The following is a 57,671-nucleotide window of genomic DNA, read 5'->3' on the forward strand; positions in this document are numbered from 1 at the left end:
CAGATAACAGCAACAGACTGATCAGCGTACCTTCCCTTACGAAAATTGGCAGATCATAGATCAGGGAGAGAAGTAAAGAAATAGTTACTGAAAACAGGTCAATGCCATATCGGAACTTCGCAAAGGTATAGCCTGTCAATTCTGATAAAGCAATACAGACACTTTCGATTGGAAAGGGCAACACGCCAAGGGAAATCACGATTCCTGTAGCAAAACCAGCTATACATGTGCCCAAAATAAAAACAATGAATCGCAGAAAGTAATTTTCCAAGTGTAACGGTGCTAAAATGGTGTATGAAAAAAAATTGATGATACTGCCTAGACAAGCGATCGAAAGAAACATCAGTAAATATTTAAAAAATTGCTTTTTCTTTGATAGCAAAATATAAAAAATCAAAAATAGGCAATTCAATAAGAAAGTAATTGTACCTACCTTAATATCACCGATCGAAGCGATCGCAACATTTAATGAATTGAAACTACTGACGCCAATGTCTGCTTTTAAGGTCAAACTGATTCCAATACCGCTGAGTGCATAAAAGAAAAGAGAAAATAAAATTCTAGCCATAGTAATCCTCCTAAAGTTGAAGCTTACTGAGTCTGTTAAGACAGAGTAAACTGGATAAAAACATTATTTCTTAGTAGTAATTTAACGGATAGTCAGTCATAATAATAGGAGATATCTCATATTTTAGGAGGAAAAATGAAAATATACCCTATCGATCAAATAGCAGCCGTCACTGATAAATCGCGTATCGACTTGTTCGATTACTTTCCGGAGGCCTTATTGAAAGAGGCGCAGATTTTTGTTTATGAAAAAAAAGAATACATCGTCCGCTTTGATAAACCAATAGAGCATCTTTTTCTTTTAATAGAAGGTAGAGCAAAAATTTATAAAATCCATGAAAATGGTGGACGCTCTTTGATTCAATTTATTAGCAGAGGAGATTTTATAGGAGAGCTGTCTTTATTAGAAGTTGAAGATCAGATCAAAGACGTACAAGCAATCGATCAGTGCGTGTGTGTCGCTTTACCTTACCATACAGTTAAAGAAGCCTTGTTAAATGATAATCAATTTTTGAGAATGATTGCCAAATATTTAGGAAAAAAAGTCTTATTAAGAGTCGAACATTTTTCGAATAATCAAAACTATGAACTAAAATATCGTTTAGCAACATATATGCTACAGACTGAAGTCAATAGTATCTATACGGAGAAACAAACAGAAACAGCTGAATTTTTAGGTGTTAGCTATCGTCATTTGATTCATACGCTTAATGAGTTCCAAAAAGCAGGATTAATCATAAAACATGGAAAAAGCTACCGAGTGAATCGAGAGAAACTAAGTGAGTTAGCAATAGGTTTGATTGAATATAAATAGTAAAAACTTGAATAATGACATTAAATGAAGCGCTCTTTACAAGGGAGATGACCACTTCGTTTAATTTCATTATTTTTTCTATGAATTTTCCTATCAAAAAAAATAAATTCTTCCCTCTTTTTTAATAATAAAAAAGAGTTTTTTTCTATAATATTAATGAAAGAAATCACAATGAAAAAATCCTGTTCTAAATAAGAACAGGAAAAAAAGTGGTAGAAATGGGGAAATATAAATCACTTTTAATTTTTATGTTTTTAAAAGTCGTATGATTTTTTAGGAATATTTTAAAAAAGATAGTTTAAAGATAGAAATAAGGCGAATAATATTTTTATCATCTCTTTTTTTTATCTTTTTACAGTATAACTTATTTTTCTATCAATAACATATCAAATTTTTCGTTAATTTCTGAATAATTTGAGAAAAACCGGTTTTTTATCGCCGTCATATTCGCCGTCAATTATTTTTATGAAAGGAAGATTACTTTGGCTAGAAAAGGTGAAAACATATATAAAAGAAAAGATGGACGTTGGGAGGGGCGATACGTCAAAGGGAGACAGCCCAATGGACGTATCCGCTATGGCTATGTTTACAGTCAATCTTATAGAGAGGCAAAAAGAAAACTGACGATCAAAAAAGCTACAATGTTTTCTGTAAAAGAGCAATCAGAACAGTTTTATGGAAGTCTAAATAACTGGTTGGATTACTGGTTAGAGACAGTTATCAGTAAAAAAGTAAAGCCTGGAACATATGATAGTTATAAAAGTAAGTTGGAGTGTCATGTTCGCCCTGTGATAGGTGATAAACATCTGAGTGATTTAACCGAGGGAGATATTTACACTTTTGTTGAAAATACGAAGAAAAAAATTTCAGCCAACTCTCTCCATTCGGTGTTTAGAGTCTTAAAAACATCTTTAAAATATGCAGAAAAGCTTCACTTTATTAGAGGTTCAGTATATGAGAACATTGAACTTCCAAAAATAAGAAAGCCTAAAATTGTCAATATTTCACAATTTGAACATAAACGTTTGAAAACTGTTGCAAAAGAATCATCTGATGGATTAGCCATATTGATGTCATTAGAGACTGGGATGAGAATTGGAGAAATTGCTGGTTTAAAATGGGAGGATATTGACTTTGAAAATAAGGTCATCTCAGTTAAACGTACACTTCAGAGAGTGAAAACATACGCAGAAAGCGGGTACAAGACACAAATCATTGAAGAAAAACCAAAATCAGAAAATTCAGAGCGAATAATTCCGCTATCATCTGATCTATTCACACAATTATTAAGGAGAAAAGAATTGAGTAATAGTCCATACGTTATTTCTAAAAATCAAAGCTTTACAGAACCTCGAACGATTCGTTACCAATTTAAGCGGTTATTACAAAAATTTAAACTAGTTGAGTGTTCTTTTCATGCGTTAAGGCATTCTTTTGCTACTCGCTGTTTGGAAAAAGGGATAAATATTGCTGTGATCAGTTCCTTGTTAGGACATGCTTCGACCAAAATGACGCTTGATATTTATACAAATTCTAATTTAACAGAAGAACGAATTGCAGTGGAAGCCATTGCGGCTATCTAGCGTAAAGTAATAAATTCGCCGTCACATTCGCCGTCAAAGGAAATCTAAAGCGTTGATAATAAACGTTTTTTTAGGAATTTCCTGTTCTTATTTAGAATGGGAGTCTCAGATAAGAAGTATAAAAAGTGGCAATCAAAACCTATTTTACTATAAAACAGAATAAAATAATAATTTTGAGGTGAAGAGATTGTTCGTTTTTATTTAAAAGTGAACACGCTACAAGCTTAAAGAGATTAGTAAAAAATATCTTCAAGAAGAAGGAGAGAACAAATGTTTAACATAGGGTTAGTCAATGCGCTTGAAAATTATCAGTCAGAGTACATAGTTGCGTTAAAAGAGAAAAAGTGTCTGATTCATCAAATTAATCTAAATGAGATGGCTGAACAAATTCCTAACATGGATGCTGTGATTATCGTCGAACATACGTTAGAAGATATTGGACTGACATGCGAATTAATTATTAAAGTAAGAAGCTTAACGAATCGTTTTATTTTGGTTTTATCTAATGAGCCAACAAAAGTAAATCGAATCGTTCATCTTCAACTTGGAGTAGACTGCACATTTGATCGTCGAACAGAACCAGATGAGTTTTGTTTATTTGTGATGAATACACTTGAAAGAAGATCAGATAATAAGAATCAGGAGGTTGCAATTCTTCAACCAACTAAGGAATCGCCACCTGCAATCCAATTAGTTCCCAATAATTTCTCTGTGAACATCGAAGGCAAAGGGGAAGTGGGATTGACTAAGTTGGAATTCAAAGCGCTGGAATCATTGATTCAGAGAAAAGGTGAAGCAATCACCTATGAAGAACTGTATAAAAAAGTTTGGGGAGAAGAAAAGGGCGACAAAAAATATCGCGTAGCCAATCTGGTTTTTCATTTGAGAAAAAAACTGGAAGACGATTCCTTTAAGCCAACATATATCCGAACTGTTCGCTCTAGGGGATATATGTTGTCTAGTTGATCGATGTTGCGGAAGTAATTATATGGTGCGAACTTAGTCTGGTTTCTATTTTTTTACTCAGGACTGAAAAATTCTGCTTGAGTTCAAAAATTGAAATAATATAGTGTGATCCGACACACAAAAAAATCATACAAATAGAGAGGAGTTGAGAAAGATAATGAAGATCGGAAAAAAATCGATAGTAGTTGTTTTGTTGGTTTCTTTGTTTAGTATTTTAGGATTTCTGGTATTTAGTAATCAAACCAAGATACAAGCTTCTGAGAACAATAAAGGCCAATATACTCTTGAGAAAATTTCTGAATCAACAGATCAAATAGAATTTCTTTTGAAAGTTAAAAATCCACAAAAAGAAGAAATTGTATTGTCTTTAGATGGAAATGAAACAGGTCTTTTATCTGAAGAGGCACTCATAGAAAATCTTCCTTCAAAGCAATTAAATGAGCTAGAAGTTAAAGAGCATGATCAGATGAATAAGGTAACTATTCAATTTAAAGAAGCCACAGGAGAATATGAATTTCCAATGATTTTTAATGCAAGAACAACTGGAAAAGACATCTCTGATACGCTTAAAGTAGTTCATAAAAATGCTGTAGTTGCAAAGGCTAGCTTTGACTTGAAGTATCCAGAAGAAGCAGTTGAGTCTAAAAAAAATAATACTGAAACTGCCTCCACAGTTGCTTATAGTGCAAGAAATTTAGTAACCGTTGAGGACTGGGATTCATTTGTTAGTGCTTTGCAAAATCCTACAGTAAGTTCGATTCAATTGACTAAAAATATCTCTCGCGGAAGCTCATCAGTTAATCCTGGTACAGTGAGTAGAAGTGTAACAATTGATGGGGCTAACGGAGTGGATAATTTCAGTTTAGATTTTGGTGCTAATTCGGCTGCTAATTTTAGAATCAATTTAGGAGCAGTTGGGATAGCTTCTGAAATCAGATTTAACAATGTGAATCTAAAAGGTTCTGGTACTGCCGTTTCTTCAAATGATGCGATAGTATATGCGTCAGCTGCTGATAGTGCAAATTGGACTGCGGCTTTTAACAATATTTCATTAAGTGAAGGTCATACCAAACGTATTGCCTATTTGCCAAACGGCGCTATTTTGATGGACGGAGGCAATATTCATCTGACTCATAATGGTATAGGTTCTGGTGGTGCTGGCGGAACAAGTATGAATAATAACTGGCATAAATTATTTGAAGCAAAAAATATCACCATTACCAATGGGACAAAAATTAGCGGGACCTTCTCAGATATGTTTATGGGCTCTCAAGTAAATGATGCAACGATTCTTGTTAATCAAGGTTCAACTTTAGACTTGAATAATAGCAGAACTACCATGATCGCTATCGATGGAGACCGTGCCACGATGAAATTTGACGGTGAAGGAACAAAAGCAACCCTTTATAGTTCGCAAACTGGGACAGATCGATTTGGAGGCATCCTTTGTATCCAAGGTGTGAATTCTTTAATAGAAGTAACGAATTCAGCCCACTTTTATCTAGATTCACAATCGCATCCAGCTACTATTCTACAAGGAAACGGCAGTATTTTTAATATCAAAAATAAAGCTGTACTGAATGCAAAAATAAGAAATGATGCAACAGGAAATGGTTTTGGTGCAGTTATGCGTTTTAGAACATCAAGTGATATGCAGTTTAATATTGAAAATAATTCAGAATTTTCAATTATTAAGGAAGCAAGTTCAAGTTCTGAAACATTACGATTGTCTGGCGGTAACAATGCTGTAAAGGTTACTGGCGGATCAAAGTTCAAAATAATTGGAAATGGTAACCAAGAAGCAATCAACTATACAGGTACTGGAAATTCATTTAAATTAGAGGATAAAAATTCTAAAGTAGAAATTATTTCTACTTTAGGTAGAGGATTCAGTTCGGGAAACCAGACAATTATTGCTGGTGATCCAGGAACAGAATTTACAATCGATGGCTATGGTACTGGTGGTACATTTAGTTTTGGAACAAATTCGATTTTGGAATTTCACAATATGTTGTACTACGACTTTAGAAATAATAGCGGTAGTGTAGTATTTAATGGCAGTGGCGATTTAAAAAATGTTTATTCTGATGTCAGTGTTTGGAAGCAAGGAAATGCTGCTCAACTAGAAGGGAATCCTTATAGTGCATGGACGCTTATTGATATGGGACTTTATGACACTGGTTTTAGATATGATTATCATAGTTCACGTGCTGCAAGATATCGAACGTTCCAAATGAGCCAAATAAATTTACCTGGTACTTTTACAACGGATGATTCAGTTCATGCCGTATTAGGAAGCACTGCAAATAATATGCGGACAATGGCACGTATTAGTGGAAATAACGCTAATCCAGTTGTTGATGAATTGCGAACGCCAACGAATGCTGATAAGTATGCATTTGGTCATGTGACTATTCCGGAAGGTGTTGAAGGCTCTCGCTCTGCATGGACAGATGAGGTGACTGTGGTTTTAAAAGTTACCAAAGCGAATACTGGTGAAACCTATGAAATAAATGGAAAAACAGTGGGTGCTGATGAGCAATCACAAGGGTTGAATGTTTATGGAGAAGGTGCTCGTCCAGGGTTATTCCAAGCAGAAAATAAGCGTACTGCAAATGGAGCGACTGAGTTTTTTGAAACAGGTGACAAAGTTGAAGTGCTCAGAGCTTGGCGTGGAGGCAAAGATGGAGACTTAAATCCAGATCCTAACACGGTCCATTTAGGGAAACCCGGTGACGAAGTTCCAGGTGATTTAAAAGGCTGGGCAGACTCGGTCGCTACAATTGATGTTACTCCACCCACTCAAGCAGTAGTGACAACAGACTTGAGTAATGCCACAAAACAATTATCAGGTACGAGTGATGAGAATGGCGCAAAAGTCTTCTTTAAAGTAAATGGTGCATGGTTAAAAGGAACAGATGGTCAAACGATATCTACGATTGTAAATGCTGGAAAATGGGAAATTGATTTGCCGGAATATTTAACAAAAACAGATAAAGTTGATGTCTATCTAAAAGATACGACGTTGATCAGTCCATTACCATCTTATACGTTACCTGATACGTATACCCAAGAACCAGATGGGGTATTCGGAAATATAAATACGGAAGTAGATAGTTACAGCACTTATGCAGGCTACCATGATGCAATAAAAGCTGGAACTAAAGATGATCGCTTTAATCAAGCCAAACGTTTAATCGTTAAAGATGTCATTCCAGACCAATCAACATTAGTCAAATCAGTCGAATCAAGTGGTGGTTCCGATAAAACGGCCATTGGCGACACATTGACCTATACCTTGAAAGCTGAGAATCCTAAAGCAGGATCTGAAGCTTGGAAAAATGTTGAATTGGTCGACGTTCTTGCAGAAGGACTTGATTTTGATCCAGCCGATCATGGGATCACAATCAATGGTAAGTCGATCGGTGAAGATCAAAGTAAGTTTAGCTATGTTGAAGCAACACGAACATTGAAAATTTATGTTGGTGATTTAGCGGCTAATACAAATGCAACAGCAACCTTCAAGGTGAAGCTTGGGCAAAGTGCTGTTGTCGGTAGCGACGTTAAAAATAGAGCGAAAGCTAACGGTGATTCACCGCAAGAAAAACCATTCGTTCAAGGGCCAATCAATCCAGACTCAGCTCATGCCATTCTGACCGTAAATTCTAATGAGGTCGGGTTACCAGGAGGAAAAGCCGAGGGTGTTCTTTCATTCATTTCTGCTCCCAAAATGATTGACTTTGGGCTAAAAGAATCAGGCAGTTATGGTAATTTTTCTGCAGATGATCCAGAGTACGATCAATCTCTTGTTGTTAGTGATAGCCGAGAAGTCTTAACTGATTGGAAGCTATCAGCCAAGGTAACGAAAGTTATGGAATCAACAGCCGACCATTCTTATAAATTACCAGAAGCGCTTGTCTATAAAGAGGGTTCCCGTGATAATGTGCTGAAGTTGGAAGAACCATACGACATTATCAAAAAGGCCAGAGGCAGCCAAAATGTTAGTGAAGAAGAATGGGTCAAAAAAGGAAATGGATTCAAAATGGTTCTAGAAGCAAACCAATACAGAAAACTTGGTGAATACACTGCAACTGTCAAATTTACCTTAAGTGAAACCCAATAATGGAGGGATAAAATGAGAACAAAAAAAGTAACATATCTGCTTATCTTCTTCATTGCTTGGTTTACGCTATTCATTTCGCCAGCTCAAATGGTCAATGCACAAGGGGATGAAAACGGCGGTGGTGCTGTTCAAACGAATGGAGAAATTGGTTTCTACGAAGAAGATGGTTCAACTGAACCACCGACATCAACTAGTTCAACACAACCAGTTGATAAGGAAATGCCGACTAAACCTAAAGGCAGATATCCTTCAACCGGTGAGCTAGTAAAAACAAGTTTATCCATTAGTGGCGCTGTTGTGGTTGTAATTGTTTTAGGCTATTTTCTTTTGAAACGGAAAAAGGAAAAGCAAGAAGGAAAGGGGCATTAAGCAATGAAAAGAACAATGACATTGTCTTTACTTGCCGTGATTCTTCTAGGAGTGGGACCTTTTATTACAGGGAATCAGACTGTATCCGCGCAAGAAAGTTTAGATGGCACAGGTTCGATCAAGTTTACTGGGGACTATGATAATGTTGGAATCAGAGATCCGGAAAACCCGGATAAAACTGTCGATGCAGGAGAAAGTCCAAGTTCATCAGGAAAGCTACGTATTGATTTTGTTCCACAATTCAATTTTACTGGACGGAATAAAATATCTGCTAAAGATATGAATTATTCAGTGAATGCTCAATTATTTCATGACGAAACTGAAGCTCGTGGAAACTTCATACAAGTTTCAGATTATCGTGGCGGAGCAATGGGGTGGACTCTTCGGTTAAAGCAAGAGACACAATTTCAAAATACTAAAACACCAAACAATCAGTTGAATGGTGCTGTGTTGTCTTTAGACAAATCATGGACGAATTCTACAGTAGATAAAGCATATGCCCCAGTTGTTTCAGGTGATATTATTCGCTTGGAAAATATTGGAGAAACATATAATTTAGCAGAAGCAAAACAAGGCACAGGAGCAGGCACGTGGTCTATTTCATTCGGAGCGTCATCTGATAATCCCCTTGGAAGAGAAAACAGCTTGAAACCCAAAGTCGATCCAGACGGAAAGCCGATGCTTGATGCAAGCTTTGAAAATAAGCAAATGCAAGAAAATAGTGCAATAACGTTGTCGATACCCGGAACAACGAAAAAAGATCCGGTACCTTACACTACGGTGCTAACTTGGACATTAGCCGAGTTACCATAAATAAAAACACACAATATTAGGAGGAAATACAAATGAAATTAACACACAAATTATGCGGAGCAGCTTTATTAGCAGCAACAGGAGTGGCTTTAGCATTGCCAAACACAACAAAAGCAAACGATCTTGAAGGATCTGGACACATTGAGTTCACATATAACTCAGATGAAAATCCAGTCATCACTGATCCAGGTAATTCAACTGGTACAACAATCACAACAGGTATTACTACAACAAACCCTGGACCTATGGGAATTATCGGTATCAGCCCATTAGAGTTTGAGTCACATGATATTTTAACAAGCCAAACACAACGTGACTACAATGCTTCACTTATTACTGCAAACCCAGATAGTACAGAAGCTGATAAAGCAACTAACACTGAGAAATTCGACATGCAAAATGCTGTATGGTTCCAAGATTTACGTGCGACTGAGAAACGTCCATACCAAGTAAGTGCTAAAATCACTGAAAACTTCAAAGAAAAAACAAGCGGTACTTATTTGAAAGGTGCTAACATTACGTACAAAAACATCAATGTAACATCAACTGCAGACCCAAGCTTAAAACCAGCTGAAAAAGCAGGAACATTGAAACTTACAGCAGGCGATGCTGCAACAGCAGGAGATTCAGTAATTTTTGTTGACAACAAAGACGCAGCAGAAGGCGTTGGTTACGGTAAATTCGAACTTAACTTTGGTTTACACTCTGATGACACTGCAAAAGATGCTGTTGTATTAAACATTCCAGCTACTACTGCAATCGGTGAAGGAGATTATTCTGCAAAAATCACTTGGACAATGGCTGACGTAATTTAAGTCGTACCCATTGATCCGTTTTAAAGAAAAAAATAAGTACTGAGTGAGGCTCGCCGGCTCAATGAGTCGGCGAATTTCATTTCATAGAAAGGTTAGAGAACTGTAATGAAAAAAAGAGCATTTATATTTTTACTCTCACTTATATACATAGCTAGTTTTGTTTTACCAACGCAACTGGCATACGCCGATGATTCTAAGAAAAAAGAGGAACAAAAAAATCCGCTAGGCTTTAGCTATAAAGTAATTAAACCAGACAATCAACAAAATCCACAAGTTGGTTATTATGATCTACGAATGACACCTGGGCAAAAACAAACGGTTCAAATTGATTTGACAAATGATGGAGATCAAGAAGTAGAGGTAGAGGTTTCAATTAATGGTGCTAAGACGAATGGAAATGGTGTTATTGAATATGGCCCAAGCTCGATCGATAATGATAAATCATTGAAATATGATTTTAAAGAGGTTGTTAAAGGAGAAGAATCTGTAAAAATCCCGCCTAAAACAACTGTTCCATTGAAATTAGCTATTACAATGCCTGAAAGTAGTTACGATGGTATGATTTCTGGTGGTATTGAAATGAAGCGTCATATCAGCAAAGAAGAGCAAGCAAAACAAAAAGGGGTCGTAAATGAGTATGCGTTTTTAGTGGGGATGGTACTGACAGAAACAGATACAACTGTACAACCTGAATTGGAATTGAACAAAGTATATGCTGGATTAAGTAATTATCGCAATAGTATTTTTGTCAATCTTTCAAATATAGAAGCAGCGATTTTAGATGATTTGACATTGGATGTTCAAATTATGTCAAAAGAATCTGATAGCGTTATTTATGACACTAAAAAAGCCGGTATGCGTTTTGCACCAAATAGCATGATGGACTTTCCAATTTCAATGAATGGGGAAAAAATGGTGCCAGGTAAGTATCGAGCACATGTTCTTGCAACATCCAAAGATAGAAAATGGGAATGGACCGAAGAATTCACAATTACGGATGAAGATGCAGATAAATACAACAAGCAAGATGTTAATTTGGTTCAAGAACAAGGAATTAACTGGAAGCTAATTGTACCAATTGTAGCAGGTGTCTTTATTTTAGGCTTGATCATATTCTTTGTAGTTAGAACCCTTAATAAAAAAAGAGCCACTAAGAAAAAGAAGGCTAAAAAAAGCAAACGTAGATAAAAAAACTTAAAAGGAGAGAGAGCCGAATATGAGTATGTTGGATTGGTCCTTTGTAACATTACTATCTAGTGCCCTACTCTTTTTCCTATTTGCACTATTCTCTGTTGTTCTCTCAATAATGACTAGACGAAAGTTACGTCCATTGAAAAGGAGACCACCTAAAAATAAGCGCAAACGGAAACAATTTATGATGAAACGTCGTAAATTTGAAAAACAAGTAAAACGACAGCAGAATACAGGGATTTTCCTTATTGTTTTAATGTTGCTGTCAACTGGCGGCGCCGTCTACACTCGAAACTATCAAATGAATAATCTAAATGCGAATGATTCAGAGTCTATCGTTCAAAGTTATTATTTATTAGATGAAGTTGAGCTTCAATTAAACAATATCAAAAACGATAAAAATCCACAAAAATCGATTAAAAATCTAAGGGAACTTTCGCTCTCTCTATCTAGTTATGGTGCAAGAAGAGCATACCAAGGCTTAACTGAGGAAGGGCAAATGTTGTTGAATCGGCATTTTGTTTTGTTGAAAGAACTTGGAACAAACTTGAGTAGTCAAACTGTAGACACATTAGGAAACAAAGACACGATGGCAGGCTATCAAAAGGATGTAAACAAAGTGAAGGATAGTCAAAAGAAAGTATTCAAACGATTTAAAGTCAATGAAGCTGCTTTGAAGACCAAAAAGTAGCAGCTAGGTTGAGGTGAATCAAATGGAACAAGACAACAAAAAGAAAAAACAACGCCCAGTAACTAAAACGACGAAATCAACGTCGAAAAAAAAGACGAATCAGCTCTCCAAAAAACAAAACAAGGATAGCTCACGAGAAAGAACGAAATCTTCAATAAAAGTAAAATCACAGAAAAAACGTAAGCTGCAGAAGGTCAAAAGAAAGAAATTAACAAAAAAGCAACGTATTGCTTTAAAGAAACAACAACATAAGAAGTTGATTTTGGAAGTGATCATTACAATTTTACTCACGTTGACCTTAACGTCAATAATTGCGTATTTTACGTTCTCTATTCCTAAAGTTGAAGGATATTCCATGACGCCGACAGTGAATGATAAGGACCGTTTGTTTGTGAATAAATGGGGACAAGTCAAGCGGTTCAATTTAATTTACTTCAAAGAGCCTAAACATCAGGAAGTAATGATTCGGCGTGTCATTGCTTTACCTGGTGAAGACTTTTTTTATAAAGAAGGTAAATTATATATAGATGGAGAAGAAATAGTAGAACGTTTTATGTCTCAAACAACAGAAGCTAACGGGGAAAAACAGACCAATCGTACACCTGATTTTTCGTTACGAGAGATAGTACAAGCAAAACGTGTACCCAAAGGTAAGTATGTTGTTTTGGGGGATAATCGAAGCTATTCAACGGACAGTCGCTATTTTGGTCTGGTCGATGAAAAAGATATTATCGGTGTGGTAACAATGAGAGTATTCCCAATTCATGAAATGACTCATTTTTAGTCTAGAAATAACGAGGTAAAAAGATGAAACCGTCAAACTCAGAGCAGATAGTACATAGAAAAAGTCCTACTGGTCATGCAAAGAAAAGACCTCCTCATAAAAAAAAGAAAACATTCAGCTACATAAAAAGACAACGGATACTTGAAAGAAAAAAAAGAAAAAAAGAAAGTTGGGCTGGGAAAGTACGTCGTTATTTTTCGAACTTGATTTTTCTTCTTTTTTTCATGGCTTGTTGTCTGTTTTTATTTCATATGGCCACACATCAAGTATCAGGTCATTCTATGGCGCCGACTTTTGCGAATAAGGACCGCGTTTTGGTCGCTAAAGGCGTGCACCCGTCTAGATATGAGATTATCACTTTTGAACCTAAAACGGCGAAAGGAGACTCTTATATCAAGCGGGTCATAGGCATGCCAGGAGATGTTATCTGGGTGGAAGAAAACACGTTATATATCAATCATCAAGCAGAAAACAATCCGAAGAATCTCTATGGACAAAACTTAGCGGCTAAAGAACTACCGGATGGAACGATTCGAGTGAATGTTACAACAAATGTTGCGAGGGCATTATCAGTCTATTATAAGATACCTGAAAATGCTTATTTTGTTTTAGGCGACAATCGAAATCATTCTGAAGATAGTCGGATTTTTGGTTTGGTTGATCAAGATCAGATCGAAGGTATCGTTGTTTATCGGTATTATCCATTCAATAAGATGGGCGTTGTTCGATAAAAGGTTGGGAACTGTAAAGAAAGTGAGAGCAAGAATGAGAAAACAGAGAATAAAAGAGTTTCTAAAACAAAATAGTTTGGCAATGTTGCTGAGCTTTAGTCTACCTGTTGTATTAATGGCATTGATCTATTATTTTAAAGATATTTATCCAGGCAGTAAATTGACAGTCTTAGCGAGTGATTCCTTTACACAGTATGCGAATTTTCATGCCAGTTTTAATAACGTTTTACATGGCAAACAAAATATTTTCTATACTTGGTCTGGCTCATTAGGATTAAATTACTGGGCGTTGATGGCATATTATTTAAATGGTTTATTTACACCCCTTGTGTTCTTTTTTGATAATGGAAATATGGCAGATGCCTTGTATTATTTAACGCTACTTAAGTTTGGCGCAAGTGGTTTGGCTTTTTGGGTATTTGCGCACAACACATTCAAAATCAATCGCTGGTTAGTTGTTGGTTTAAGTGTCTCTTATGCACTGATGTCTTATAGCGTAGGCTACTCAGAAGTTATTATGTGGTTGGATACATTTATGTATTTACCGTTGATTATTTTAGGAATCCATCGGTTGATGGATGATAAAAAGCCAGCACTGTTGTTTATCAGTTATCTATTGCTATTTTTATCTAATTTTTACATGGCTTTTATGGTAGGTGTTTTTTCTTTTCTCTACTTTTTTGCTAGAGCGATCAGTCAGTGGACTGTTTATAAAAAGAGCATCCTTCCTTATTTGATAACCTCACTACTTGCTGGTGGTGCATCAATGATCACCATCTTGCCGACTATTTTTGATCTAAGTAATAATGGAGAAAGTCTATCGGCAATAACCACATTTTTAACACCTGATACTGGCCCTTGGGATTTTGTGGCAAAAAGTTTAGTAGGTGTTTATGATACGTCAAAATTTGAAAGTATGCCGTTTATCTATATTGGCTTATTTGCGCTGATTTTCTGTATGTTTTATTTTATCAGCAACAAGATTGCACTTAAAAATAAGTTGCTTTTTGGAAGCTTATTTATCTTATTGATCGCCAGTGTCTATATTTTACCGCTTAATCTAGCGTGGCATGGTCTGCATTCACCAAATATGTTGCTTTTTAGGTTTAGCTTTTTATTTTCATTTTTAGTGATTTTATTAGCAGGTTATGGCTTAGAAGTATTTGAAAAGAGCGACTTCAATCGGCTGTTAAATGGTGTATTGGGGATCACAGGTCTGATCATTGTCTTTTTAATTGTATCGAATAAGAAAAGATATGGCGTGATCACGACAATGTCTTTAGTTGTAACGATCGGGTTACTGGCAGCATATGTTTTACTCTTATATTTTTATGTGTATCAGCCAAAATGGAAAAAGTGGCTTCCTGTGTTAATACTCTTGTTAATGAGTGGAGAGGCTTTTGTAAACGCACAAGCATTAGTCAAAGGAATTAAACAGGATTGGAACTACCCTTCGCGTGAATTGATCGCTAAACCCTATCCTCATATCAAAGCACTGTCAGATCAAGCCTTTGAAGAAAACGACACATTTTTTAGAATGGAAAATTTAAATCCGATTTCTTTAGATGATAGTTTTAATTTTGGGTACCATGGTATTGGGATGTTTTCATCTATTCGTAATAGACACTCTTCACAATACATGAATGCGTTAGGATTTCGTTCTCTAGGGAGTAACCTTCAAGTTCATTATGAAAATAACACGTTGTTGATGGATGCGTTGATTGGGATGAAATATATCATTGCTAAAGGAAACTTAAACAAGTTTGGCTATGAAAAAATGGCTCAATCGGGTGACTATAGCCTGTATAAAAACGCTTATGCGCTGCCTTTAGGAATTATGACCGACAAAGGCATTTATGAAAAAGAAGCGGTTCGAAATCAAACAGAGCTTTTCAATTATTTATCTGGATCAGAAGGTGAATTATTTAGTTTTGGGGAAGCTACCATGGTAGACTCAAAAAATGTCATTGTTACAGAAGAAGAAAATACAGTCAGCTTTGGTGAAGAAGAGCCAAATAAAATAAAATCCGTTACGTGGCTAATTACAGTTCCAGAGCACTCACAAGGCTATTTAAGTCTAGTGCCAACAGATTTAGGAGCAGCAATAGATACCAAGGTACATGTGACAGTGGATGGTGTAACACGTAGAACTGATTTACGCGATGATGGTCAATATCACTCCATCGGCTATTATGATAAAACCAAAACAATAAAAGTTACGACGAGTTTTACAGGTGGGAAGCAGAGAACTACATTATTCAAGCCAGATGTAGTCTTTTTAAACACACAGGAATTTGAAAAGTCAGTGAAAAAGATCCAAGAAAAAAGTGTAGACTTTAAAACGAATGGCCGTAAAGCACAAGCACGAACCTCTTTTGAGGAAGATCAGGTGTTATTAACAACAATTCCGTATGATAAAGGTTGGAAAGCTTATATCGATGGAAAACAGGTCAAGATTCCAACATTTAAAGATGCCTTTTTAGCAATTCCAGTACCTGCTGGGACACATGAAATTAAATTTGTTTTCTTACCACAAGGTTTTGTGATCGGAGCCATTTTATTCATTCTGTGTATATTACTATTTATTGGCTATAGCTACTGGTTAAAAAAACAATTAAAGGTAAAAAGCGAGACATAAAAATAACGCAAAGAAATAAAGGAGAATCAACATGAAGCAATTAAAAGGAATCATTTTCTGTACACTACTGTTTTTTTGACTGGTTGTGCTCAGCAAGCGTTGTCTGGAGAAGAAGCATATTTTTCAAAAGAAGGTGTAGAATATTCCTTTAATCTGCCGGATGGTTGGAAAGGGCAAGAGGATTATCAAGAAGAATATAATGAAGCAGCAGTTTTTGGTGCAGAAGATACAACCAGTAATTCTTATATGTTTATTCGGGTACGTGATAGAGCTGATTTAAAACAACAGGCATTAGAGCAAAGGGCAAAAAAATTAGTAAAAGAATCTTTTGGTGTTGACCATGTCACAGCAGAAAATGTCGGGGGAGATGACCCAGTAGCATTGCGTTTCTCTTTTAAATATGTATTTAAGCAAAAACCAGTCTGGGTCTCAGCTTATTATGTTCTTCAAAAACAGCATATAGTCGAGTATATTTTTTACACGCCGCAAGACAATCAAGAAAATAAAAGGACAAAAGTCTTTGATCAATCAGTAGCAACGTTAGCATTAGAAAGTGCTACAAAAAAATCAACGACGTCAGAACAAGCTTCAGAGAAAAAAAACAAAATTGAGAATGATTCGTATGTTTTTGATTTAACTAGCTACAAAGTCATTTCTGAAAATAATCAGCAAAATCTTTTGATTGTTCGTTATGTTTTTAAAAATAAAACGGACGTCAAGACAGCTGCAAATTTATGGGAGACCTTAGTAACCGCTGAACAGGATGGGAAAACATTAAATAGTAGCCCCATAACAGAACATACACAAGCGGCAGATTTGTCCTATTTATTAGAAAATGGCAGGCAGTTGATCGGCAAGAATGATTCGATAGAAAGTGCAGTAGTTTATCAGTTGGCGGGGCACTCATTGACAGATATTACTTTTTCATTTGATAAGGAACAATTTGAAGGGAATACCGAGATTATTATGCCCATAAAAAAATAAGTAGAAAGCAGGTTTATTATGAAACAAGCAAAGATTGTATTAATGTTGTTGCCATTATTGTTTTTAACAGCCTGTAATGGAACCTCAGAAAAACAGCCAGAGTCCACTGCCAATCATAAACTGGATAAAAGTGAGCAAAAATTTGCTTGGTGGGGAGACCGTAAGACACCTTTTGGCGATTTTGAATATGTGAACATTTCAGAAAAAGAAGCGCATGAACTTATGGAAAACAAATTTAAATTGACCATTCCTGAAACGGTCAATTCAGCTAAAAAATTAATTACAGAAGATTTGGTATTCGAAGAAAGCGAAAAAGAATCTGACTCCTATAGTTTGTTTACTTCTGAGAACATGTTGGAGTTTTCCTGCTTTGTAAAATATAAAAATAAAGCTGGAAAGTACTTGTCCTATGGAGAAATAAAATTGACGTATAACTATATTCCGATACAAAAAAAAGTCAAACTAGCTAGTGAGAAATTAGTCATTTACAACGCTCCAGATGATGGGATTTTCCATGGGCAAAATGTAATGAGCACCTTAAGAAATATGAGTAGCTGGTTAGATCTAACAGATCAAGACAAATTAGTGAAGAAGTTTGAGGAAGAAACAAAAGCAAAGGAATCGCTAGGAAATCAAGAAATAATCCTCTATCGAAATTTGGATGAAGCGAAGGAAAAGCGCCTCTTTGGAAAAAGTTTTGGTGTAAAGTATGGAGCAAATGGAACGATAGCGGAAATTTACGCTGTAGCTAGAGATTATCGTATTTAGAAATAGAGTAGATATATATGAAAGGATAGAAGTCTTGCTTTTTCAAGAAAGCCTCTTCCATCATTAGTCATTTCTATTCTAAAATATGGAGTAAACAGATTTTTTGTATTTTATGGTTATAAGAAGAGGCTGGGTCAGAAGTGTTTAACCTCGAGAAATAAGAAAGGATTTACGAAAGTTGTCAAGAATCACAGTGATTTTATGAACTGCTGCTGATTGGCACCTCCTTGGTGTTCTTCCAATTTTTGTGAATGTCAACTTATTTCCAAAGGGGTTGCTTCTGATCCTACCGTTTATTCGGGCTATTTTTTTTGCAGAAAATAAAATAAAATTAATCTGAAATGAAAGCGTATTAAACTAGAGTGAGATGCTTTTTTCTCAAAAAAACATTAAATTTACACTCGAATTTAATAATAAAAAAGTGATGTATTCCCTTATACTTGTTGTTAGAAAGGAAAAAAAATTAAATATTCTGAAAAATAGAGTGATAGATGAGGAATAATCAAAAAAATATAAATGAGGGAATGAAAATGTTTAACATAGCAATTGTAAACAATGATGGTAATAGTAATTCTGCATACATAAAAGCTTTAGAAGAAAAAAAGTGTGTGATACATCAGATGGATTTTGACGAGCTTGCGAAAGAACTCTCTGGAATCCATGCTGTACTTATCACTGAATCAGGAGTTGAAAACATCGGTCAAACATACGAATGGATCATTAAAACCAGAAGTTTATCCAATTGTTTCATTTGGGTTTTATCCAGAGAAGCAACAAAAATAAATCGGATCATTCATCTTCAACTTGGCGCAGATGGGACACTTGATAGTGAGATCGATCTAGAGGAATTTTCACTTTATATTATGAAGACTCTTGAAAGAAGAGCAGTTGGACAAAATCAACTAGAGAGCACTAGCTCTGCGAGACGATTGAACGAAGAGGATGGACCTTTTGACATTCGCTTGATTTCTGGTAATTCTTCCGTAAAAATTGATGGAAAAAATGAAATAGCTTTAACCGATCTAGAGTTTAGCACGTTAGAATTATTGATTGAGCGAAAAGGTCAGGCTGTTACGTATGAAGAATTGTATGAAAATATTTGGGGAGAAGAAGAGGGAGATAAAAAATATCGTGTTGCCAATTTAGTTTTTCATTTAAGAAAAAAACTAAATGATGATTCCTTCAAGTCAAAATATATTCGAACAGTACGTTCGAGGGGGTATATGTTACCTAGGTACTAATCTGATTGATGTTTGTTTATTAGCGTAGGGTGTGGAGTGAGGCTGAATACTTGCTTATCACACCCTTTTTTTGGTTTTTCGTTGAATATATTTCTATTAATAAAAATATATCATTTAAAAATGTATATCGTTAGCGCTTTCAAACTAAATGTTATATTCTTATGATGAGAATCAATCATACAGTAGGAGGGGATACTCAAAATCAAAAATTTAAGCATTATCGGTCATTACTGCACAACAAAAACTTAAACGAGGTGGAAAATTTGAAAAAAGTGTTTAGAAAAAATGTCAACGTTCTATCCGCACTAGTACTTATTGTTTCAAGTTTGGTTTTGTCTGTATCTGTGTTAGTACCGAATAAGACTGTAGACGCTGCAGAACCTACTCAGTATCGGAATGTTATGTACTACGGTGATTGGTCGATTTGGGGCGGGGAAGATAACTTTTATCCCAAAGATATTCCAGCCGATCAGCTGACTCATTTAAATTATGCTTTTTTAGATTTTGATAGTAGTGGTAACTTGAAATTTACAGACAAAGACGCAGCAGTTGGTGCACCAGTTGGACAAGAAGGCGTTCAATGGAATAGTGCCAGTGCAGGTGTTCTAAACGCAGTCCAAGATATTCGTGCTAAAAATCCTAACTTAAAAATCGGCATTTCTATCGGTGGCTGGTCTAAATCAGGCGACTTCTCTGATGTTGCAGCAGATCCAACCATTAGAGCTAATTTTGTTAGCAATATTGCCAAGTTCATTAAATATACCAACATGGATTTTGTCGATCTTGATTGGGAATATCCTGCATCTGTTCGTGAACCAGATAAAGTAGATAACACGAATGATGAAGGAACACCTCATGCAAAACCCGCCGATAAACAAAATTTCATTACATTATTACAAGATATTCGTACAGCTATTGATAAACAAGGCAAAGATTTAGGAAAAAGCTACGAATTGTCTGTCGCGTTACCTGCTTCGCAAAATACCTTGAAAAATGGTGTGGATGTTGCGCAATTATTTAAAGTGATCGATTTTGCAAATGTGATGACGTATGATATGAATGGTGCTTGGACTCCAAACAGCGCTCATCACAGTGCACTTTATGGCAATCCAGCTGATCCTAATTATGCGAGCGGCTTTTCTGTCGATCAAACAGTGAAGTATTTACAAACAAATGGGGCACCGTCCAATAAAATTGTGATTGGTGCCGCCTTCTATACACGTGGCTGGAATAAAGTAGCGGCGGGAACAGATGCAGCGCATCCTGGTTTATTCCAAGCGGCTGAAAAAAATAACAAAGATGCAGACTTATCACCAACATATGGTGCTAATAATAAAAATCCGTTGAAATCAGGTGATGGTGGCCGTGCAGGTGGTGTTTGGCCGTATCGTAATATTGCGGATTTGAAAGTGAAATCACCAGATTTAAATGAATATTGGGATGATGTAGCAAAAGCTCCTTACATGTATAATCAAAAAACAGGTGAGTTTTATACCTATGATAATCCGCGCTCGATCAGTTATAAAGCTGAGTATGTAAAAAATAATCAATTAGGCGGCGTGATTTCATGGATGCAATCACAAGACAAAGCAACAGATACAACGAAGCGTGACGAATTGACTAAAGCAATCAAAACAGGTTTATTCGGTTCAGCTAATTTACCAGCAAATAAAACAATTTATGCTGATTTAAATGTTAAAGCAACGATCACACCTTACAACGAGAATGGTACGGGCTATGAAATCACAGTTAAGAATAATGAAACGTCGGGAGAAACAGGTGATGTATTAAAAGCTGTGGAAGCAGCTTTTGAAACAGTCAAACTACCTAAGCTATATATCCCAGTCAATGCAGCGGAAACGTTAACGGCTGGTGATTATAAAGCAGGAACAGTTACGGTGGAAAATGGCAATGTTGTAGTCGACCTATCTTCTGTTTACGATGCCCAACAAATCCCACAAGGTTCAAGCTATACATTCAGACTAAAATCAAGTGCAACAACTGTTGATGTAAATCGTATCAGTACTATTTCATTAACACAGCGCATCGCTAAAAATGGTGCTGAACTTAGCAAACAAACGATTTATGGTGGAGGAGCAGTTAATCCAGACCCAACAGATACAACCCCTCCGACAACGCCAGAAAATCTAGTTGCTGGAACAATTACTGAAAATAGTGCGGCATTAAGTTGGTCGGCTTCTACAGATAATGTAAAACTCGCTGGTTATAAGATTTACCGTGAGGGTGTATTGGTTGGCACAGTTGCAGAAACAACCTATACAGATACAAATTTAGCTGCTAATACAACCTATAATTACACAGTAAAGGCGTATGACGCTGCGGGAAATCTTTCAGCAGATAGCAATGCAGTTTCAGTAAAAACAAAAGAAAGCACTACACCTCCCGTAACCAACGCGTGGGATGCAGCGAAAGCGTATAATGGCGGAGATGTTGTGACCTATCAAGGTAAAACGTACAAAGCAAAATGGTGGACGCAAGGAAACGTACCTGGAACGGAACAATGGGGACCATGGGAACTAGTTGGATAAGAGTAAAAGCAGGAGGAGCTGACGTTGAATGTTAGCTCCTCCTGCTCTTTTTAGTTTGGCGGTGTATCTAAATAATCATGAATGACATCTGCATATTTTTCAACGATCATTTGCCCTTTATCCATCAAAATATAAATACCAGGATCGACCATATTAACGATATAATCGGTGGTGAATTCCTTTTTCAATAATTTGATTGCTTCTTCTTTAGTATTACATTTATTTAGTCCATTGTCTTCAAAGACTTCATTCAATTGACTTAAAGACCAGTAATCAATAACGGAGGCATCGTTTAAAATATCCAAATAATCAGCAAACAATAACTCGTTCGTACTTGCTACAGGATCGATCCCAAGCTCCATTTCAAAGAATTCTGGAAAAATGGCCGTAGTCGAATCTTTTTCATTGACCCAATCAAGTAAAATGACTTCTCCTGGCAGTAACCCATCTGCGTTACGGATCATGCTTTCTTTTGGAACGAGTTTGGCGGTACCGTTGGCAATTGATTTCAGCCATTCATCTACATTGCGGTCCTCAGACATTACTGGAAATTCAGGATAGGTTTCGTAAATAGCCACGATTTTTGCAACTTCTTCATTTAAATCAACAACATCCTTTGGTTCTTCTTGTTTAAAAAAATCAAATAATCCCATATCTAACTCCTTTTGTTTACGATACTTCATGTATCTAAACGAATTTATTGATATAAACTTGTATAGCGCCGTACGAAATAATCCAGAAAGAACGTTAAAGGATAATTACCGATACGAACATAATTTGTCGTTGTTACATTCACTGATAGATCAAATTGGTTGGTCAATGTATTTTGTGTATGCTGTGTTAGAAGAATCGATTTTGCTGGACTATCACTGATTTTTCTCATTAATTCACTACTTCGATTGAGTAATGAGCCATAAGATGAAATGACGATCACGATCGATTTTTCACTCAGTTCTTCAACGAATGCTTGCTGTGTTTCTTCTGTTTCCCCTACGAAAACTAACTTTTGGCTTAGGAGAAAAGAAGTTTGTAGATCTTTTGCTAGTTCAAGTGTCGCACTGTAACCAATTAAAATGACTTCATCGGCTTGGTGGATATCAGCTAATATATGATCGACTTGCTCAATATCGATTGTTTCTAAGACATCATTTACCGCTGTGATAATTTCAGATCCATAAGAGGCAAGGTAACTTTTGGGATCATCTTTAAGCTCTGTTAGCTCTTGTTCTTTCATCCGTAAACCACTATGCTTTTTCATCGTTCCTAAAACAATCAAGGATTCTCTTAAAGAAGCAAAACTAGAAATGCCGAAATGACGACAAAAACGTGTAAGAGTTGCAGGGGAAACAAAACAGCGTTCTGCAATTTCAGTAATCGTTAGTGTTCGGATTTCGTTTAAATGATTAAAGAGATAAATGATGATTCGTGAGTAAGTCGCATCTCGTTTATTTGTGTTTAAATAATGGAGAAAATCAAATAGATCAAGCATCAAAAAACTCCTTTGTAAAAATTCATTTTCGCAAATATGAAAATGGAGAGCAATAATGAAAATAGCCCTTAAAACATAAAAATGACTTTCCTACTTCTCATGTTAAGATAAGGATGTTACACCAATTATACACTAAATCAATGACCGAGAGGATGGAAAAAATATGAGTGGCTTTCCACAAAATTTTTTATGGGGCGGCGCAACTGCGGCCAATCAATTTGAAGGGGCATTTTTAGAAGATGGTAAAGGGTGGTCTACCGCTGATACAGCTCGTTATGTGAAAGAAAATGGCATTAGTATGTCTGAATTGTTGAAACCAACAACTAAGGCAGACGTTGAGTTTGCGATGAATGACAAAGAAGGTGTTTATCCTAAACGTCACGGTATCGATTTCTATCATAGATATAAAGAAGATATCGCGTTATTTGCAGAAATGGGCTTTAAGACCTTTCGTTTATCGATTTCTTGGCCACGTATTTTTCCAAATGGGGATGAACTTGAGCCAAACGAAGCAGGTCTCGCATTTTACGATGCGGTTTTTGATGAATGTTTGAAATATGATATTGAGCCACTAGTGACGATTTCTCATTATGAGTTTCCTTTAGGTTTAGCGTTTAAACAAAATGGCTGGGAAAGTCGTGAAACGATCGAAGCCTTTGAACGTTATGCACGTGTCTTATTCAATCGTTACAAAGACAAAGTGAAGTACTGGCTGACCTTTAACGAAATCAATATCATCGGCATGACAGGGTATTTAAGTGGTGGTATTTTAGCTGACGGAGAGAAAAACATGCTGCAAGCGCAATATCAAGCAGCTCATCATCAATTTGTCGCAAGTGCATTGGCGGTCAAAGCCTGTCATGAAATTATTCCTGATGCACAAATCGGTTGTATGTTAGCGAGAATGGAAGCTTATCCAGAAACGTGTAATCCACTAGATGTCATGGAAAGTGTGAATAGTGACCATAATAATTTATTCTATTCGGATGTTCAAATTCGTGGTTACTATCCAAGCTACATGAATAAATTCTTCCGCGATCATACTATTACAATCAAAAAAGAAGCAAATGATGATCAAATTCTACGTGAAGGTACTGTTGATTTTATGTCATTCAGTTATTATATGAGCAGTATTGCTTCTCATAAAAAAGACGGGGATACAACAGGCGGTAATCTTCTTAGCTCTAAGAAAAATCCGTATCTTGAAGCTAGTGATTGGGGCTGGCAGATCGATCCAGTTGGACTTCGTGTGACGTTGCATAAATTATATGATCGTTATCAAGTGCCGTTGTTTATCGTAGAAAATGGTTTAGGGGCTAAAGATGTTGTTGAAGCAGATGGCAGCATTCATGATAGTTACCGCATCGATTATCTAAGAAGTCATATCGAGCAAATGGAACAAGCCATTGATGAGGGCGTTGATTTAATGGGCTACACTCCGTGGGGCTGTATCGATTTAGTTAGCGCAAGTACAAGTGAAATGTCCAAACGTTATGGTTTTATCTACGTTGATTTAGATGATGAAGGAAAAGGTAGTTTAGAACGTTCTCGCAAAGATTCTTTCTACTGGTATAAAAAAGTGATCGAAACAAATGGAGCAGAGTTAAAGTAACCAATGAATCCTGATTGTAATTCTAATGAAAGCGTTGCATATTAAGACAAAATGCATTATACTGAAAACAAGAAAAAAAACGTTAATGACGATGCAGTCATTTTATAGAGTATGTTACTGAATCATGCAGGCAGAACTCAAATTACCTAGGAATGTCCTTTCCTGGGTAGTTTGAGTTTTTTTTCTGGAAAGGAGTAAATCAAGTGAAAGTAAGTCAAATTTTAAACAACAATGTAGCAATCGTAAGTCGAGGAGATAATGAGGTCATTGTTTATGCGAAAGGATTGGCCTTTAGAAAAAAAGTCGGACAGGTAATCTATGAAAATGAAATCGAAAAGACCTATGTTCTAGATTCAAATGATATGCTGGAGCATTTTAGTTATTTGTTGTCTCATTCTGATGCCAATCATATTACGTTAGTCAATCAAATCATTGCTTACGGAGAAGAAAAGTTGGGTGAAAAATCAAATGATTATCTCAGTTTGACATTACTGGATCATATTGAATTTGCATTGAAACGTGCAGCCAAAGGACAATTTATTCGCAGCCCATTGACTTGGGAAGTAAAGAAATTTTATCCACAGCATTTTGACATTGGCATGTATGCATTGGATTTGATCAATGAACAATTTCAACTGACATTTCCAGAAGATGAAGCTGTTTCGATTGCGTTACACTTTGTCAATCTGCAGGAGGATAAGAATAATCTAGACGAAACGATCCGCTCGATGGAAAGTTTAAGAGATATCTTATCGATCATTCAGTACCATTTTCAACTCAAGTTAGACGAAGGCTCTATGAATTATATGAGGCTGATGACCCATCTGCAATATTTTATTCAACGAATCATGACTAAAAATAGTTATGAAGACAGTGACATGATTTTGAATGAGCAAATCAAGTTGATGTATAACGATTCGTTTGAATGCGTGCAAAAAATCAGAGTCTATATCAAGCAAAAGTATACCTGTGATCTAACGATCGACGAAGAAACCTATCTTATGCTCCATATCCATCGAGTGACGAATCGGAGTCAAAAAGAGAGGGAATAAAAAAATGAACTATCAATCATTTAACGAAGAAATCATTCGCTTAGTAGGCGGAAAAGACAATATCCAAGCCGTTGTTCACTGTATGACGCGCTTACGATTTACCCTGAAAGATCGCTCAAAAGCGAATACAGAAGAACTGAAAGCTTTAGATGGTGTAATCGATGTTGTATCTAATAATGTAGCGTATCAAGTTATTATTGGCACCCATGTTAGTGAAGTTCATACTGAATTGATCAGTATGTTAGGGCTTGCTCCTAGTTCAAATGAGGAGACCGAAGTAAAAGAGAAAAAAAATCCACTAAAAGCTGCGATGGATCTACTTTCTGAAACGATGACACCCGTGATCGAACCAATTATTGCTTCTGGACTGTTAGCTGGATTTTTATCCTTATTTTCAATCACGGGACTGATTTCAGCAGATAGCCCAACCTATCAATTATTGGATTCGATTCGTTCAGCTGTATTTTTCTTTTTACCGATTTTTATCGCAATGTCTTGTGCCAAACGCTTGAAAGCAAGTCCATATTTGGCTGTAGCACTTGCTGCAACATTGGTTTCAAGTTCGATCAATGATGTAGCAGGTTTAAGTATTTTTGGGATTCAATTGCCGCAAATGGTCTATGCGAATTCATTTATTCCAATTATTTTAGCCGTTTGGTTTATGGGGCAATTAACGGTTTTATTAAAGAAATATGTTCCTAAATTTTTACAGTATTTTTTAAATCCATTATTGATCATGGTGATTTGTTTGCCAGTGACGTTATTGATTTTTGGTCCGATCGGTATTTGGATCGGTGACGGTATCGGTTGGTTCTTTGAAGTACTGCATAATACCTTTGGCAGTTGGATCGTGGTGATGTTGTATGCAGCGTTTCAGCCATTCTTGATCATGTTAGGTGCGGGGAATTTCATGATGCCGCTAGCATTGAACTTTGTGAATAAAATGGGGTATGATCCGATTTTCTTAGCAGCCGCAACGATTTCTGATTTAGCCGTATCTGGTGCAATGTTAGGGTACTTTTTAAGAGCGAAAGATTCTAAACAAAAACAATTATTTGGAACGGTCAGCTTTAGTGCATTAATGGGTGTAACAGAACCGGCGATTTATGGTGCGTTTATTAAGTATAGGAGACCTTTTATCGCAGTGATGATCGGCGGTGGCCTTGGTGGTTTATTTGCTGGGTTGATGAATGTTAAGACCTATTCGATTGTTTGGGGCTTGATGGGATTACCTTCTTATGCGGATAATCAAGATTTTTCTAACTTAGTTTTTATGATCATTAGTGTTGTCATTGGGTTTGTTGCAGCGGCAATTTCAGCCTATATTTTAGGCATCCCGCAAGAGGAAAAAGAATCCGTGCTTAAGGAAGAGCAAAAAGAGACTGTTGGAGAGAAAAATATTGAATTGAAAAAGGTTCCATTAGCATCTGTTGTTGAAGGAAAAGTCGTTTCCTTAGCTGAAATCAATGACCAAGCATTTTCAACAGGCGCATTAGGCAAAGGCTTGGGAATTATACCAACAGAGGATAACATTGTTGCACCGGTTTCAGGAGAAATTTCAGCCGTTTTTCCGACAAAGCATGCAATCGGCATTAAAACAGACCAAGGAATTGAAGTACTGATCCATATCGGAATAGATACAGTGGAACTTGATGGTAAGCATTTTGATACGATCGTCGAACAAGGGGATACAGTGAAGCAAGGTCAATTACTGTCTACCGTTGATTTTGCAGGGATTCAAAAGGCTGGTTATGATCCGACGGTGATTGTGGTCGTAACAAACACAATGGATTATTTAGATGTGATCCCAGCGGTAAAAGAGGAGTTAGTTGCTCAGGATGAGTGTTTAACAGTTATTTTATAGATAAGCTGTTAAGAAGAGTAAGGGTTTTTTACAGATTTCTTTCTAGTATAATGAGAATCAAGCAGAGATTGTTACTAATAAATCAAGGAGATTTTTTTAATGAAGAATAATGAATTTTTATGGGGCGGCAGTATTGCGGCTCACCAATGTGAAGGAGCTTGGGATCAAGATGGTAAAGGTGTAGCGATCATGGACCTTGTTACTCAAGGAACATATGAAATCCCACGTGAAATCTGTCAAACGATCGAGGAAGGGAAGTATTATCCTTCTCATGACGGGATTGATTTTTATCACCGCTACAAAGAAGATATTGCACTATTTGCTGAAATGGGGTTTAAAGCGTTACGTATTTCTATTGATTGGTCAAGAATCTATCCTAAGGGTGATGAAGAGCAGCCAAATGAATTAGGGATTCAGTTTTATCAGAATGTTGTTGACGAGTTACTAAAGCATGGGATTGAACCCATCGTGACACTGTATCATTTTGAAATGCCGATACATCTAGTTACAGAATACGGTTCATGGACAAACCAAAAAGTCATCGATTTTTATTTAAAGTATTGTCAAACCATGTTTGAAGCATTAAAAGGCAAAGTACGTTATTGGGTGACCTTTAACGAAATGAACCATATCGATCCACAAACTGAAGCATCAGATATTTTCACCTATATTATCGCGGGCTTGAAATATACGGAAATGGACAATAAAAAACAGACATTGGCAACGATCAGTTATAACATGACTTTAGCTAGTGTAAAAGCTGTTAAATTAGCACGGATGATCGATCCGAACAATCAAGTTGGCTGTGTTTTTGGTTTAACGCCAGCGTATCCATTGAACTGTGATCCGCAAAATGTGATGAACGCATTAAAAGAAACAGATCGCGAATTTTACCAAATTGACGCTATGTGTATGGGCAAGTTTCCTGAATATAAATTAAAAGAATATCAAGCACAAGGAATCGATTTAATCGTCTCAAAAGCAGATCAGCTAGCATTTAAAGAAGGGACGTTAGATTTTATTGGTTTAAACTATTATTCTTCTAGCGTGGCACATTATGAAGGTGATGAGGACAATGAAGAAACCTTATTTGGCGGTGTCCAAAATCCTTATTTAGAGCAAAGTAAATGGGGCTGGGCTATTGATCCAACTGGATTGCGATATATCTTGAATTATGTTTATAGACGCTATGGACTACCGATCATTATTACTGAAAATGGCTTAGGTGCAGTGGATCAATTGGAAGCAGATGGTTCAATTCAAGATGATTATCGAATCGAATATCTTCAAAAACACTTAGAACAAATGGAAAAAGCAATTGTGGAAGATCATGTGGATTGCTTTGGCTATCTCATGTGGGGACCCATCGATTTAGTTAGTGCAACAACTGGTGAAATGAAAAAACGTTATGGATTCATTTATGTAGATAAAAATGATGATCAGACAGGAACCTTGGAACGGAAAAAGAAAAAGTCTTTTGATTGGTATCAAGCAATCATTAAAAAGCATCCTAATTTTACTGTCTAACCATTTAAACATCGAGCCCAAGTCAAAACTGATTTTAAGTTTTGGTCTTGGGCTCTTTCTAATTTTTGCTAACAGATGTGTACCAAAATCTGTCTCAAGTTGAAATTTCTGTTATATAAAATATCATTTTTCCTCATAATATAAAGCTTTTTTGAGCAAATATGTGTAATATTATAAGTAAGAATGCTAGACTAGACCTATTGTTGGAATTATCAGAAATTTTATGGATTTTCTATTGAAAGCACTTTTATAGAAAATTTCTGTAATAAAGAAAAGAGGAAGAAAATGTATTATGTGATGATGCCTTCTCTTGATATTCGCCGAAATTTAGCCACAGAGCAATATTTGCTGAATGAGCGAACATTTGATGAACCACTTGTTTTATTTTATATTCAAAAACCTTGTGTCATTATCGGGCGCAACCAAAACGTACGTGCAGAAGTAGATCTGAAGTACGCAAAAGAGCATCAAGTTACGATTACCAGAAGGTTATCCGGTGGTGGTGCAGTCTATGATGATTTAGGGAATGTAAGCTTTAGTTTCGTTGTAAATGCCGATCATGCTGCTTTTGGTAATTTTAAACGGTTTACCCAACCAATCATAGATGCCTTGCATGAAATGGGCGCAACAGATGCTAAGGTCAGCGGGCGCAATGATTTAATGATCGATGGGAAAAAATTCTCCGGAAATGCCATGTATACGAAAAATAAAAAGATGTATTCTCATGGCACCTTGATGCTGGATGTTGATTTAGAAGAAGTCAGTCGTGTTTTGACTGTTTCTGAAAAAAAATTAGCGTCCAAAGGAACGAAATCTGTCAGAAGCCGAGTAACCAATCTTAAGCCTTATTTAGCAAAAGAATATCAAAACATCACAACAGAGGAATTTCGAGATCGATTGCTACTGCATTTATTTAATGCTGAGACAATGGAATCTATCAAAGCACAAGAATATGTGTTGACTCAAGCTGATGAACAAGCAATCGATCAATTGGTGACAGATATTTATGCAAACGATGCTTGGGTATTTGGTGAAGAGCCTAAATATACGATCAAAAAAGAAGAAAAGTTCAAAGGTGGCTTAATAGAAGCCAATATTTCTGTGGAAAAGGACCGAATCACAGCAATCACGATTTATGGTGATTACTTTAGTCAAAAGGATACGCAAGAAATAGCTGATTTATTGATCGGTTGTAAGTACGAACAAGAAGCCATCAAGCAAGTATTAGCACCGATCACTATCAATGATTATTTTGCCAATGTTTCTAAAGATGAATTTGTTCAGTTACTGGTCGACTAAGTTGGAGGATATAAAATGATTACGTTTGAACAGGTTTCAAAAAGTTACAGTCATAATGGCGTAGCCGTCACAGCATTAGATCATGTTGATCTGAACATCAAAGAGCATGAGATATTTGGCGTGATCGGTGAAAGTGGCTCGGGTAAATCAACCTTATTGCGTATGATCAATACCTTAGAGCTGCCCAGCCAAGGAAAAATCAAAATCGCTGGAACAGATTTATTAGAACTGAGTGATACACAAAAACGGCAAAGCCGAAAAAATATCGGCATGATTTTTCAGCAATTTAATTTGCTCTACAATCAAACCGTGAATGAAAATATCGGACTGCCATTACGTTTGAATAAAGCCTACGATCAACAGAAAGTCCAAGAAGTGTTGGAATTTGTTCGCCTTTCAGATAAAGGAAACCATTACCCAAGACAGTTGAGTGGTGGGGAAAAACAGCGAGTAGGGATTGCTCGAGCATTGATTACAAAGCCGGAAATCCTACTTTGTGATGAACCGACTTCTGCATTGGATGGACAAAATGCCTATGATGTTTTGGCATTGTTGCGGAGAATCAACCAGACTTTTGGGACAACGATGGTCATCGTCAGCCATGAGCTAAACTTGATCAAACAATTATGTAATCGGACGGCAATATTAGAAAATGGCAAAGTTATCGAAACACTAGAAATTCCAAAAGCACAACAACAGCCACAGTTTAGTTCTTATTATGAACGAGTTCGGGAGAGTTTGGGATGATGACAGAATATATCGAGAAAATGAGCTATTATCTTCCAGAATTAAGCAAGGCTTTGTCAGAAAGTGGTATCATGATTTTGATTTCGATCATCGCAGCCATTACCATTGGTTTACCACTAGGAACCTTTGTCTATTTAACTAAAAAATTACCAACAAAAACCAATCATTGGCTCGGTCTTTTGTTAAATGGCTATATCAATATTGTGCGTTCATTTCCATTTTTATTGTTTGTGGTAGCGTTGATTCCCTTTACTCGCTTAGTATTAGGGACGGCATTTGGGACCTATGCTGCTTCATTACCATTAAGTTTTGTTGCGGTTGCGCTATATGCTCGGCTTGTAGAACAAGTATTGTTAGAGATTCCAAATGATATTTTAGAACTCGCCCAGTCTTTGGGTAGTACGAAGTTTCAACTAATTAGTCGTTTTTTGTATGTTGAAGCACGATCGGGGTTGGTCCTTTCACTGACCTCAGTGATTATTAGTATGGTTTCTTATTCCACGGTGATGGGCGTGATCGGTGGCGGTGGTATTGGTGATTTTGCCTTGCGCTATGGGTATCAAAGGTATGAATATGCGGTCATGTACACAGCCATTGTACTTATGATCATTTTTGTCAGTTTTATTCAAATCAGCGGCAGCTGGTTAGCAAAAAAATAAATAAAAAATAATAGATAGGAGCAAGAAGATGAAAAAGAGAGTAATGATTAGTTTGTTAGCAGTTGCAGGTTTAGTAATGGTAGGTTGTGGGGGACAGAAAAAAGCAGCAGATTCAGAAAAAAAAGAAGATAAAGTGATCAAAGTTGCTTCACATATTCCCTCGACTGTAGAAGTGGTTGAATTGGCTGGTAAAAATATTGAAGATGGTTATAAGGTTGAATTGGTTCAAGTCAATGACAATATTCAATACAATGAGCTGTTAAATGCTAAGGAAATCGATGCAAACTTTGCACAGCACGAACCGTTTATGCAAAAATTTAACGAAGAAAAAGACGGTAATTTAGTAATTGTACAAAAAATATACAACGCAAAAGTCGGCTTTTATTCTAAAGAATACAAAGATATCAACGATCTGCCAGAAGGCGCTAAAATTGCACTGCCAAGTGATGTCTCAAATGAAGGACGCGCATTAGCAATTTTAGATGACGCTGGTTTGATCAAATTAAAAGACGGTGTTGGCTTTAACGGCACAATCAAAGATATTGTAGACAATCCGAAAAAGTTTGAATGGGTATCTGTCGATTTATTAAACCTAGCAGAAGCATATAATGAAAAAGATATAGCAATGGTTTATAATTACCCAACGTATATTGCAAAAATTGGTTTAACGCCAAAAGATGCGATCTTATTAGAAAAGAAAGTCGATGATCGTTTTGCAATTAGTCTGGTTGCTAGAGAAGATAACAAAGATTCAGATAAAATCAAAGCATTGAAAAAAGCCATGACCAGTGATAAAGTACGAGAATTACTGGAAACGAAATATAGTGAAACATTAACACCAGCATTTTAAAGTACAATAAAGAGTGTACGGCTCTTCCATCATTTGACGGATAAGAGCCTGACACTCTTTTTTTTGAGCTAGAACTGTGATCTAAAAATTCACGAACTGACTATAGCTGTTTATAGAAGACATGTTTATACATCTGAGTACTAACATAGCTGATCAAGGATGCCCATTCGCTTTCATTTAAAGGGTTATCGAAATAAAAGAAATTCTCATTGGGGTATCCTTTTTCATAACAGTCAGAAATCATGATATCCGATTGGTCAATAGTTTCAACAAAAGCAATCGATTCAGAGCTGAAGAAACTTGAAAGACTTCTTTCTATTTCTGCTGTAGTAATATGATTTTTTGAATATTGAATAAAAATCTTTAGCTGCTTAGGCTTTTTAGCGTAGTCTATAATGAAATAAAATATATAGACCATGTAGGTGAGCGCACTCTTTGATTCTAATTCGCCAAGGTAAGGTGTTTCGGCAAACAATTGCTTCGCAAGTTCTGAAAGTTCGATTTCCATTTGTGGAAAGTCAGCAAAATCAGTACCTAATTCAGAGAGATTCTGGTCATGTTCAAACAAGTCGGTATTATCAATGGATAAGTATGTAACAAAAGTCAACATAAGTAGGAGTGAGTGATAAGAAAAAAGGTAATCCTCACGTATTGGCTCAATAGCATAAGTTGCATAAAGTCTATCCAAAATAAACGTACAACTCTTAGAAATCGGCAAATCGGATTGAATAAAAGCTTTCGCTATGTCTAGCTTCTGAGCTTTTGTATCACTATTGTAGATGTAAAACCGACATAAAAAGCCAAAGTAGCTTTCTTCTTGAACAAGAGCTGCTTCAGAAATCTGCATATCAACTGAAAATGTTATTGGATGAATGGTATTCATTAACCGAACAACTTCTAAAAAATCAGCATCAAGAGTTACTAGTTTATTCCTATAAAAAATTCTCCATGTAAAGATAGTTTGATAATAGTTTAAACGGACTTGTTGGGATTCGGAAATATTGTCGATATGGATGTCTTTCTCTTGAAGATAGCTTAAAGATTCCCTGAACGGCCAAACAATTCCCTTAAAAACAGCCCAATGATAATAAAAAAGAAATAATCGAATATTTTTCTCTAAACCCTGAAAATTAGAATGTGATTTTTCACCTGTAAAAATGAGTTTTACATTGAAATAACTTAGGGCTTTATTAATCTCATTTAAACTTTTATACGTTTGAGCAACACTTAAATTGATTTTTTGAGAAAGTGCCTCCACGCTGTTGAAATAGTCCCATAACACAGAATTAAAAATCAAATACTCATGAGACTGCTGTATATAATGGAGTCTTAGCTTATCAATAACAAAATTTATATTTATCCAGTCATCTATCAAAATAGTGAAAAAAATATTATTTTTACTTAGATGAACCTCGTTAGAAGAAAAAACTTCTGCTAAATCATTGTTAAGTGCTTTAAGTTTTGGGTAAATTAGATTTAACGATATTTCAGACTTCTCTGAGAGTGGATTGACAGAAATCCCATTTTTACTGAATAAAATAAGCTTGAATAGTTCAAATTTCTGCTGATCACTTTTCTTCATAAAAAAACGTTTCATAGTTTTATAACCTCCTTTGTGAATCATAATATTTATTTTTAAATAATCAATAAAAAGATACGATAATTAAATGAGAAAAATAAAAAATGGGAAAACAATGAAAAAAAGAAGCTCAGTCTCCTAAGCTTCTTTTCTCATCGATTTAACCCATGATATTATTATTTTCTGTCGCTGCTTCAATTGCTTGTGCATAGTAGCTCATATTCATTTGATACTTGTCAATTGAAGTGAGGTCCTTTTCTATATGGCCTAAACGAGCGTTTAATTCTTCCATTTTAGCTAAGGTTTGTTGCAATACATCAAGCATGCGTTCATCTGTATTCATCATATATTGTCTCCTTTTATTGTTCATTCAATTTATTTTCATAAGAAGGTGCTTTTGACTGGTAAAATAGGGCGTAAAGGATCATACAAACCACCGGAATCAGACCCGCAACGAAGTACATCTCTTGGAAAGAAAGAAAACTTCTTAGTTCTCCTAAGACGTAGGGACCAACACCCAGGCCAAGATCTAGTCCAATGAAGTAAGTGGATAACGCAATGCCTATTCGATGACTATTGGGACTGACTTTTAAACAAACAGCTTGACCATTAGACATAAAAGTACCATACCCTAAACCAATCAATCCACCTGAAACAAACAACATCCAACTACTAGTTGTTACACTCAATAACAGCAATCCTCCAGTTAGAAAAAGAAAACTGGGATACATCACTGCATTTTCACCGCGAGCATCAAAGATTCTTCCAGACATCGGACGAGTTGCTGTGATCACCAATGCGTAGACTACAAAGAAAAACGAGCTAGCACCGACTAAATCGATCACTTTGGCGTAAGAGGAAAGAAATGAAAGGACACTTGAGTAGGAAAGCCCCATCAAAAAAGCAATAAAAGAAATAAATAGTACTTTTTTTTCAATAAAACTATCAATGGTCCAACGAGATAAACTAGCTTTGTGTTCTGGACTTAATTGAATATTTTTTACAGGGAAGATAAAACAAGCAATTGTAGTCAATAAAATCAATATAATTGAAAATAGAATAATAAAATAAAAACTCATAGTATTGAGTAAAACCATCCCAATAAATGGACCGATCGCAGCCGCTAAACTGGTGCTTAAGCCATAATAATTGATCCCTTCCCCATGTTTTGATTTGGGGATATAAGCAGTTACGATCGCATTGGTGACAGTTGATACGGTTCCATACCCAAAGCCATTGAGCAAGCGAACAAGATAAAGAATCCCAATACTTGGAATATAAAGATAAGCAATGGTTGTAATGAGGTAAAATAAAGCACCATATCGTAAAACCGCTTTTCTACCAAGCAGTTCCAACATTTTTCCCATAAATAGACGAGCAAATAAGGTGCCTATAATATAAATTCCTGAGGCAAGACCTGCTTGACCTAATGAGGCATGAAGTGTATCTTGGGCAATCACTGCAATGATCACCATCAATAAGTAATAAACGAGATAGACCACAAAATTGATCAACGTAATGCTGATAAAGCCTTTATTGAATAACTTTTCTTCTGAATGTTCCGTCATTGTTGAATGTTCCTTCTTTCTTATTATGATAAGCTAAAATTGCAAATTACAATTCTTTTCTGAAAGCTAGTGTATAGATACTATACGAAAAAAATCATAAAAAAAAATGCGGATTTGTTTTAAAAAAAAGATATTAACAAAAAAACGCAACAAAAGTCATATACATTTGTTGTTGCTTTTCGATGTGTTATCATCTTAAATAAGAATAGATTTTATTTTTTACAGAAAATTTCTGAAAAATGATAAGGAGTTACTAAATGGATAGCCATGTATTGCAAGAATACTTAGACGATCATTCGTTTCCTGTTGTCGTTAAGAAAAAAAGAACGTACCTTACATATGAAGGGTTGCAAGATCGGTATGCCTATATTTTAAAAAGCGGTATCATCAAAACTAGCGTCATCTCGCCAGATGGACGAGAATTCAATTTGAGATATATTAATAGTTTGGAAATCGTATCGTTGTTGAGAGATGAATATTCCCAGTTTATCGATGCACCGTTTAATATTCGGATCGAATCAGAGCAAGCAGAATTGTATCAAATTGATCGCGTTCAGTTTTGGAAGGATATCAATCAAAGCAAAGAACTACAGATGTATGTGAAAGATTATTACCGGGTTCGTTTGATGTATTCGATGAAGAAGATGCAGCAAATGTTGATGAATGGCAAATTTGGGGCGGTGTGTACGCAGATTTATGAGTTGTATGATACGTTTGGTACGCAGATTGAAGACGGATTATTGATTGATTTTGTCGTGACAAATGAAGAAATCGCTCATTTTTGTGGAATCACTTCTGCTAGTAGTGTCAATCGAATGATGCAGCAGCTGAAAGATTTAGGTGCGATTAAGATTCAGGATAGGAAGATCGTGATTACGGATTTGGAAATTTTGAAGGATAACATAATTTTGTAGAGGGATGTATCTAAGATCTAATTGTGATGCGATGATCTACGTGAGCGAATTGTATTATCACCAATTACACCTTATAATGATGAGATAAAAAGCAAGAAAGAAGGAATCGATGAGCATTTAGCAGTGGATTCCTTTTTTTAATCCATATAGATGTAGTGAAAAGGAGAAATTATGAAAATCGATCGCTTACTCAGCCTGGTAAATTTGTTAACAGAAAATGACCGTATGACAGCTAAATGTTTGGCGGAACGGCTAGAAGTGTCTAAACGAACCATTTATCGTGACCTTGAAACATTGAATTTGGCTGGAATTCCGATTATTGCTTATTCAGGTATTCATGGTGGTTACGGTATTGTCGAGGGATATAAAGTGAGTAAACATGTTTTCTCAAAAGAGGATATTTCAACGATTATGACCGGACTTTCGGCAATTCAAAGTATTTCACCGTCTTCTGAAATAAGCCCATTGTTGGCAAAAATTGCCCCGAATTCTGACTTACAGCAGCCTCAAAGTGATTTGCTGATCGATCTATCCTCATGGTATGAACCCAGCAAAGGGAGAAATAAACTAAACGATTTACGACAAGCGATAGCGATGCAGAGAATTGTTATTATTCGCTATCATTCCAAAAAAGGATATTCTGAACGGAAAATAGAGCCATATAAGCTTATTTTTAAAACATCGCATTGGTATTTATATGGTTTTTGCTTAAAAAGGCAAGGGTTTCGCCTGTTTAAGTTGACTAGGATTCAAACCTACGATTTGTTAGATAAGTCATTTGAACCTAGACCTCTGGAGGGTGTAGAGTTAACTATGGTGTCTGAAAATGATTATTTGGAAGCAATCACATCGCCAGAAATTCAGCAAATCGTCTTAACTTATAAGCAAGAAGATAAATTATACTTGATCGATAAATTAGGCGCAGAATTTTTTGAAGAAAATGAGCAAGAAGTAGCTGGTACAATCGTCTTTCCATTGTTGGATCAAAAAAAATCAGTCGACTTTATTTTACGTTTACAAGATAAGGTACGAGTGATCGAACCTCCTATGATCGTTGAAGCGGTCAAAGCGAAAATTGAACAAATGTCTTTTCTTTATAAAAGCTGACAATCAGTTGTCACACGTCTGTTGTATGATGAATTTCAAGTGATATATGAGTTCTCAGTCTAGAACTTAAAATAATAGGAGGAATAAAACATGACTGAAGTGCTTTTTGTATTATTAGAAGACTATGCAGATTGGGAAGCGGCATCGATTGCCGCTGAGTTGAATCAGCTAGAAGGATTCACGGTTAAAACAGTTTCAAATGAAAAACGAGCGATTCATTCAATGGGTGGTTTTTCTACATTGCCAGATTATACCTTTGCTGAAGCATGTCAAAAAGACTTTGGGGCGCTGATTTTAATTGGCGGAAAGTCTTGGCGCTCGGATAAAGCAAAAGAAGTTGATGCTTTAGTAGAAAAAGCGGAACAACAAGGCGCTGTAATTGCAGCGATTTGTGATGCGACTGTTTATCTGGGAAGTATTGGTTTACTAAATGATCACAAACATACGAGCAACCAATTACAAGACTTACAAGATTATGCTGGCGCGAACTATACGGGTGCAAACCAGTATGTAGAAGTCCAAGCAATAAGAGTAGATAACTTGATTACAGCCAATGGGACTGGGCATTTAGAGTTTGCAAAAGAAATTTTGCTGGCACTTCAAGCAAAGCCTGAGAAAGAAATAGAACAATGGTATAACTTTTACAAGTTAGGTTATTATGAAGCGATAAAGCAAGAGCTGAGAAGTGTTGGGGATGCTGGTTAAAAGTAGGTTGGGGCTTGTTTCATGGCTGATTACTTGTTGCATTACTCTGAGTATAATAAGGAAAATCCTCATCTATCTGAAGCCACTTATTTAGGGTATCTGTTTTTTGAAGGATCGTTACAAGAACGTAAGGGGACATTTGTTTTAGAAGAACGTGGTACTTTCGAACAGGGACTTCCGCAAAATGAGTTAGTAATAAAAGAGAAAACGGGAACGAAAGAACTTTCAGGGATTCAAGGAACTGGCAAGTATTTTTTAGATGGCGCTACTTTGGTGATTGAGATTGATTATGTGATTGAGAAGTGAAAAACTGGATATAAACAATCTGAAATGAAAGGGCGGTAAAATTGAGAGTTGTGTACAAATGTGTTACAATCGTTGTAACACATTTGTACACAAAAGGAGGGAACGAAATGAGCACAGTGACATTCAGACTATCTGAGGATGAAAAAGAGTTCATGCAAAAAATGGCTGAGTTTAATGGGCTATCCTTATCTGAACTTGCTAGGACTAAAATTTTGGAAAGTTTAGAAGATCAAATTGATTTGGACACCTACAATAAATTAATGAAAGAGCATCGAATAAAAGATGAAAGTATTTCTCACGCTGAAATGATGAAGGAACTTGGTTTATGAAAGAAAAAAAGTATGTTGTTCGGTATGAAAAGGAAGCACAAAAAGTATTAAAAAAGATGGATCGGTTTCAAGCAAAATTAATTCTTTCGTGGATTGATAAATATCTGGAAGGGATTGAAAATCCCAGAATAATAGGAAAAGGCTTGGTTGGCGATAAAAGTGGTCAATGGCGCTATCGAATTGGAGACTATCGTATTATTGCGGATATAGATGATGAGACGATAACAATTCTTGTTGTAACGAATGGACATAGGAAAGACGTACATAATTAGTAGAAAAGGCTTAGAAGATGGTAAGGAACTTCTAAGTCTTTCGTTTGTTTTAAAAAGGAAAATTGAAGTTTAGTAGAAAATGTTGAGCAATGTTTAAAAAGTCCTTTGCTTTTAAATGACCGATTACTTGAACATTCCGTCCACCTTTTTCGGTAAAATCTAGTGAGTAAACTTGCTTTGTATTGACCTTGCTTTCTTTCTCAAAAGCCTCACTGCAAAGTAAGGATGCTTTGACTTAGTTGAGGTGATGGGGCAGACAATAATCAGGGTTGAAGAAAGGTTGTATTCATCACGACTCATGACTAAAGCAGGTCGTCTTTTTTTGATTTCGCTTACCTATTTCAGGTTCAAAATCGATTGTGACAATGTCTCTTTGTTTAATCATCCAGCTCAGTTCCTATAGGTGTAAAATCAGTTGCTAAATGATCATCACTGTCTGTAAACTCACCTGGTTTAGCATTAGCAAAGTAATCATTAACTTTTGGGATGAGAGAAATAATGCCTTCACTGTCTTTGTAGGAAAAGAACGCCTGACCTTCTTTTACAGTATCCATAAGATGCCCCCTTCCTTTATTCTATCTTGCAAAACTTTTCTACGGCAGTAACGTATGCGTTTTTCAATTTATCCCTTACAATACCAAAATACGCAAAAAATATTCCTTTTTATTTTTTGATTAGATCTTTTGATTTTGTATGATACTCGCTAATTGTTTTTGTGATTCAGTTATCAAAAACGCATATTCTTTATGAAAGGTTTCAAATAATTTTGCACTAGCATAGTATTGTTTGACTACTTGCTTTTTATTGATTGGCGTAGTTGGATTGGTAAAATACTTTTCCAAAACTTCTAGTGGTTCTTTCCAAGATTCTAAACGCTCGAGTGAATCTCGAAGGTTTAGAATCTCTTGATAAGGGACAGTTTTGATGCAGATGACGGAATTTTTCATGGGAATGCTCCTTTTCTTTTTAGTATGTAGAGCTAAAGAAAAATGTTAAAGTTGTCCGTCTCTATCGCTGAATAATGGCCAGTCCAGATAAAATTTCAAAAGTGTCTAGAAATTCTTACAAGAATTAGGTACAATAAAGAAGCTGGTACTACGGTACTGGTAAATGGGCAACTTGGATAGAGAGGTGCTACTTTCTATTCAGGGCTTCATTGAACGGTTGGCGCCGAACGATGAAGTGCCTATTTTTCTTTTCTCAAAATTTGTAGGATAGAAATAAAAAAAGACGATCCACAGATGACCTGTAATCGTCTACAAATAGGTAAGATAAAGAAACTATAGAATATGTCGCCACTGTAATGAGTGTACAACAAAAAATAGATTTATCCTTACACTATTGGCAAAGTTGTTTGACAGGTGCTACTGTTTGAACAAGGCTTCCGGTTTGGTTGGCGCCAGACCACGAAGAGCCAATTTATTTATTTTTAATGTTAGTTATTTCTATCCTGTGCGTTTTATTATACATAAAGAGTGGCTGGTTCACAATGGATTTTTTTGTGATAAGGCATTAAATAACACGAAAATCATGCTCCTTATATATAAGGAAAAATAACAAAAATTTTTTTGAAATGAAGTATTATTTCTACTGATAATAGATCATGATAAATGATCAAATTAGTCTGAAAAATAGGACAAATTTGACAAATCCAGAATTGTTTCTGAAGAAACGATAGTGAAAAATAAACCTTTTGCAAAGCTAAAAGTGGTCGCTTTCTCTTTTATGATGGTTATGCAAATCGTACGAAATAAGGATCGTCTTTGTTGTCTAGCTCTTTCTAGAGCTGGATTATGTAAAATCACTCAGAAATATAACCAAACAAAATATCCAGCCCCACCCCAAGCTAGCGACAGCCTATATTACACAATAAAACTATCCAACTTACAATATCCTTCATCCTATAAAAATGAAGATTTTTTCATCATGATTTGCTTGACCAAGCTAAAAATAGTGGGTACGCTATGTAAAAAGGCGGTGGAACAATGAATAAAGTAGTCATTTTGCTAGTGGAAGACGAAGCGAGTCTTGCTAATTTTATTTCGGAAGAACTTAAGTTTGAAGGGTATGAAGTGCTTTATGCCCCGGATGGTGAGCTGGCGTTGGAACTATATAAACAACATCAAGAAGCGATTACGCTACTCTTGTTAGATTGGATGTTGCCAAAATATGATGGCATCACAGTAGCAAGAAGGATTCGCCGTAATAGCCAAGTTCCGATCATCATGATGACTGCTAGAGATCAGTTGGCTGATAAAGTTAGCGGTCTGGATGCGGGTACAGATGATTACATCACGAAGCCATTTGAAATAGAAGAATTGTTAGCAAGAATCAGAGTCATCCTAAGACGAACGGAGCAACAAGAAAAGCTCCAACAGCAATTGGTTTATCAGTATAATGACTTATCATTAGATTTGACCAAACGAACCGTTGAACGGTTTGAAGAGTTGATTCAATTGACTCAAAAGGAATTTGAATTATTAGCAGAACTAATCAAACAGCCAGAGGTCGTTTTAACACGAGATGAACTACTCAATGCAGTTTGGGGATATGATTATTTTGGTCAGACTAATGTTGTGGATGTTTATATACGTTCGTTGAGAAACAAGATCGATCACAATCCAAATCAGCGTTTGATTCAAACTGTTCGTGGAGTAGGATATGTATTGAGGTCAAATGATGGCGGAAACTAAGAGGACCTTCAGTGAACGTAAAAATACGACTCAATTTCAACTGACGATTCGCTTTATTGGTTTACTTGTTTCTGCGGTATTGCTTTTAAGTCTAGCAATTATGGGAATCACGATTGCGGAATTATATGAATCAACGAAAGAACAGACAGTATTAGTAGAAGAATCATTAAAAGGCGGTCAGCAAAAAACACTAGATGGTTGGGAAAATACTTTAGCTGGATCGGTTGCTAAAGATAATTCTCCGTATTTGATTCGCGTTGGATTAGGGAGCGGCGAGGTGCTTTTTTCATCGGATGATGCAGCAGAACTATATGATGAATTTTCTACTTTGAAGCAGTTCATCTTGTTGGATCGTGTTTTATGGACAAGTGAGCTGGAGCCTTATTACTATACAAGCTTTCAAACAGGAAAGACGAAGGTGACTATTTTAGTTGATATGGAAGATCAATTTGAAGTGATTGGTCGAATTTTTTCGTTTACCATTTTTCTAACTTTTATTGTGATCATCATTGGCTCATTGGTTACGTATCGTTTTTCAAGGAAAATCAGTGGGGCATTAGTTTACATGAATCAGGAAATCAGTCAGTTGGAAAGCTCGTCTGCTGAACAACAATTAACGGTTCCAAAAACGCCGCTGGAAGTTCAAAATATAGCGAAATCATTTAATTTGTTGCTGATGAAACAAAGAGCATCGTTAAAAAGAGAGCAGCAATTTGTAACCGATGCGTCACATGAACTACGGACACCGCTAGCGGCTATTCGTGGGCATGTCAATCTGATCAAACGCCGTGGCAAAACACACCCTCAAGTAATCCCAACTTCACTAGAATATATCGACAAAGAATCAAAACGAATGGAAATACTAGTGGAGCAACTATTGACTTTAGGACGCCTGGAAAAGCAATTAGAAACAGAAACCATCGATTTATCAATGTTAATAAATCAAACCATCAACGAGTTAAAAGTTGTAATGCCGCAACGTTTGACTGTTCAAATTGAAGAAAAAATAGTGATCAAGGGGCGGTCAGAACATTTTTATCAAATAACTAGAAACTTGCTTGAGAACGCTATGAAGTACACAGATGATACAGGAACAATCAGCATTAAGCTTTTTTCTAAGGAGCAGGGGATTTATTTATTGATAGAGGATTCAGGGATCGGTATTTCAAACGAAGAAAAGAGTAAAGTATTTGAACGATTTTATCGAGTGGATCGCTCTCGTTCTAGTGAAATTCCAGGTACAGGAATTGGTTTAGCGATTGTTAAAGAGTTAGTTGAGCTGTATCAAGGGAACATCATGGTAAGCGATGTAACGCCTAAAGGAACTCGATTTACACTGATTTTCCCAATGGTCAATCCATAAAAAATGAAGATTTCTTCATTTAACTTTCACATAGGTTTATTTATTTCTGTTAACCATGTTGTTAAGATAAGAGTGTAAAGCAGAGGAAAATAGGAAGGATGAACAATATGAAGAAAAAAATGATTATAGGAACGCTATGTTTAGGATTTATTTTGGCAGGTTGTACAAGCAATAACAAATCACTGGAAACCAACGACCAAAGTCAGGTCAGCAGTGAAACGCTCAATCAGTCAACGACCAACGAGTCCAGCAAGAAAACAAATGAGAAGGCTAAACTGTCCGAGATAAAGGTGACTGTTGAAGAGGCCATCAAAGAATATGAAAAAGCATACCCAAATACAACGATCACCTCACTTGATTTAGACACTTCTTTTGGCTCTTATTATTATGAGATCGAAGGAGTCGATGATAGTAAAGAATATAAAGTGAAAATCAACGCAGCAACGGCAAAAACAACAAAAGAACGGGAAGAAACATTAGATCGTGAAGACCAAAATGGTGTGGAAAAAGAAAAGAGCGCATTAAACTTAAAAGAATTACAGTCATTGGAAGAAGTTTCAAAAATAGCGCAAGAAAGTGCTGGGCAAGGTGAAGCTGTCGAGTGGTCCTTAGATCAAGAACTGTCTATCACTTATTGGGAGGTCAAAGTACGTTCTGAAAATGCTGAGGTATCCATCAAAATCAATGCTCAAACAGGTGAGGTAGTTGAAAAAGAAATCGAAGATTAAATGATTGATAGTAATTAGAAATGGGCAATTTAAATAAGTTTAAAAATAGTATTTTTAGTTGTTATTCAGATTTCTATTTCTAAAAAGCTTGTCAGTTGAATAAAAATTGTTATAAAATATCGTGAAAGTCAGACCATATCATTCGTCTTATTCCAAGAATTTCTATACAATATAAGTAGAAATTAAGTAAAGTGTTAATGGAGGGAATAACGATGAATAATGTTATGGAACAATTAAGGAAATATGCGCTTTTGCGAGGAATTGTTTATATTATTTTTGGTGTATTGATTTTGATCAATCCAAGAAGTGTTTTTCAATTAGCGGTCTATTTTATATCGGCTTATATTGCATTATGGGCGTATTGAATTTGTACGATGGTTTTCGGGTCAAAAAAGCAACCGGCACGTACGGAATGAGTTTTCTAGGTGGGATCGTTTTATTAGTGATTGCAGGAATTGTACTAGTTTTTGCGAAAGGAATTGTTAGTATTTTACCAATTTTCCTTGGGCTAGTAATCGTGATTGTTGGCGTCACTCGAGTAATTCAATCAGTTAATTTACGGACGTATGTCAACGTTAGCTGGTTGCCGATGCTGATTTATAGCGTGATTTTGATCATTGCTGGACTGGTTTTGACATTTAATCCATTTAGTAGTTTACTAGTACTTTTCCAACTATTTGGTGGTATTCTGATTTTTATGGGAATTGGTGAAGTGGTTTCGTTTTTCCAATTACGTAATATTGACTAAAAAAAGAGCTGATTTCAGCTCTTTTTTGTTGTCCTATTTTAATGCTTCTAATTCAGCTTCTGAATCCTTTAATTGAGCTTTAAGATCTTCAAGTCCTTGTTTGCCTAATGTTACACCTTCATCATAGCTTGCTTGCATATCTTCCATGGTATTTTCTGTTGCCATTTTTTCAGCTTGTTTTTGGAGCTTTTCCATTGAAGCAACAGACTCTTTTAAAATGGAAACTTCCTGAACTAATTCCTGTTTTCTCTTTGCATCTTCTTCGCGTTTTTTAGACTCTTTTTCAAATTGAGCTTCTGTTTTTGTACTTTCAGAAGTTTTTTTACTTTCACTTGAATTGCCGCATCCTGCTACAGTCAGCATGGATAAAGCAAGGACTGCTACTAGTGTTTTTTTCATTTTATGCTCCTTTTCCCAACAAAAATCATTTATTTAATCAGTCTTAACCCTATCATAAAAATGAGTTTCACTCAATATGAAAAATAAGTAAAAAAGCCTTCTCATTTTCTTGACCTAAAAAATAGCTTATAATTTAATCGTCAAATCAAAGTGAAAGAGGGTTGGTTATGAAACATGAAATGATCTCACCAAATAAAGATTATCCGTTCAAACTGTTTTCCTTTACATCAAGAAATCCAGATCGACTGATTTCTACCCATTGGCATGAAAGTGCAGAGTTATTATATTGTCTAAAAGGAAACTTAGAAGTTCGTTTTCCACAGGTGACCTATTTACTGGAACCAGGGGATACCTTATTTATCAACTCAAATATTATTCACTCTTCTAGAAGTCCGTTACCAAACGAAGTGTTTGTCATGCAGTTTCCTTTAAAGTTTTTACAGGAAATGACGCAAGATCAGTATAACGATCAGTTTTATTCAATTTAATTCCTTTGAAGAACAAAGATGAACGAATTCAAACGTTATTGAATCAAATTTTTAGAGAGTATCAAGTCAATGATTTATCAACCAATCTGCTTGTTAAAAGTTGGACATTGGCGCTTTTATCACTATTGACAAAAGATTATAGTATTCCTTTAACAACTAAAAAGACAATCAAAAGCTTGAAACATCTAGAGCGTTTGAAGCAAGTGAATGAATATGTGCAAAAAAATTACAATCAATCATTAAAATTAGAGCAAGTAGCTGAAGTGTTTAACTATGATCCAGCTTATTTCTCACGTTTTTTCAAAAAATATATGGGCATTCCTTTTTCTGAATATGTGAATACAGTACGATTGGAGAAAGCCTATTATCAATTGAGAGATACAGATATGACCGTTTTAGATATCGCGATGGCCAATGGTTTTTTCTCGGTGAAATCCTTCTACAATGTGTTTAAAAAGAATTACACCTTGTCTCCACAACAATATCGGCAAAAATATTTTAAATAAAAAAGTCATTATTTTTCCGATTTGAAGACGAAAATAGCACAGAAAAAAGGGCGAATACTCAGTATACTGAACTCAAGTAAAGCGCTTACTGGATATTGAGAGGGGAATAAACATGAAGAAAAAGTTAATTGGTCTTTTTGATAAGGTGAGTCCATTTTTTGATAAGATGGGAAATAATCCTTATCTTCAAGCTATTTCTGGTGCCATGATGTCAACGTTAGGTCCAGTATTTATCGGTTCGATCGCGGTATTATTAGTTGTTTTTATGAATATGTCTAAAACATTACAAGAATTCACACAGGTGATTTCACTCCTAGGAAAAGTCAACACGTTTACTATTGGTTCTTTGGCATTATATATTTCAGTTTTAATGGCGATCAATTTAGTTCGTAAATTAGATGAAAAAGAAGACTATGTTGCTGCTGGAATTATTTCATTAATGAGTTTTCTTTTGATCACACCGCTTGATAAAACGGCGGATGATATTGCAGCATTACCAACCACATGGTTAAGTGCCCAAGGTGTCTTCTCAGCAATGATCGTAGGACTAGTCGTGGGACGTTTGTTTATCGCAATCAAGCGTAAAGGCTGGACGATCAAAATGCCGGAAGGTGTGCCGCCAATGGTGACACGGATGTTTGAATCGCTGATTCCTACAGTATTGATTGGGATTTTATTTATTTTAGTTGATTTTGGCTTTAGTTTAACAGCGTTTGGTAATATGCATCAGTTTGTTTATACGATCATCCAAGAACCGTTGAAAGGAATCGGCGGCTCGATCGGTGCAATGATTATTCTAAGTTTGATCCAACAAATTCTTTGGTTTTTCGGAATTCATGGGACAAACGTGATCTTGCCGTTAGTTACCCCTTTATGGATGGCAATGGATGTTGAAAATATGAATGCGGTAACAGCTGGTCAAGTACCACCGAATATCGTTGGGTTAGCATTTTTCAATATTATTACATTTGGAGGGATGGCACTAGGCTTAGTGCTATTGATGCTGCGGGCTAAAAGTAAGCAATATCGAGAAGTCGGGAAGATCTCGATTGTACCAGCATTATTTGGAATCACAGAACCTGTGATTTTTGGGACACCTTTAGTATTGAATTTTGATTTAGCGATTCCGTTTATTTTCAATAATAGTATTGGCTTGATTTTAGCCTATGTATTAACGAAAATCGGGCTAGTGTCAAAATTTGTCGGAGTGCAAGCGATTTTTGGGTTGCCAGTCGGATTTCATGCAGCTGTTCAAGGAAGTATTTCTGTGATCATTTTACAATTAGTGATCCAATTGGTATTATCACCACTTCTTTGGTACCCATGGTTCAAACGTCTTGATAAAAAAACATACCTGAAAGAACAAAGTGAAGAGGTGTAAAAATGGAAGAGAGACAATTAAAAGAATTACTCGACTCATTGACGTGGGAAGAAAAAATCGGACAGCTAGTTCAGTTATCTGGTGATTTTTTCCATGCGGATGAGCTGGCTGTAGGTCCGCAAAAAAAATTAGGGATTGATCAGAAAATCGTGGATCAGGTTGGTTCTGTACTGAATGTCACTGGAGCGGATAAAACGAGAGAAATTCAAGATCGTTATTTAAAGAAAAGTCGGCATAAGATTCCGTTATTATTTATGGCCGATATTATCTATGGCTATCGTACAATTTTTCCAATTCCGTTAGGCTTAGGTGCGACTTGGAATCCAGAACTGATCGAACTGGCTTATCAACAGACTGCAGAAGAATCTAAAGCTGCCGGAGCACATGTGACGTTTGCTCCGATGGTCGATCTAGTCCGTGATGCACGTTGGGGTAGAAGTTTGGAGTCAACCGGGGAAGATCCAGTGTTGAATTCAGCCTTTGCCAGAGCAATGGTGACAGGCTTACAGAAAGATTTGATCAATGGCGGTGGTATTGCATCTTGTGTGAAACATTTTGCGGCGTATGGCGCAGCTGAAGGTGGTCGTGAGTATAACACAGTTGATATGTCAGAACGCAGATTACGTCAAGATTATCTACCTTCGTACAAAGCTGCGGTGGATGCAGGCTGTCAATTAGTGATGACATCCTTTAATACCTATGATGGGATGCCGGTGACAGGAAATAAATTTCTACTTGAAGATATTTTGCGGAAAGAATGGGGCTTTGATGGTGTGATCATTTCTGATTATGCTGCAATTCAAGAATTGATCGCTCATGGTGTAGCTGCTGATGATCGGCAAGCAGCTAAATTGGCTATCGAAGCCACAACAGACATCGACATGAAAACGCCGTGTTACGCAAAAGAATTGGAGCCATTGATCGAAGCGGGCGAAATCAGTGCTGACTTAGTGGATCGTTCTGTTTACCGTGTATTAAAATTGAAAAATGATCTTGGTTTATTCGAAGATCCTTATCGCGGCGCTAGTTCGAAAAAGGAAGCAGAAGTCTTTTTGACAGAAGAAAAACGTCAATTGGCGAAAAAGGTTTCAGCTGAATCAATGGTACTACTGCAAAATGAACGAGATGTTTTGCCGTTGACTCCAAACCAAGAGAAAGTATTACTGGTAGGACCATATGGTGATAATCAAGAATTGATCGGTTTGTGGGCGGTTCATGGAAAACGTGAAGATGTTGTGACAATCAAAAAAGGTTTTGAAAGCTATCTTGATTCAGAGCACTTATTGTATACACAAGGCTGTGACATGCTTGAAGACTATGCCTTTTTAGGTGAATTTGGTGCAACGAAGGATCAAATCGAACAAATTGGTTTAAATGAACAAGCAAAAGAACAAGAACTTACTCAGGCACTGGAATTAGCCAAACAAGCGGACACGATCGTGTTTGCGTTAGGTGAACATACAATGCAAAGTGGTGAAGCGGGTAGCCGGACTGAGATTACATTGCCGCGTATTCAGCAAGACTTTCTACAAGAATTAACAATGTTGAATAAAAAAACAGTGCTGATCGTTATCAGTGGTAGACCACTTGTTTTAACAAAGGAAGTCGAACAAGTGGATGCAATCGTCCAAGCTTGGTTCCCTGGCACGGAAGGGGGCAATGCTTTAGCGGATATTATTTTTGGTCAAACCAATCCAACCGGCCGTTTAAGTATGAGTTTTCCTTATTCGGTTGGACAGCTACCGATTTACTACAGTGAGTTTAAGACCGGTCGTCCACTAACTAGTACAACTCACAAAGGTCGCTTTGTTTCTAAATATTTAGATAGTCCAAATGATCCATTATTCTCATTTGGTTACGGATTATCTTACAGTCAAGTGGATTATTTTGGGTTGAAAGTAAGTAGTGAAAAAATGGAAGAAACACTTGAAGTATCGATCAAAGTAAAAAATAAATCAGAGCGTGCAACAGTCGAGACCGTTCAATTGTATATCCAAGACGTGACAGGATCTGTAGTTCGTCCTGTAAAAGAGTTGAAAGCATTCAAGAAAGTTGCGCTTGACGCTGGTGAAGAAAAAGAAGTTGTTTTTACTTTGACGAGAGCAGATTTGAAATTTTATACCAAAGAGATGGTATTTAAAGAAGAAGTAGGAGCATTCATTGTGTTTGTCGGAGCTAATGTGAAAGAGACGCAGGAATTAACGTTTGAATTAGTGTAAGGGTAAGTATAAGAAACGCATTGTCTGATTTGATCAGACCTGCGTTTTTTTTGTTTTTAAAAGTGAAAAGAGACTTGCAAAAAAAATAGTGAAATGGTACTCTTAATTTCTAATTGAGAATGATTTTCATTTTCAGTTAGAAAATTGAATTATAAGTTACGAATGTAGTTAGCATAAATTGATTAAAGAATAGGAGAATCAAGATGGAAAAGAGTTCAATCGAGCAACTCATTAAAGACCGTAGAACGATTCGCACGTTAACGGATCGAGTGATTCCTTTAGAAACGCTACATGCGCTATTAGAAAGTGCTAGTTATGCACCTTATCATTCTAAAGAAGAGCCATGGGAAGTCGTAATTGTTCGTGAGTCGCAAGAGCGACAAGTATTTGTGAAAGAAATCATGAGCAGTTATGATCGGTTAGATACTTGGGCACGCTATGATCAAGAAAATCTCGAAAAGGCTAAGAAGAGAACACAGGATTATTTTTTAGATGTTCCCGTGACATTAATTGTAACTGCACCTATTTGTGAAAGTGAAAAATCGAACTTGGAAGCGATCGGCGCGGTATCAGCATTTATTCAAAATTTTCAATTAGCAGCTTGGACTAGGCAAATCGGCGTTACGTGGCGTACGATTCCTGTGATTTTCGACGAAGTATTCAAGGAAAATGTAGGTGTGGCAATTGATCGACAAATTATTGGCTTACTTGACATCACGATAATTGATGAAAAGCTAAAGATACCTACAAGTCGCAGAAAACCTGTGGCACAATGGACCAAGAGTTTGAATGAGCAAGTGTCAGGAATGAGTGAAAGAAACAAGTAGTTCTGATTTTCAGGTACACAGGAGGCGTATTTTTTTGCAGGCAATCAAGACAAATGAGATAAAGATCAAAGCGAAAACACAGCAGTACTATCCATTGATCCTTATATTTTTAGTAGCACTTATTTTTTTATCGATCGTCTATTCATTGATCAATGGGCAGGCGAATATTTCTATTGAAGATATCGTACAGATTCTTTTAACGAAAGTTTCTGGCGGTAGATTAGGGTCGTTGGATGGGATAACCAGTAACTCTGCAGTGAATATTATTTGGTTTGTGCGGACACCAAGAGTGATCTTAGCTGTGTTTGTTGGGATGGGCTTAGCGATTACAGGTGCTGTGATGCAAGCAGTCGTTCAAAATCCTTTGGCAGACCCTTATATTTTAGGCATCTCTTCGGGCGCTTCACTGGGCGCAACATTTGCGATTCTTGTAGGCTTTGGAACCGGAAGTATTTTCTCTCAGTTTGGTTTGGCATTTGGTGCCTTTGTCGGAGCCATGGCTGCAGCATTTGGTGTACTTGTTTTATCAGGGATCGGTGGACGAATGACATCTGTTAAATTGGTTTTGTCTGGTTCAGTGATTGGGGCATTATGTAGTTCGGTTTCAAGTTTTATTGTTTATTTGGCAAATAATGCTGAAGGGATGAAGACAGTAACCTTTTGGGCAATGGGCAGCTTAGCTTCTGCAAGTTGGAACAAATTAGGTGTTTTATCAGTTGTAGTTGTGTTGATTACTAGCTTCTTTTTGTTTCAGCATCGGATTTTGAATGTGATGTTGTTAGGAGATGAAGCAGCGATTACTTTAGGCGTTCCGTTGGCAAAATATCGTCAGTTATATTTACTATTAGCGGCTCTTTTGACGGGAGTAATTGTAGCTTATTCGGGGATGATCGGCTTTGTCGGCTTGATCATTCCTCACATCGTGCGTGGTCTGATCGGCTCTGATCATAAACGATTATTACCGATCGTGGCATTATCCGGAGCATTATTTATGATTTGGGCAGATGTGCTTTCTCGAATCATGATTCCAAACGTTGAGCTGCCGATCGGGATCATCACCTCAGTAATCGGTGCACCGCTGTTCATCTACATCATTGTCAAAAAAGGCTACAATTTCGGAGGCTAGCAATGGAACTAAATGTAAACGACTTAGAAATCACGATCGGACAAGAGGCGATCGTTAAAAGTATTTCTTTTCAAACGCAAAAAAAGCAATTTGTTGGGATCATTGGCGCAAACGGCTGTGGTAAATCAACGATGCTTAAAGGAATCTACAAAGGAATCAAACCAAAAGCTGGACGTGTCTTTTTAGATGAGTTGGACCTTTTAGCAGTTTCTGAAAAGAAAGTGGCGCAAAAATTAGGAGTGGTCAATCAATTCAATGAATTAAACTTTGATTTGAGTGTTTTTCAAATGGTCCTACTAGGAAGAACACCGCATAAAAAATTGTTAGAGTCCGACACTCAAGCAGACATCGATATTGTTATGGATGCTTTAGTTAAAACCAACTTGGTCAATTACGCAGAGCGAAGTTTTTTATCTTTATCTGGTGGTGAAAAACAGCGAGTCATTTTAGCACGAACGATCGCTCAACAACCTAGTTACATGATTTTAGATGAACCGACCAATCATTTGGATATTCGCTATCAATTGGAAATATTGAGCTGTGTGAAAAATCTAGAAATCGGTGTTTTGGCGGCGCTCCATGATTTGGAATTAGCAGCACATTATTGTGATTATATTTATGCGATGAAAGCAGGAAAAATCATCGCAGAAGGTAAACCAGAAGAATTGTTTACAGAACGATTGATTGAAGAGATTTATGGTGTTCATTGTACGATTTATAAAAATCCGGTGACGAATCGTTTAGGCTTCGCCTATTCTTTAGATTAGTTACTGGATTTAAAATACATGAAGAGGATGCGTGAAAATGAAAAAAGCATTTATTGTTAGTTTATTAAGTTTGGCTATTATCACGGGCTGCGGCCAAAAAGAACAAAAGGCAACTGAGAAGAATCAAAGTGAAGGTTATCCTGTGACTGTGCAAAACTTTACAAAGGCAGAAGGGGCAGAAAGCTGGCAAAAGAAAGAGCAAACGTTTGATAAAGCACCTGAAAAGGTGTTAGCCAATACACAACCAGCAGCAGAATTACTACTGCATTTAGGATTAAAAGATAAAATCGTTGGTGTAGGGGCTGTGTTTGGTGAACCAGATAAATCGGTTGAAAAAGAATTTAATGAATTGAACCACTTATCCACTGATTATATCGGCAAAGAAATGGCTCTAAGTGTTGATCCAGATTTGGTTTATGGACGTGGCGGCTTGTTTGATAACCAAGATTGGGGTGTGGGAACGGTCGATACACTAAATGATATGGGCATCAAAACCTTTGTTTTAAACTCTTCTGTCACAGGAGGCACGTTTGAATCAGTTTACGATGATATCGATAATTTAGGAAAAGTATTCAACGTAAGTGAAAAAGCAGATGCGTTTAAAGCAGAGCTAAAGGAACGCCAAGCAACGGTTGATAAAAAGCTGACTAAAATTAAAGAGGATCAAACATTCGCTTATCTCCACACCTCAGATCCAGAAGAATTATACGTTTATCCAGCAAATAATGAAACGTTTTTCAATGATATTTTCAAAATGGTGAAACTAGACAATATTTTCAAAGATGAAAAAGGTGAAGTAAGTGTGGAGAAATTGATTGAAACAGATCCAGATGTCTTGATCGTAGCGGATTGGAGTACGATGAAAGGTGGAATTTCAGGGGAAACAATGATCGATGCGGTACTGAAAAATCCTAAACTTTCAAGTATGAAGGCAATCAAAAACAAAAAAGTTTATGCCGTCGATTATAATTATATGTTCGGTTACGGCTATCAATCGTTAGATGGAATCGAAAAATTAGCGGATGAGATGTATCCGGAAAAATAACCAAAGTAACAGACACAACGCTGAAATGGTGATGTGTCTGTTTTTTTATTTTGAAATGTATGATAGTTTTTTCTTCTCTCGTATAGTAAAGTTGAAAAGAAGTCAGGCTTGAAAATAATAGATGAACGAGTAGAGGGTGAATAATTTGAAAAGAATCATTTGGGTTGCGTGGGGAGTTGTAACAGTCCTTATTTCGTACAGTCTATTAAGAATAATGACTGGGGCAAGTTCAATGGATTTTGCTGGTAAGGGCACCAGCATCTACCTTTTTATTTTAATGGTATATAGTGGAATAACGTTTCGCTTAGGAATAAAAAAGAACAAAAAGTGGTTTTATTATTATCTTTTTCTAGTCTTGCTGTGTTTGGTTGTACCATTGCTATTGTTGTTGTATCTAAACTATTTTGGAAAATAAAATGAGATGTGAGTAAGTATATTTTTTCATAATCATCTCATAAGATTAAAGTATAACAAAAGGTTCTGCGTAAATGAGCAATAACAATTAGTAATAAACGCTAGAAAACCCATAGAATAAAGGTTTATTTTACCTTTTTAACAAAAAGAATTATGAGGGAAAAATAAGCAAAAAATGAAAACTGGTCTAGAAAAAAGTCTAAATTATGCTATACTGATTTTAGCTTGGTCATTTGTTTTTAATGAAAAATTCAGTGGAATTTACTGAAAAGGATCAAGTGTTTGTACTATAGCTTGACATCAATAATAGAGAAGTGAGTTTCAGAAAATTTACACAAAGTTTACTTCTATATTATGAGAAATTTACACCATTAAAATACAATAGGTATAACTAGAGCAGAGGAATGATCAACTGCTTTAGCAATGCCAAAATGCGAAGGGATGGAAAGAGTGAAAAAGAGAACGAAATTGTTAGGGTTGCTGTCTGTTATTGGTTTGAGTGTAGGGTTACTTACGGGGTGTGGTTCAGGTGGCGATAAAAAAGCTGCAGATGATACAAAACCGCTAGAATTACAATTTGTTCCAACCAACAACGATGGTTCGATGGAAGCAAAAGCGAAACCTTTCGCAAAATATTTAACTGAAAAATTAGGTCGCGATGTCAATGTTACCTTGGCGACAGATTATTCAACGATCGTTGAAGCGATGGCATCCGGCAAAGTTGATATTGGGATCATGCCACCATCAGCATATGTTCAAGCACGCAACCAAAAAGCCGCAACAGCGATTCTATCTTCTGAATTAGGTGCCTATAATCGTGAGACTGGGAAACCGGAAGCTGATAAGCTATCAAGCACGTTTAAAGGTGAAGTTCTTGTTCGCGCAGATAGTGGAATTGATTCGTTAAAAGAGTTAAAAGGCAAAAAAATCGCAAGCTTGAGTCCAAATTCAGCCAGTGGTTATATTTATCCAGTCGTTGAAATGAAAGAAGCAGGGATCGACCCGACAAAAGACGTTACCTTAACGACTGTTAATGATATCCCAAGTGAGATCACAGCTGTCTTAAACGGTCAACAAGATGCTTGCTTTGTTTTTGAAGGGGCGCGTAATGTGTTTGCCTCGAAATTTGAAAAAGACGACTTGTTTAAAGAGTTAAAAGTCTTATATTTAACAAAAGGCGATATTCCAAATGATGCCATCGCTGTTCAGCCGAAAATGGACAAAGACTTACAAGCAAAAGTCAAAGAGGTTTTCTTGGCAATGCCTAAAGATACAGAAGGTGCAGAAGCGATGGCAATGTGGGGACATAAAGGCTACGTGGAAGCAGAAGATAAAAATTACGACACAGTTGAAGAATATACAGAAAAAGCAGCAGAGTAAAACGCTGCTACACTTGCGTGACGTTTAGAGGATGAAGCAAAACTAAATAAACGGCGAAAGAAAAGCAGCTCCTTTGGAGATAAGCTGGAATTCACAAAAATTTGAAGAACTATTTTCGTGAATTCCTTCTTATTTCTCGGAGCTAAACGCTTTTATCTCGACCTCTTGCTATTTTTTATTAAAAGGAGAAATCATGATTCAGTTTGAAAATGTAACAAAAACCTATAATAATGGGGTCAAAGGGCTTAAAAATATTAATTTAACTATCAACGACGGTGAGTTTGTCTCTGTGATCGGCTTAAGTGGTGCAGGAAAAAGTACATTATTGCGCTCAATCAATCGTTTAAATGAAATCAGTGAAGGCAATATTACTATCGATGATGCTTCGATCACGAAAGCTAATAAAAGAGATTTACGCAGAATTCGTAGAAATATCGGAATGATTTTTCAGCACTTTAATTTAGTGAAAAAAAGTTCTGTTCAAAAAAATGTAATTTCAGGAAGATTAGGCTATTATTCAACATTTAAAAGTATTTTCGGAATTTTTTCAAAAGAAGATTACGCTTTAGTTAATGACGCTTTAGGCCGTGTTGGTTTAGCCGATAAGCTTCATTCAAGAAGCGATGAATTAAGTGGTGGACAACAACAGCGAGTGTCGATCGCAAGAACATTGGTTCAGCAAGCATCGATCATTTTAGCGGATGAACCAGTTGCATCATTAGATCCGATCACGACGCAAAAAATCATGAAAGACTTAAAGAAAATCAATCAAGAATTAAATCATACGGTAGTGATCAATCTGCACTCAGTCGATTTAGCTCGTGAATTTTCTAGTCGGATCATTGGTTTACGTGATGGAGAAGTGGTTTTTGATGGAACAGCAGAAGAGGCGACAGATGAGGTATTGACGAGTATTTATGGTGCGGATATCTTGAAGCAAACTGAAGGTGTTGCGTAATGAAGTTAAAAGATACGATTCACCGCGATTTATATAAGCATTTATTTATTGTAGCATTGGTTCTTTTGTGCGTGTATTCAAGTGCACGTGTGACGGGGGCCGAAATGGCGGATGTCTTTAATAACTTAGATCAGATGGGAATTTTCTTACAGCGTTTTCTTAGTCCTGATTGGAGTTATATCCCTAAAATCATTGAACCGATGTTGAAAACAATTAAAATGTCAGTAGTGGGAACAACGCTTGGCGTAATTTTTGCTGTGCCCTTTGCATTTCTAGCAACAACAGTGGTGACTAGAAACTTTTTTATAACAACGATCATTCGATTTTTAATGAGTATTGTTCGGACGATTCCTAACTTATTGTTGGCTGCCTTATTTGTGGCGATGTTTGGGATCGGGGAATTTACAGGTGTCTTAACGATTGCTGTATTTACATTTGGAATGGTATCTCAGCTAGTCTATGAAGCAATTGAAACAATCGATCATGGACCGATCGAAGCCGCTGAATCTGTTGGCGCGACAAAGAGCCAGATTGCATTTTGGTCGATTGCACCGCAAATATCGCACCAAATCGCTAGCTATTCTTTGTATGCGTTTGAAGTCAATATTCGGGCGTCTACGATTTTAGGCTATGTTGGAGCTGGTGGGATCGGTGTGATTTTGAACTCTTCATTGAGTTTGATGCGCTATGATCGTGTGTCGATCATTATTTTATCTATATTAGTTGTGGTGATCACGATCGATTGGATCAGTGAAATTATCAGAAAGAGGTTGGTATAATGAGCATAAATCGAAAGGTAAAAAGCTATTTGCCAATTATCGTTGTTTTAGCGATCATTCTTTATTCTGCAGCTGGTATCGACTATTCAGAAGCTGGGAATATGTCGTTTGATATGGTCAAATCTGTTCTTTCTGGATTGTTTCAACCAGATTGGGGATACGTTTATGATGGTAGCGGTGAGGATTTATTAAGCTTGTTACTATTAACCATCGGGATTGCCTTTTTAGGGACAGTGATTGCGACTATTTTAGCTTTACCGTTAACGTTTATCAGTGCACACAACCTGTGGAAATCAAACACGATCGTCTCGAAAATCGGCAAGTTTATCTGTAACGTATTAAGA

58 protein-coding genes and 2 pseudogenes (2 of these 60 only partly in view) are annotated in these 57,671 nt (G+C 36.4%); 49 read left to right on the top strand and 11 right to left on the bottom strand.

What is annotated here, in order from left to right:
- Positions 1-568, bottom strand: partial view of a YczE/YyaS/YitT family protein gene (locus V192_RS0109715; RefSeq protein WP_025871218.1) — the 5' portion only. 59 nt of this gene lie to the left of the window's left edge; 568 of the gene's 627 nt are visible here — the first part of the coding sequence; it begins with the start codon at positions 566-568; the stop codon falls past the left edge of the window.
- Positions 569-703: 135 nt separating this feature from the next.
- On the opposite strand from V192_RS0109715, the gene yeiL reads away from it, so the two are divergent.
- From yeiL to V192_RS0109795, 16 genes are all read left to right on the top strand, one after another.
- Positions 704-1,381, top strand: coding sequence for a transcriptional regulator YeiL (gene yeiL, locus V192_RS0109720; protein ID WP_025871220.1), 678 nt, complete (start codon positions 704-706; stop codon positions 1,379-1,381).
- 482 nt (positions 1,382-1,863) lie between these two features.
- Entirely contained in the window at positions 1,864-2,964 is a 1,101-nt protein-coding gene (locus tag V192_RS0109725; RefSeq protein ID WP_025871222.1) for a tyrosine-type recombinase/integrase, read from the top strand.
- A gap of 270 nt (positions 2,965-3,234) precedes the next feature.
- Positions 3,235-3,930, top strand: coding sequence for a winged helix-turn-helix domain-containing protein (locus tag V192_RS0109730; RefSeq protein ID WP_025871224.1), 696 nt, complete (start codon positions 3,235-3,237; stop codon positions 3,928-3,930).
- Positions 3,931-4,087: 157 nt separating this feature from the next.
- Complete coding sequence (locus V192_RS0109735) at positions 4,088-8,053, top strand: isopeptide-forming domain-containing fimbrial protein (RefSeq protein ID WP_025871227.1); 3,966 nt, start codon at positions 4,088-4,090, stop codon at positions 8,051-8,053.
- Between the two features lie 12 nt (positions 8,054-8,065).
- Positions 8,066-8,422 (top strand): LPXTG cell wall anchor domain-containing protein, encoded by a 357-nt coding sequence (locus tag V192_RS0109740; protein ID WP_025871229.1) that lies wholly within the window; start codon positions 8,066-8,068, stop codon positions 8,420-8,422.
- Positions 8,423-8,425: 3 nt separating this feature from the next.
- Entirely contained in the window at positions 8,426-9,235 is an 810-nt protein-coding gene (locus tag V192_RS0109745; RefSeq protein ID WP_025871231.1) for a WxL domain-containing protein, read from the top strand.
- Positions 9,236-9,267: 32 nt separating this feature from the next.
- A complete protein-coding gene (locus V192_RS20905; protein ID WP_025871233.1) occupies positions 9,268-10,050 on the top strand; it encodes a WxL domain-containing protein in 783 nt (260 codons plus the stop codon).
- A gap of 105 nt (positions 10,051-10,155) precedes the next feature.
- Positions 10,156-11,238, top strand: coding sequence for a WxLIP family cell surface protein (locus V192_RS0109755; protein ID WP_025871235.1), 1,083 nt, complete (start codon positions 10,156-10,158; stop codon positions 11,236-11,238).
- Positions 11,239-11,266: 28 nt separating this feature from the next.
- Complete coding sequence (locus tag V192_RS0109760; RefSeq protein WP_025871237.1) at positions 11,267-11,932, top strand: hypothetical protein; 666 nt, start codon at positions 11,267-11,269, stop codon at positions 11,930-11,932.
- 22 nt (positions 11,933-11,954) lie between these two features.
- A complete protein-coding gene (gene lepB, locus V192_RS0109765; RefSeq protein ID WP_025871239.1) occupies positions 11,955-12,716 on the top strand; it encodes a signal peptidase I in 762 nt (253 codons plus the stop codon).
- Between the two features lie 23 nt (positions 12,717-12,739).
- A complete protein-coding gene (gene lepB / locus V192_RS0109770; protein ID WP_025871241.1) occupies positions 12,740-13,447 on the top strand; it encodes a signal peptidase I in 708 nt (235 codons plus the stop codon).
- A 34-nt stretch (positions 13,448-13,481) separates the two neighbouring features.
- Positions 13,482-16,085: a YfhO family protein gene (locus V192_RS0109775; RefSeq protein ID WP_025871243.1), complete on the top strand. Its 2,604-nt coding sequence runs from the start codon at positions 13,482-13,484 to the stop codon at positions 16,083-16,085.
- A 99-nt stretch (positions 16,086-16,184) separates the two neighbouring features.
- Positions 16,185-17,069, top strand: coding sequence for a DUF5067 domain-containing protein (locus V192_RS0109780; RefSeq protein WP_128080811.1), 885 nt, complete (start codon positions 16,185-16,187; stop codon positions 17,067-17,069).
- 18 nt (positions 17,070-17,087) lie between these two features.
- Positions 17,088-17,837, top strand: a complete 750-nt coding sequence (locus V192_RS0109785; protein WP_025871247.1) for a hypothetical protein — start codon at positions 17,088-17,090, stop codon at positions 17,835-17,837.
- Between the two features lie 530 nt (positions 17,838-18,367).
- Positions 18,368-19,078, top strand: a complete 711-nt coding sequence (locus tag V192_RS0109790; RefSeq protein WP_025871249.1) for a winged helix-turn-helix domain-containing protein — start codon at positions 18,368-18,370, stop codon at positions 19,076-19,078.
- A gap of 263 nt (positions 19,079-19,341) precedes the next feature.
- On the top strand, positions 19,342-21,627 hold the full coding sequence (locus tag V192_RS0109795; RefSeq protein WP_025871252.1) for a glycosyl hydrolase family 18 protein: 2,286 nt from the start codon (positions 19,342-19,344) through the stop codon (positions 21,625-21,627).
- Positions 21,628-21,677: 50 nt separating this feature from the next.
- Here the strand turns inward: V192_RS0109795 and V192_RS0109800 are convergent, their stop codons facing one another.
- Positions 21,678-22,280 (bottom strand): hypothetical protein, encoded by a 603-nt coding sequence (locus V192_RS0109800; protein WP_025871254.1) that lies wholly within the window; start codon positions 22,278-22,280, stop codon positions 21,678-21,680.
- Between the two features lie 44 nt (positions 22,281-22,324).
- Positions 22,325-23,116 (bottom strand): MurR/RpiR family transcriptional regulator, encoded by a 792-nt coding sequence (locus V192_RS0109805; RefSeq protein ID WP_025871256.1) that lies wholly within the window; start codon positions 23,114-23,116, stop codon positions 22,325-22,327.
- Between the two features lie 163 nt (positions 23,117-23,279).
- On the opposite strand from V192_RS0109805, the gene V192_RS0109810 reads away from it, so the two are divergent.
- From V192_RS0109810 to V192_RS0109845, 8 genes are all read left to right on the top strand, one after another.
- On the top strand, positions 23,280-24,728 hold the full coding sequence (locus V192_RS0109810) for a glycoside hydrolase family 1 protein (RefSeq protein WP_025871258.1): 1,449 nt from the start codon (positions 23,280-23,282) through the stop codon (positions 24,726-24,728).
- Between the two features lie 203 nt (positions 24,729-24,931).
- Positions 24,932-25,780, top strand: a complete 849-nt coding sequence (locus tag V192_RS0109815) for a PRD domain-containing protein (protein ID WP_025871260.1) — start codon at positions 24,932-24,934, stop codon at positions 25,778-25,780.
- Positions 25,781-25,784: 4 nt separating this feature from the next.
- On the top strand, positions 25,785-27,644 hold the full coding sequence (locus V192_RS0109820) for a beta-glucoside-specific PTS transporter subunit IIABC (protein WP_025871262.1): 1,860 nt from the start codon (positions 25,785-25,787) through the stop codon (positions 27,642-27,644).
- A gap of 99 nt (positions 27,645-27,743) precedes the next feature.
- Positions 27,744-29,171, top strand: coding sequence for a family 1 glycosylhydrolase (locus tag V192_RS0109825; protein ID WP_025871264.1), 1,428 nt, complete (start codon positions 27,744-27,746; stop codon positions 29,169-29,171).
- A gap of 285 nt (positions 29,172-29,456) precedes the next feature.
- On the top strand, positions 29,457-30,470 hold the full coding sequence (locus V192_RS0109830) for a lipoate--protein ligase (protein ID WP_035011227.1): 1,014 nt from the start codon (positions 29,457-29,459) through the stop codon (positions 30,468-30,470).
- Between the two features lie 15 nt (positions 30,471-30,485).
- The gene (locus V192_RS0109835; protein WP_025871268.1) at positions 30,486-31,217 is read left to right on the top strand and encodes a methionine ABC transporter ATP-binding protein; all 732 of its coding nucleotides are present in this window, start codon (positions 30,486-30,488) and stop codon (positions 31,215-31,217) included.
- Positions 31,214-31,876 (top strand): methionine ABC transporter permease, encoded by a 663-nt coding sequence (locus V192_RS0109840; RefSeq protein WP_035011230.1) that lies wholly within the window; start codon positions 31,214-31,216, stop codon positions 31,874-31,876. The genes V192_RS0109835 and V192_RS0109840 overlap by 4 nt, the downstream gene beginning before the upstream one ends.
- Before the next feature lie 28 nt (positions 31,877-31,904).
- On the top strand, positions 31,905-32,726 hold the full coding sequence (locus tag V192_RS0109845; RefSeq protein ID WP_025871273.1) for a MetQ/NlpA family ABC transporter substrate-binding protein: 822 nt from the start codon (positions 31,905-31,907) through the stop codon (positions 32,724-32,726).
- Between the two features lie 100 nt (positions 32,727-32,826).
- Here V192_RS0109845 and V192_RS0109850 read toward each other — a convergent pair whose 3' ends face one another.
- The 3 genes from V192_RS0109850 to V192_RS0109860 form a co-directional block, all read right to left on the bottom strand.
- Positions 32,827-34,323, bottom strand: a complete 1,497-nt coding sequence (locus V192_RS0109850; RefSeq protein ID WP_025871276.1) for a helix-turn-helix domain-containing protein — start codon at positions 34,321-34,323, stop codon at positions 32,827-32,829.
- 142 nt (positions 34,324-34,465) lie between these two features.
- Positions 34,466-34,651, bottom strand: a complete 186-nt coding sequence (locus V192_RS0109855; protein ID WP_239644633.1) for a hypothetical protein — start codon at positions 34,649-34,651, stop codon at positions 34,466-34,468.
- Between the two features lie 13 nt (positions 34,652-34,664).
- A complete protein-coding gene (locus V192_RS0109860; RefSeq protein WP_025871280.1) occupies positions 34,665-35,873 on the bottom strand; it encodes an MFS transporter in 1,209 nt (402 codons plus the stop codon).
- Between the two features lie 257 nt (positions 35,874-36,130).
- On the opposite strand from V192_RS0109860, the gene V192_RS0109865 reads away from it, so the two are divergent.
- From V192_RS0109865 to V192_RS0109890, 6 genes are all read left to right on the top strand, one after another.
- The gene (locus V192_RS0109865; RefSeq protein ID WP_025871282.1) at positions 36,131-36,787 is read left to right on the top strand and encodes a Crp/Fnr family transcriptional regulator; all 657 of its coding nucleotides are present in this window, start codon (positions 36,131-36,133) and stop codon (positions 36,785-36,787) included.
- 171 nt (positions 36,788-36,958) lie between these two features.
- Entirely contained in the window at positions 36,959-37,894 is a 936-nt protein-coding gene (locus V192_RS0109870; RefSeq protein WP_025871284.1) for a helix-turn-helix transcriptional regulator, read from the top strand.
- Between the two features lie 90 nt (positions 37,895-37,984).
- A complete protein-coding gene (locus tag V192_RS0109875; RefSeq protein WP_025871286.1) occupies positions 37,985-38,599 on the top strand; it encodes a DJ-1/PfpI family protein in 615 nt (204 codons plus the stop codon).
- 21 nt (positions 38,600-38,620) lie between these two features.
- Positions 38,621-38,905, top strand: a complete 285-nt coding sequence (locus V192_RS0109880; protein ID WP_025871288.1) for a DUF3224 domain-containing protein — start codon at positions 38,621-38,623, stop codon at positions 38,903-38,905.
- A 107-nt stretch (positions 38,906-39,012) separates the two neighbouring features.
- Positions 39,013-39,234, top strand: coding sequence for a type II toxin-antitoxin system RelB family antitoxin (gene relB, locus V192_RS0109885; protein WP_025871290.1), 222 nt, complete (start codon positions 39,013-39,015; stop codon positions 39,232-39,234).
- Positions 39,231-39,506: a type II toxin-antitoxin system RelE family toxin gene (locus V192_RS0109890; RefSeq protein WP_025871293.1), complete on the top strand. Its 276-nt coding sequence runs from the start codon at positions 39,231-39,233 to the stop codon at positions 39,504-39,506. The genes relB and V192_RS0109890 overlap by 4 nt, the downstream gene beginning before the upstream one ends.
- 49 nt (positions 39,507-39,555) lie before the next feature.
- Here V192_RS0109890 and V192_RS21230 read toward each other — a convergent pair.
- The 3 genes and pseudogenes from V192_RS21230 to V192_RS0109905 form a co-directional block, all read right to left on the bottom strand.
- Positions 39,556-39,891 (bottom strand): annotated as a pseudogene (locus tag V192_RS21230) (type II toxin-antitoxin system PemK/MazF family toxin).
- The gene (gene mazE / locus V192_RS0109900; protein WP_025871295.1) at positions 39,884-40,060 is read right to left on the bottom strand and encodes a type II toxin-antitoxin system PemI/MazE family antitoxin; all 177 of its coding nucleotides are present in this window, start codon (positions 40,058-40,060) and stop codon (positions 39,884-39,886) included. Before mazE ends, V192_RS21230 begins: the two are co-directional and overlap by 8 nt.
- 120 nt (positions 40,061-40,180) lie before the next feature.
- Positions 40,181-40,453: a hypothetical protein gene (locus V192_RS0109905; RefSeq protein ID WP_025871296.1), complete on the bottom strand. Its 273-nt coding sequence runs from the start codon at positions 40,451-40,453 to the stop codon at positions 40,181-40,183.
- 730 nt (positions 40,454-41,183) lie between these two features.
- Between V192_RS0109905 and V192_RS0109910 the strand changes: the two genes are divergently transcribed.
- The 6 genes from V192_RS0109910 (at position 41,184) to V192_RS19870 (ending at position 45,038) form a co-directional block, all read left to right on the top strand.
- The gene (locus V192_RS0109910; RefSeq protein ID WP_025871298.1) at positions 41,184-41,495 is read left to right on the top strand and encodes a hypothetical protein; all 312 of its coding nucleotides are present in this window, start codon (positions 41,184-41,186) and stop codon (positions 41,493-41,495) included.
- The gene (locus V192_RS0109915) at positions 41,492-42,199 is read left to right on the top strand and encodes a response regulator transcription factor (RefSeq protein ID WP_025871300.1); all 708 of its coding nucleotides are present in this window, start codon (positions 41,492-41,494) and stop codon (positions 42,197-42,199) included. Before V192_RS0109910 ends, V192_RS0109915 begins: the two co-directional genes overlap by 4 nt.
- Complete coding sequence (locus tag V192_RS0109920) at positions 42,186-43,562, top strand: sensor histidine kinase (RefSeq protein WP_025871303.1); 1,377 nt, start codon at positions 42,186-42,188, stop codon at positions 43,560-43,562. The genes V192_RS0109915 and V192_RS0109920 overlap by 14 nt, the downstream gene beginning before the upstream one ends.
- A gap of 107 nt (positions 43,563-43,669) precedes the next feature.
- A complete protein-coding gene (locus tag V192_RS0109925; protein WP_025871305.1) occupies positions 43,670-44,290 on the top strand; it encodes a PepSY domain-containing protein in 621 nt (206 codons plus the stop codon).
- Between the two features lie 212 nt (positions 44,291-44,502).
- Positions 44,503-44,655, top strand: a complete 153-nt coding sequence (locus tag V192_RS22160; protein ID WP_239644634.1) for a hypothetical protein — start codon at positions 44,503-44,505, stop codon at positions 44,653-44,655.
- A gap of 2 nt (positions 44,656-44,657) precedes the next feature.
- The gene (locus V192_RS19870) at positions 44,658-45,038 is read left to right on the top strand and encodes a DUF308 domain-containing protein (RefSeq protein ID WP_239644635.1); all 381 of its coding nucleotides are present in this window, start codon (positions 44,658-44,660) and stop codon (positions 45,036-45,038) included.
- Between the two features lie 33 nt (positions 45,039-45,071).
- On the opposite strand, the gene V192_RS0109935 is transcribed toward V192_RS19870, so the two are convergent.
- On the bottom strand, positions 45,072-45,437 hold the full coding sequence (locus V192_RS0109935) for a hypothetical protein (protein ID WP_025871307.1): 366 nt from the start codon (positions 45,435-45,437) through the stop codon (positions 45,072-45,074).
- A 167-nt stretch (positions 45,438-45,604) separates the two neighbouring features.
- Between V192_RS0109935 and V192_RS21235 the strand changes: the two genes are divergently transcribed.
- The 10 genes from V192_RS21235 (at position 45,605) to V192_RS0109985 (ending at position 55,590) form a co-directional block, all read left to right on the top strand.
- Entirely contained in the window at positions 45,605-45,925 is a 321-nt protein-coding gene (locus V192_RS21235) for a cupin domain-containing protein (RefSeq protein ID WP_029948210.1), read from the top strand.
- Positions 45,926-45,930: 5 nt separating this feature from the next.
- Entirely contained in the window at positions 45,931-46,431 is a 501-nt protein-coding gene (locus V192_RS21240; RefSeq protein WP_029948211.1) for a helix-turn-helix domain-containing protein, read from the top strand.
- A gap of 112 nt (positions 46,432-46,543) precedes the next feature.
- Positions 46,544-47,812: a PTS sugar transporter subunit IIC gene (locus tag V192_RS0109950; protein WP_025871309.1), complete on the top strand. Its 1,269-nt coding sequence runs from the start codon at positions 46,544-46,546 to the stop codon at positions 47,810-47,812.
- Between the two features lie 2 nt (positions 47,813-47,814).
- Positions 47,815-50,031, top strand: a complete 2,217-nt coding sequence (bglX, locus tag V192_RS0109955) for a beta-glucosidase BglX (protein ID WP_025871311.1) — start codon at positions 47,815-47,817, stop codon at positions 50,029-50,031.
- A 203-nt stretch (positions 50,032-50,234) separates the two neighbouring features.
- Positions 50,235-50,858 (top strand): nitroreductase family protein, encoded by a 624-nt coding sequence (locus V192_RS0109960; RefSeq protein WP_025871313.1) that lies wholly within the window; start codon positions 50,235-50,237, stop codon positions 50,856-50,858.
- Positions 50,859-50,892: 34 nt separating this feature from the next.
- Positions 50,893-51,984, top strand: coding sequence for a FecCD family ABC transporter permease (locus V192_RS0109965; protein ID WP_025871315.1), 1,092 nt, complete (start codon positions 50,893-50,895; stop codon positions 51,982-51,984).
- Positions 51,985-51,986: 2 nt separating this feature from the next.
- Entirely contained in the window at positions 51,987-52,751 is a 765-nt protein-coding gene (locus V192_RS0109970; RefSeq protein WP_025871318.1) for an ABC transporter ATP-binding protein, read from the top strand.
- 37 nt (positions 52,752-52,788) lie between these two features.
- The gene (locus V192_RS0109975; protein WP_025871320.1) at positions 52,789-53,796 is read left to right on the top strand and encodes an ABC transporter substrate-binding protein; all 1,008 of its coding nucleotides are present in this window, start codon (positions 52,789-52,791) and stop codon (positions 53,794-53,796) included.
- Positions 53,797-53,941: 145 nt separating this feature from the next.
- Positions 53,942-54,211: a hypothetical protein gene (locus tag V192_RS0109980; protein WP_051581947.1), complete on the top strand. Its 270-nt coding sequence runs from the start codon at positions 53,942-53,944 to the stop codon at positions 54,209-54,211.
- Positions 54,212-54,651: 440 nt separating this feature from the next.
- The gene (locus tag V192_RS0109985) at positions 54,652-55,590 is read left to right on the top strand and encodes a phosphate/phosphite/phosphonate ABC transporter substrate-binding protein (protein WP_029948212.1); all 939 of its coding nucleotides are present in this window, start codon (positions 54,652-54,654) and stop codon (positions 55,588-55,590) included.
- On the opposite strand, the pseudogene V192_RS22745 reads toward V192_RS0109985, so the two are convergent.
- Positions 55,548-55,742: pseudogene (locus tag V192_RS22745) on the bottom strand (hypothetical protein); the annotation flags it as partial. The gene V192_RS0109985 and the pseudogene V192_RS22745 sit on opposite strands and share 43 nt — an antisense overlap.
- Positions 55,743-55,783: 41 nt before the next feature.
- Here V192_RS22745 and phnC point away from each other — a divergent pair.
- The 3 genes in view from phnC to phnE (V192_RS0110000) are tightly spaced (each overlapping or abutting the next) and all read left to right on the top strand, a layout consistent with a single transcriptional unit that may run on beyond the window.
- On the top strand, positions 55,784-56,548 hold the full coding sequence (phnC, locus tag V192_RS0109990; RefSeq protein WP_025871326.1) for a phosphonate ABC transporter ATP-binding protein: 765 nt from the start codon (positions 55,784-55,786) through the stop codon (positions 56,546-56,548).
- Positions 56,548-57,327, top strand: a complete 780-nt coding sequence (gene phnE / locus V192_RS0109995) for a phosphonate ABC transporter, permease protein PhnE (protein ID WP_025871328.1) — start codon at positions 56,548-56,550, stop codon at positions 57,325-57,327. The genes phnC and phnE (V192_RS0109995) overlap by 1 nt, the downstream gene beginning before the upstream one ends.
- Positions 57,327-57,671, top strand: partial view of a phosphonate ABC transporter, permease protein PhnE gene (gene phnE, locus V192_RS0110000; RefSeq protein ID WP_025871330.1) — the 5' portion only. Its footprint extends 435 nt past the window's final position; only the first 345 of its 780 coding nucleotides appear in the window; it begins with the start codon at positions 57,327-57,329; the stop codon falls past the right edge of the window. Before phnE (V192_RS0109995) ends, phnE (V192_RS0110000) begins: the two co-directional genes overlap by 1 nt.

Source organism: Enterococcus crotali, assembly GCF_000633635.1.
GTDB lineage: Bacteria > Bacillota > Bacilli > Lactobacillales > Enterococcaceae > Enterococcus_L > Enterococcus_L crotali.

Bases quoted from the DNA above. Each gene is read 5' to 3' on its own strand.
- yeiL (WP_025871220.1), top strand. From the start codon at position 704: ATGAAAATATACCCTATCGATCAAATAGCAGCCGTCACTGATAAATCG.
- V192_RS0109730 (WP_025871224.1), top strand. From the start codon at position 3,235: ATGTTTAACATAGGGTTAGTCAATGCGCTTGAAAATTATCAGTCAGAG.
- V192_RS0109735 (WP_025871227.1), top strand. From the start codon at position 4,088: ATGAAGATCGGAAAAAAATCGATAGTAGTTGTTTTGTTGGTTTCTTTG.
- V192_RS0109740 (WP_025871229.1), top strand. From the start codon at position 8,066: ATGAGAACAAAAAAAGTAACATATCTGCTTATCTTCTTCATTGCTTGG.
- V192_RS0109745 (WP_025871231.1), top strand. From the start codon at position 8,426: ATGAAAAGAACAATGACATTGTCTTTACTTGCCGTGATTCTTCTAGGA.
- V192_RS20905 (WP_025871233.1), top strand. From the start codon at position 9,268: ATGAAATTAACACACAAATTATGCGGAGCAGCTTTATTAGCAGCAACA.
- V192_RS0109755 (WP_025871235.1), top strand. From the start codon at position 10,156: ATGAAAAAAAGAGCATTTATATTTTTACTCTCACTTATATACATAGCT.
- V192_RS0109760 (WP_025871237.1), top strand. From the start codon at position 11,267: ATGAGTATGTTGGATTGGTCCTTTGTAACATTACTATCTAGTGCCCTA.
- lepB (WP_025871239.1), top strand. From the start codon at position 11,955: ATGGAACAAGACAACAAAAAGAAAAAACAACGCCCAGTAACTAAAACG.
- lepB (WP_025871241.1), top strand. From the start codon at position 12,740: ATGAAACCGTCAAACTCAGAGCAGATAGTACATAGAAAAAGTCCTACT.
- V192_RS0109775 (WP_025871243.1), top strand. From the start codon at position 13,482: ATGAGAAAACAGAGAATAAAAGAGTTTCTAAAACAAAATAGTTTGGCA.
- V192_RS0109785 (WP_025871247.1), top strand. From the start codon at position 17,088: ATGAAACAAGCAAAGATTGTATTAATGTTGTTGCCATTATTGTTTTTA.
- V192_RS0109790 (WP_025871249.1), top strand. From the start codon at position 18,368: ATGTTTAACATAGCAATTGTAAACAATGATGGTAATAGTAATTCTGCA.
- V192_RS0109800 (WP_025871254.1), bottom strand. From the start codon at position 22,280: ATGGGATTATTTGATTTTTTTAAACAAGAAGAACCAAAGGATGTTGTT.
- V192_RS0109805 (WP_025871256.1), bottom strand. From the start codon at position 23,116: ATGCTTGATCTATTTGATTTTCTCCATTATTTAAACACAAATAAACGA.
- V192_RS0109810 (WP_025871258.1), top strand. From the start codon at position 23,280: ATGAGTGGCTTTCCACAAAATTTTTTATGGGGCGGCGCAACTGCGGCC.
- V192_RS0109820 (WP_025871262.1), top strand. From the start codon at position 25,785: ATGAACTATCAATCATTTAACGAAGAAATCATTCGCTTAGTAGGCGGA.
- V192_RS0109825 (WP_025871264.1), top strand. From the start codon at position 27,744: ATGAAGAATAATGAATTTTTATGGGGCGGCAGTATTGCGGCTCACCAA.
- V192_RS0109830 (WP_035011227.1), top strand. From the start codon at position 29,457: ATGTATTATGTGATGATGCCTTCTCTTGATATTCGCCGAAATTTAGCC.
- V192_RS0109835 (WP_025871268.1), top strand. From the start codon at position 30,486: ATGATTACGTTTGAACAGGTTTCAAAAAGTTACAGTCATAATGGCGTA.
- V192_RS0109840 (WP_035011230.1), top strand. From the start codon at position 31,214: ATGATGACAGAATATATCGAGAAAATGAGCTATTATCTTCCAGAATTA.
- V192_RS0109845 (WP_025871273.1), top strand. From the start codon at position 31,905: ATGAAAAAGAGAGTAATGATTAGTTTGTTAGCAGTTGCAGGTTTAGTA.
- V192_RS0109850 (WP_025871276.1), bottom strand. From the start codon at position 34,323: ATGAAACGTTTTTTTATGAAGAAAAGTGATCAGCAGAAATTTGAACTA.
- V192_RS0109855 (WP_239644633.1), bottom strand. From the start codon at position 34,651: ATGATGAATACAGATGAACGCATGCTTGATGTATTGCAACAAACCTTA.
- V192_RS0109860 (WP_025871280.1), bottom strand. From the start codon at position 35,873: ATGACGGAACATTCAGAAGAAAAGTTATTCAATAAAGGCTTTATCAGC.
- V192_RS0109865 (WP_025871282.1), top strand. From the start codon at position 36,131: ATGGATAGCCATGTATTGCAAGAATACTTAGACGATCATTCGTTTCCT.
- V192_RS0109870 (WP_025871284.1), top strand. From the start codon at position 36,959: ATGAAAATCGATCGCTTACTCAGCCTGGTAAATTTGTTAACAGAAAAT.
- V192_RS0109875 (WP_025871286.1), top strand. From the start codon at position 37,985: ATGACTGAAGTGCTTTTTGTATTATTAGAAGACTATGCAGATTGGGAA.
- V192_RS0109880 (WP_025871288.1), top strand. From the start codon at position 38,621: ATGGCTGATTACTTGTTGCATTACTCTGAGTATAATAAGGAAAATCCT.
- relB (WP_025871290.1), top strand. From the start codon at position 39,013: ATGAGCACAGTGACATTCAGACTATCTGAGGATGAAAAAGAGTTCATG.
- V192_RS0109890 (WP_025871293.1), top strand. From the start codon at position 39,231: ATGAAAGAAAAAAAGTATGTTGTTCGGTATGAAAAGGAAGCACAAAAA.
- mazE (WP_025871295.1), bottom strand. From the start codon at position 40,060: ATGGATACTGTAAAAGAAGGTCAGGCGTTCTTTTCCTACAAAGACAGT.
- V192_RS0109905 (WP_025871296.1), bottom strand. From the start codon at position 40,453: ATGAAAAATTCCGTCATCTGCATCAAAACTGTCCCTTATCAAGAGATT.
- V192_RS0109915 (WP_025871300.1), top strand. From the start codon at position 41,492: ATGAATAAAGTAGTCATTTTGCTAGTGGAAGACGAAGCGAGTCTTGCT.
- V192_RS0109920 (WP_025871303.1), top strand. From the start codon at position 42,186: ATGGCGGAAACTAAGAGGACCTTCAGTGAACGTAAAAATACGACTCAA.
- V192_RS0109925 (WP_025871305.1), top strand. From the start codon at position 43,670: ATGAAGAAAAAAATGATTATAGGAACGCTATGTTTAGGATTTATTTTG.
- V192_RS22160 (WP_239644634.1), top strand. From the start codon at position 44,503: ATGAATAATGTTATGGAACAATTAAGGAAATATGCGCTTTTGCGAGGA.
- V192_RS0109935 (WP_025871307.1), bottom strand. From the start codon at position 45,437: ATGAAAAAAACACTAGTAGCAGTCCTTGCTTTATCCATGCTGACTGTA.
- V192_RS21235 (WP_029948210.1), top strand. From the start codon at position 45,605: ATGAAACATGAAATGATCTCACCAAATAAAGATTATCCGTTCAAACTG.
- V192_RS0109950 (WP_025871309.1), top strand. From the start codon at position 46,544: ATGAAGAAAAAGTTAATTGGTCTTTTTGATAAGGTGAGTCCATTTTTT.
- bglX (WP_025871311.1), top strand. From the start codon at position 47,815: ATGGAAGAGAGACAATTAAAAGAATTACTCGACTCATTGACGTGGGAA.
- V192_RS0109960 (WP_025871313.1), top strand. From the start codon at position 50,235: ATGGAAAAGAGTTCAATCGAGCAACTCATTAAAGACCGTAGAACGATT.
- V192_RS0109970 (WP_025871318.1), top strand. From the start codon at position 51,987: ATGGAACTAAATGTAAACGACTTAGAAATCACGATCGGACAAGAGGCG.
- V192_RS0109975 (WP_025871320.1), top strand. From the start codon at position 52,789: ATGAAAAAAGCATTTATTGTTAGTTTATTAAGTTTGGCTATTATCACG.
- V192_RS0109985 (WP_029948212.1), top strand. From the start codon at position 54,652: ATGGAAAGAGTGAAAAAGAGAACGAAATTGTTAGGGTTGCTGTCTGTT.
- phnC (WP_025871326.1), top strand. From the start codon at position 55,784: ATGATTCAGTTTGAAAATGTAACAAAAACCTATAATAATGGGGTCAAA.
- phnE (WP_025871328.1), top strand. From the start codon at position 56,548: ATGAAGTTAAAAGATACGATTCACCGCGATTTATATAAGCATTTATTT.